Source organism: Enterobacter sp. MGH 4 (genome assembly GCF_000534735.1).
GTDB lineage: Bacteria > Pseudomonadota > Gammaproteobacteria > Enterobacterales > Enterobacteriaceae > Enterobacter > Enterobacter intestinihominis.
In genome coordinates this window covers 2,012,498-2,070,168 of record NZ_KI973289.1, presented here as the reverse complement: position 1 = coordinate 2,070,168, position 57,671 = coordinate 2,012,498, and the positions used below count along the sequence as shown (strand labels likewise).

50 protein-coding genes, 3 tRNA genes and 1 pseudogene (1 of these 54 cut by a window edge) are annotated in these 57,671 nt (G+C 54.9%); 37 read left to right on the top strand and 17 right to left on the bottom strand.

Translation table 11 applies throughout. From position 1 onward, the window contains the following. Positions 1 to 567, bottom strand: partial view of a glucosamine-6-phosphate deaminase gene (gene nagB, locus L350_RS12640; RefSeq protein ID WP_003858663.1) — the 5' portion only. It extends 234 nt beyond the left edge of the window; only the first 567 of its 801 coding nucleotides appear in the window; the start codon lies at positions 565 to 567; its stop codon lies off the left edge, out of view. A 325-nt stretch (positions 568 to 892) separates the two neighbouring features. Between nagB and nagE the strand changes: the two genes are divergently transcribed. Both nagE and glnS read left to right on the top strand, forming a co-directional pair. After that, positions 893 to 2,842: a PTS N-acetyl glucosamine transporter subunit IIABC gene (gene nagE, locus L350_RS12645; protein WP_032624658.1), complete on the top strand. Its 1,950-nt coding sequence runs from the start codon at positions 893 to 895 to the stop codon at positions 2,840 to 2,842. 169 nt (positions 2,843 to 3,011) lie between these two features. After that, the gene (glnS, locus tag L350_RS12650; RefSeq protein ID WP_032624657.1) at positions 3,012 to 4,679 is read left to right on the top strand and encodes a glutamine--tRNA ligase; all 1,668 of its coding nucleotides are present in this window, start codon (positions 3,012 to 3,014) and stop codon (positions 4,677 to 4,679) included. 252 nt (positions 4,680 to 4,931) lie between these two features. On the opposite strand, the pseudogene L350_RS24865 reads toward glnS, so the two are convergent. Further along, positions 4,932 to 5,000, bottom strand: a pseudogene (locus tag L350_RS24865) (hypothetical protein); the annotation flags it as partial. Between the two features lie 126 nt (positions 5,001 to 5,126). Between L350_RS24865 and chiP the strand changes: the two are divergent. Beyond that, complete coding sequence (gene chiP, locus L350_RS12655; RefSeq protein WP_017694280.1) at positions 5,127 to 6,524, top strand: chitoporin ChiP; 1,398 nt, start codon at positions 5,127 to 5,129, stop codon at positions 6,522 to 6,524. Positions 6,525 to 6,571: 47 nt separating this feature from the next. Continuing rightward, positions 6,572 to 6,898 carry a ChiQ/YbfN family lipoprotein gene (chiQ, locus tag L350_RS12660; RefSeq protein WP_023299602.1) on the top strand — a complete coding sequence of 109 codons (327 nt, stop codon included), beginning with the start codon at positions 6,572 to 6,574 and terminating at the stop codon, positions 6,896 to 6,898. Between the two features lie 92 nt (positions 6,899 to 6,990). Here the strand turns inward: chiQ and fur are convergent, their stop codons facing one another. From fur to ybfF, 4 genes are all read right to left on the bottom strand, one after another. Next, positions 6,991 to 7,437 carry a ferric iron uptake transcriptional regulator gene (gene fur, locus L350_RS12665; protein WP_003858655.1) on the bottom strand — a complete coding sequence of 149 codons (447 nt, stop codon included), beginning with the start codon at positions 7,435 to 7,437 and terminating at the stop codon, positions 6,991 to 6,993. A 291-nt stretch (positions 7,438 to 7,728) separates the two neighbouring features. Then, positions 7,729 to 8,259 (bottom strand): flavodoxin FldA, encoded by a 531-nt coding sequence (fldA, locus tag L350_RS12670; protein ID WP_003858653.1) that lies wholly within the window; start codon positions 8,257 to 8,259, stop codon positions 7,729 to 7,731. Between the two features lie 155 nt (positions 8,260 to 8,414). After that, positions 8,415 to 8,702 carry a LexA regulated protein gene (ybfE, locus tag L350_RS12675; protein WP_003858652.1) on the bottom strand — a complete coding sequence of 96 codons (288 nt, stop codon included), beginning with the start codon at positions 8,700 to 8,702 and terminating at the stop codon, positions 8,415 to 8,417. Between the two features lie 128 nt (positions 8,703 to 8,830). Further along, a complete protein-coding gene (ybfF, locus tag L350_RS12680; RefSeq protein ID WP_022647446.1) occupies positions 8,831 to 9,604 on the bottom strand; it encodes an esterase in 774 nt (257 codons plus the stop codon). A 183-nt stretch (positions 9,605 to 9,787) separates the two neighbouring features. On the opposite strand from ybfF, the gene seqA reads away from it, so the two are divergent. Next, positions 9,788 to 10,333, top strand: a complete 546-nt coding sequence (seqA, locus tag L350_RS24220) for a replication initiation negative regulator SeqA (protein ID WP_003858650.1) — start codon at positions 9,788 to 9,790, stop codon at positions 10,331 to 10,333. 24 nt (positions 10,334 to 10,357) lie between these two features. Beyond that, positions 10,358 to 11,998 (top strand): phosphoglucomutase (alpha-D-glucose-1,6-bisphosphate-dependent), encoded by a 1,641-nt coding sequence (gene pgm / locus L350_RS12690; protein WP_023305695.1) that lies wholly within the window; start codon positions 10,358 to 10,360, stop codon positions 11,996 to 11,998. Positions 11,999 to 12,108: 110 nt separating this feature from the next. Here pgm and potE read toward each other — a convergent pair whose 3' ends face one another. The 9 genes from potE to kdpF form a co-directional block, all read right to left on the bottom strand. Next, positions 12,109 to 13,422 carry a putrescine-ornithine antiporter gene (gene potE / locus L350_RS12695; protein WP_022647448.1) on the bottom strand — a complete coding sequence of 438 codons (1,314 nt, stop codon included), beginning with the start codon at positions 13,420 to 13,422 and terminating at the stop codon, positions 12,109 to 12,111. Further along, positions 13,419 to 15,617, bottom strand: coding sequence for an ornithine decarboxylase SpeF (gene speF / locus L350_RS12700; RefSeq protein WP_032624656.1), 2,199 nt, complete (start codon positions 15,615 to 15,617; stop codon positions 13,419 to 13,421). Before speF ends, potE begins: the two co-directional genes overlap by 4 nt. A 255-nt stretch (positions 15,618 to 15,872) precedes the next feature. Then, positions 15,873 to 15,977 carry a leader peptide SpeFL gene (gene speFL, locus L350_RS23885; protein ID WP_003858645.1) on the bottom strand — a complete coding sequence of 35 codons (105 nt, stop codon included), beginning with the start codon at positions 15,975 to 15,977 and terminating at the stop codon, positions 15,873 to 15,875. A gap of 278 nt (positions 15,978 to 16,255) precedes the next feature. Beyond that, positions 16,256 to 16,933, bottom strand: coding sequence for a two-component system response regulator KdpE (gene kdpE / locus L350_RS12705; RefSeq protein WP_032624655.1), 678 nt, complete (start codon positions 16,931 to 16,933; stop codon positions 16,256 to 16,258). Continuing rightward, positions 16,930 to 19,617, bottom strand: a complete 2,688-nt coding sequence (gene kdpD, locus L350_RS12710; protein ID WP_032624654.1) for a two-component system sensor histidine kinase KdpD — start codon at positions 19,615 to 19,617, stop codon at positions 16,930 to 16,932. Before kdpD ends, kdpE begins: the two co-directional genes overlap by 4 nt. Next, entirely contained in the window at positions 19,618 to 20,193 is a 576-nt protein-coding gene (gene kdpC / locus L350_RS12715) for a potassium-transporting ATPase subunit KdpC (RefSeq protein WP_022647452.1), read from the bottom strand. A 12-nt stretch (positions 20,194 to 20,205) separates the two neighbouring features. Beyond that, the gene (kdpB, locus tag L350_RS12720; protein ID WP_023305699.1) at positions 20,206 to 22,254 is read right to left on the bottom strand and encodes a potassium-transporting ATPase subunit KdpB; all 2,049 of its coding nucleotides are present in this window, start codon (positions 22,252 to 22,254) and stop codon (positions 20,206 to 20,208) included. An 18-nt stretch (positions 22,255 to 22,272) separates the two neighbouring features. Then, a complete protein-coding gene (kdpA, locus tag L350_RS12725; protein WP_032624653.1) occupies positions 22,273 to 23,952 on the bottom strand; it encodes a potassium-transporting ATPase subunit KdpA in 1,680 nt (559 codons plus the stop codon). Further along, entirely contained in the window at positions 23,952 to 24,041 is a 90-nt protein-coding gene (gene kdpF / locus L350_RS23210) for a K(+)-transporting ATPase subunit F (protein WP_003858638.1), read from the bottom strand. The genes kdpA and kdpF overlap by 1 nt, the downstream gene beginning before the upstream one ends. 310 nt (positions 24,042 to 24,351) lie before the next feature. Between kdpF and L350_RS12730 the strand changes: the two genes are divergently transcribed. The 7 genes from L350_RS12730 to nei all read left to right on the top strand — a co-directional run bounded on the left by L350_RS12730 (position 24,352) and on the right by nei (position 30,457). Beyond that, positions 24,352 to 24,558 (top strand): YbfA family protein, encoded by a 207-nt coding sequence (locus tag L350_RS12730; RefSeq protein WP_014069366.1) that lies wholly within the window; start codon positions 24,352 to 24,354, stop codon positions 24,556 to 24,558. A gap of 598 nt (positions 24,559 to 25,156) precedes the next feature. Then, entirely contained in the window at positions 25,157 to 26,569 is a 1,413-nt protein-coding gene (phrB, locus tag L350_RS12735) for a deoxyribodipyrimidine photo-lyase (RefSeq protein ID WP_032624652.1), read from the top strand. A 10-nt stretch (positions 26,570 to 26,579) separates the two neighbouring features. After that, positions 26,580 to 27,323, top strand: a complete 744-nt coding sequence (locus L350_RS12740; protein WP_003858635.1) for a type 2 GTP cyclohydrolase I — start codon at positions 26,580 to 26,582, stop codon at positions 27,321 to 27,323. A 14-nt stretch (positions 27,324 to 27,337) separates the two neighbouring features. Further along, a complete protein-coding gene (gene pxpB / locus L350_RS12745; RefSeq protein WP_032624651.1) occupies positions 27,338 to 27,994 on the top strand; it encodes a 5-oxoprolinase subunit PxpB in 657 nt (218 codons plus the stop codon). Further along, positions 27,988 to 28,920: a 5-oxoprolinase subunit PxpC gene (pxpC, locus tag L350_RS12750; protein WP_022647458.1), complete on the top strand. Its 933-nt coding sequence runs from the start codon at positions 27,988 to 27,990 to the stop codon at positions 28,918 to 28,920. Before pxpB ends, pxpC begins: the two co-directional genes overlap by 7 nt. Then, positions 28,907 to 29,647, top strand: a complete 741-nt coding sequence (gene pxpA / locus L350_RS12755; RefSeq protein WP_032624650.1) for a 5-oxoprolinase subunit PxpA — start codon at positions 28,907 to 28,909, stop codon at positions 29,645 to 29,647. The genes pxpC and pxpA overlap by 14 nt, the downstream gene beginning before the upstream one ends. Before the next feature lie 18 nt (positions 29,648 to 29,665). After that, positions 29,666 to 30,457 (top strand): endonuclease VIII, encoded by a 792-nt coding sequence (gene nei / locus L350_RS12760; protein ID WP_032624649.1) that lies wholly within the window; start codon positions 29,666 to 29,668, stop codon positions 30,455 to 30,457. 84 nt (positions 30,458 to 30,541) lie between these two features. Here nei and L350_RS12765 read toward each other — a convergent pair whose 3' ends face one another. Next, a complete protein-coding gene (locus tag L350_RS12765; RefSeq protein WP_006809584.1) occupies positions 30,542 to 31,825 on the bottom strand; it encodes a citrate synthase in 1,284 nt (427 codons plus the stop codon). Positions 31,826 to 32,464: 639 nt separating this feature from the next. Here L350_RS12765 and sdhC point away from each other — a divergent pair. The 8 genes from sdhC to sucD all read left to right on the top strand — a co-directional run bounded on the left by sdhC (position 32,465) and on the right by sucD (position 42,127). Continuing rightward, the gene (gene sdhC, locus L350_RS12770) at positions 32,465 to 32,869 is read left to right on the top strand and encodes a succinate dehydrogenase cytochrome b556 subunit (protein WP_026080740.1); all 405 of its coding nucleotides are present in this window, start codon (positions 32,465 to 32,467) and stop codon (positions 32,867 to 32,869) included. After that, positions 32,863 to 33,210 carry a succinate dehydrogenase membrane anchor subunit gene (gene sdhD / locus L350_RS12775; protein WP_003858621.1) on the top strand — a complete coding sequence of 116 codons (348 nt, stop codon included), beginning with the start codon at positions 32,863 to 32,865 and terminating at the stop codon, positions 33,208 to 33,210. Before sdhC ends, sdhD begins: the two co-directional genes overlap by 7 nt. Further along, positions 33,210 to 34,976: a succinate dehydrogenase flavoprotein subunit gene (gene sdhA / locus L350_RS12780; protein ID WP_023299611.1), complete on the top strand. Its 1,767-nt coding sequence runs from the start codon at positions 33,210 to 33,212 to the stop codon at positions 34,974 to 34,976. The genes sdhD and sdhA overlap by 1 nt, the downstream gene beginning before the upstream one ends. A 15-nt stretch (positions 34,977 to 34,991) precedes the next feature. Continuing rightward, entirely contained in the window at positions 34,992 to 35,708 is a 717-nt protein-coding gene (locus L350_RS12785) for a succinate dehydrogenase iron-sulfur subunit (RefSeq protein ID WP_022647461.1), read from the top strand. A 238-nt stretch (positions 35,709 to 35,946) separates the two neighbouring features. Further along, the gene (gene sucA / locus L350_RS12790) at positions 35,947 to 38,754 is read left to right on the top strand and encodes a 2-oxoglutarate dehydrogenase E1 component (protein ID WP_022647462.1); all 2,808 of its coding nucleotides are present in this window, start codon (positions 35,947 to 35,949) and stop codon (positions 38,752 to 38,754) included. Positions 38,755 to 38,768: 14 nt separating this feature from the next. Next, on the top strand, positions 38,769 to 39,995 hold the full coding sequence (gene odhB, locus L350_RS12795; protein ID WP_023299612.1) for a 2-oxoglutarate dehydrogenase complex dihydrolipoyllysine-residue succinyltransferase: 1,227 nt from the start codon (positions 38,769 to 38,771) through the stop codon (positions 39,993 to 39,995). A gap of 96 nt (positions 39,996 to 40,091) precedes the next feature. After that, positions 40,092 to 41,258: an ADP-forming succinate--CoA ligase subunit beta gene (sucC, locus tag L350_RS12800; RefSeq protein ID WP_022647464.1), complete on the top strand. Its 1,167-nt coding sequence runs from the start codon at positions 40,092 to 40,094 to the stop codon at positions 41,256 to 41,258. Beyond that, a complete protein-coding gene (gene sucD, locus L350_RS12805) occupies positions 41,258 to 42,127 on the top strand; it encodes a succinate--CoA ligase subunit alpha (RefSeq protein WP_006809578.1) in 870 nt (289 codons plus the stop codon). Before sucC ends, sucD begins: the two co-directional genes overlap by 1 nt. A gap of 86 nt (positions 42,128 to 42,213) precedes the next feature. On the opposite strand, the gene L350_RS12810 is transcribed toward sucD, so the two are convergent. After that, positions 42,214 to 42,930: a GntR family transcriptional regulator gene (locus L350_RS12810; protein ID WP_032624648.1), complete on the bottom strand. Its 717-nt coding sequence runs from the start codon at positions 42,928 to 42,930 to the stop codon at positions 42,214 to 42,216. A 171-nt stretch (positions 42,931 to 43,101) separates the two neighbouring features. On the opposite strand from L350_RS12810, the gene mngA reads away from it, so the two are divergent. From mngA to L350_RS12890, 16 genes are all read left to right on the top strand, one after another. Further along, a complete protein-coding gene (gene mngA, locus L350_RS12815) occupies positions 43,102 to 45,018 on the top strand; it encodes a PTS 2-O-a-mannosyl-D-glycerate transporter subunit IIABC (protein ID WP_032624647.1) in 1,917 nt (638 codons plus the stop codon). A gap of 23 nt (positions 45,019 to 45,041) precedes the next feature. Continuing rightward, positions 45,042 to 47,678 carry a mannosylglycerate hydrolase gene (mngB, locus tag L350_RS12820; RefSeq protein WP_032624646.1) on the top strand — a complete coding sequence of 879 codons (2,637 nt, stop codon included), beginning with the start codon at positions 45,042 to 45,044 and terminating at the stop codon, positions 47,676 to 47,678. Between the two features lie 681 nt (positions 47,679 to 48,359). Beyond that, positions 48,360 to 49,928 carry a cytochrome ubiquinol oxidase subunit I gene (gene cydA, locus L350_RS12825; protein WP_032624645.1) on the top strand — a complete coding sequence of 523 codons (1,569 nt, stop codon included), beginning with the start codon at positions 48,360 to 48,362 and terminating at the stop codon, positions 49,926 to 49,928. Positions 49,929 to 49,943: 15 nt separating this feature from the next. Beyond that, positions 49,944 to 51,083 (top strand): cytochrome d ubiquinol oxidase subunit II, encoded by a 1,140-nt coding sequence (cydB, locus tag L350_RS12830; RefSeq protein ID WP_022647469.1) that lies wholly within the window; start codon positions 49,944 to 49,946, stop codon positions 51,081 to 51,083. 14 nt (positions 51,084 to 51,097) lie between these two features. Continuing rightward, positions 51,098 to 51,211, top strand: a complete 114-nt coding sequence (gene cydX / locus L350_RS12835; protein ID WP_014169181.1) for a cytochrome bd-I oxidase subunit CydX — start codon at positions 51,098 to 51,100, stop codon at positions 51,209 to 51,211. Continuing rightward, complete coding sequence (ybgE, locus tag L350_RS12840) at positions 51,211 to 51,501, top strand: cyd operon protein YbgE (protein ID WP_023305710.1); 291 nt, start codon at positions 51,211 to 51,213, stop codon at positions 51,499 to 51,501. Before cydX ends, ybgE begins: the two co-directional genes overlap by 1 nt. A gap of 148 nt (positions 51,502 to 51,649) precedes the next feature. Further along, on the top strand, positions 51,650 to 52,054 hold the full coding sequence (ybgC, locus tag L350_RS12845; protein ID WP_003858593.1) for a tol-pal system-associated acyl-CoA thioesterase: 405 nt from the start codon (positions 51,650 to 51,652) through the stop codon (positions 52,052 to 52,054). Continuing rightward, the gene (gene tolQ, locus L350_RS12850) at positions 52,051 to 52,743 is read left to right on the top strand and encodes a Tol-Pal system protein TolQ (protein WP_022647470.1); all 693 of its coding nucleotides are present in this window, start codon (positions 52,051 to 52,053) and stop codon (positions 52,741 to 52,743) included. The genes ybgC and tolQ overlap by 4 nt, the downstream gene beginning before the upstream one ends. Before the next feature lie 3 nt (positions 52,744 to 52,746). Further along, on the top strand, positions 52,747 to 53,175 hold the full coding sequence (tolR, locus tag L350_RS12855) for a colicin uptake protein TolR (RefSeq protein WP_003858589.1): 429 nt from the start codon (positions 52,747 to 52,749) through the stop codon (positions 53,173 to 53,175). A 28-nt stretch (positions 53,176 to 53,203) separates the two neighbouring features. Further along, positions 53,204 to 54,457 (top strand): cell envelope integrity protein TolA, encoded by a 1,254-nt coding sequence (gene tolA / locus L350_RS12860; RefSeq protein WP_032624644.1) that lies wholly within the window; start codon positions 53,204 to 53,206, stop codon positions 54,455 to 54,457. A 129-nt stretch (positions 54,458 to 54,586) separates the two neighbouring features. Continuing rightward, complete coding sequence (gene tolB / locus L350_RS12865; protein WP_022647472.1) at positions 54,587 to 55,879, top strand: Tol-Pal system beta propeller repeat protein TolB; 1,293 nt, start codon at positions 54,587 to 54,589, stop codon at positions 55,877 to 55,879. A gap of 34 nt (positions 55,880 to 55,913) precedes the next feature. Next, on the top strand, positions 55,914 to 56,435 hold the full coding sequence (pal, locus tag L350_RS12870; RefSeq protein ID WP_003858578.1) for a peptidoglycan-associated lipoprotein Pal: 522 nt from the start codon (positions 55,914 to 55,916) through the stop codon (positions 56,433 to 56,435). A 9-nt stretch (positions 56,436 to 56,444) separates the two neighbouring features. Then, positions 56,445 to 57,233 carry a cell division protein CpoB gene (gene cpoB / locus L350_RS12875; RefSeq protein ID WP_022647473.1) on the top strand — a complete coding sequence of 263 codons (789 nt, stop codon included), beginning with the start codon at positions 56,445 to 56,447 and terminating at the stop codon, positions 57,231 to 57,233. 161 nt (positions 57,234 to 57,394) lie between these two features. Further along, positions 57,395 to 57,470, top strand: a tRNA-Lys gene (locus L350_RS12880). Positions 57,471 to 57,497: 27 nt separating this feature from the next. Beyond that, positions 57,498 to 57,573: transfer RNA gene (locus tag L350_RS12885), tRNA-Val, on the top strand. A gap of 3 nt (positions 57,574 to 57,576) precedes the next feature. Then, positions 57,577 to 57,652 (top strand) — tRNA-Lys (locus L350_RS12890). The last annotated feature ends 19 nt before the right edge of the window (positions 57,653 to 57,671 follow it).

The following is a 57,671-nucleotide window of genomic DNA, read 5'->3' as shown; positions in this document are numbered from 1 at the left end:
ACCCACGGTCAGCGCGTATTTAGGCACCTGATTGACGTCGCCGTCAAAGAAGCGGGAGTTAGCCACACGCGTGTCATGGGTCAACGTTTTAATACGGGTACGGGAAGCCAGTGAAGATGCCGGTTCGTTGAACGCGATATGACCATCGTTGCCTACGCCGCCCATAAACAGGTGGATTTTACCGTAGGAACGGATTTTTTCTTCATACTGACGGCATTCTGCGTCAATATCAGGCGCGTTTCCATTCAGCAGGTTAATGTTTTCAGCCGGAATATCAACGTGATCGAAGAAATTACGGTGCATAAAGCTGTGGTAACTTTCCGGATGTTCCTTTGGCAGGCCGACATATTCGTCCATGTTGAAGGTCACAACATGTTTAAAGCTAACCTGGCCCGCTTTGTGCATTTCAACCAAAGCCTTATATGCGGTCAGGGGAGTACCACCGGTTGGAAGACCGAGTACGAAAGGACGATCGGCTGTTGGTTTGAACGCGTTGATGCGATTAACGATATGACGAGCAGCCCATTTTCCGACTTGTTCAGCTGTTGCCAGGGGAATCAGTCTCATTATTCACCTCTAAAGTTTAAGTAAAAGTGGGCGGATGATTAGTGCAACCTGAACTAAGCGTAACCTGGAACCTTTCAGGCCGGATCAATCCGTCTTGATTTTTTGAATGATAAAATAAGTTTTCGTGGTTAGCCAGTGAAAGGGAGGGTTTAATACGATATTTGGTGACAATAATCACAAAAAATAGGTGTTTAATTTGCGATACGAATTAATTTTTCACACACTCACACTGCCAGTGAATCATCAACAGTATCTATCGTTCGTGACACAATAAAAACATAGTTTATGCGCGAGTCTTAACAAAGGGTCTCGTAGGGGGAATAGGATGAATATTTTAGGTTTTTTCCAGCGCCTCGGTAGGGCTTTGCAGCTCCCTATCGCCGTGCTACCGGTTGCAGCATTGCTGCTGCGATTCGGGCAACCCGATCTTCTTAATGTGCCGTTTATTGCCCAGGCAGGCGGCGCCATTTTTGACAACCTTGCGCTGATTTTCGCCATCGGCGTGGCGTCAAGCTGGTCAAAAGACAGCGCCGGTGCAGCGGCACTGGCAGGGGCGGTAGGTTACTTCATCCTCACGAAAGCGATGGTAACCATCAACCCTGAAATCAATATGGGTGTACTGGCGGGTATCATTACCGGTCTGGTAGGTGGCGCCGTGTACAACCGCTGGGCGGGTATCAAACTGCCTGACTTCCTGAGCTTCTTCGGCGGTAAACGTTTTGTGCCGATTGCGACGGGCTTTTTCTGTCTGATCCTCGCCGCCATCTTTGGCTACGTTTGGCCACCGGTTCAGCATGCTATCCATGCGGGTGGCGAGTGGATCGTGTCTGCGGGTGCAATGGGCGCGGGCATCTTCGGTTTCATTAACCGTCTGCTGATCCCAACCGGTCTGCATCAGGTACTGAACACCATCGCCTGGTTCCAGATTGGTGAGTTCACCAACGCGGCTGGCGCGGTATTCCACGGTGATATCAACCGCTTCTACGCAGGTGACGGCACCGCGGGCATGTTCATGTCCGGCTTCTTCCCAATCATGATGTTTGGTCTGCCTGGCGCCGCGCTGGCAATGTACCTGGCTGCGCCGAAAGCGCGTCGCCCAATGGTTGGCGGGATGCTGCTGTCCGTTGCGATCACCGCCTTCCTGACCGGCGTGACCGAGCCACTGGAATTCCTGTTCATGTTCCTGGCTCCGCTGCTGTATCTGATGCACGCGATCCTGACCGGTATCAGCCTGTTCGTCGCCACCCTTCTGGGTATCCATGCAGGCTTCTCCTTCTCCGCAGGCGCTATCGACTATGTGTTGATGTACAACCTGCCGGCGGCAAGCAGCAACGTCTGGATGCTGGTGGTGATGGGCCTGATCTTCTTCGTTATCTACTTCGTTCTGTTCAGCGCGGTTATTCGTATGTTTAACCTGAAGACGCCGGGCCGCGAAGATACGAAAGATGATGTTGTGACCAGTGAAGCCAACAGCAATACCGAAGAGGGTTTAACCCAGCTGGCAACCAGCTATATTGCCGCTGTGGGTGGCACCGACAACCTGAAAGCGATCGATGCCTGTATTACCCGTCTGCGTCTGACCGTGGGCGACTCCGCGCGCGTGAGCGATGCAATGTGCAAACGCCTTGGTGCGTCTGGTGTGGTGAAGCTGAACAAACAAACCATCCAGGTTATCGTGGGTGCGAAAGCCGAATCTATCGGCGATGAAATGAAAAAAGTGGTTGCCCGTGGGCCGGTCGCTGCCGCCTCAACGGATAACGCGCCAGTAGCTGACGCGCCGGTTGCAAAACCGCAGGCTGTGCCAAATGCGGTGACCATCGCTGCGCTGGTTTCTCCGGTGACAGGTGACGTTGTTGCGCTTGAGCAGGTGCCTGACGAAGCGTTCGCCAGCAAAGCGGTCGGTGACGGCGTGGCGGTGAAACCAACGGACAAAACCGTGGTCTCTCCGGCTGCCGGTACTATCGTGAAAATCTTCAACACCAACCATGCGTTCTGCCTGGAAACGGAAAAAGGCGCGGAGATCGTTGTCCATATGGGTATCGATACCGTTGCGCTGAACGGCCAGGGCTTTACTCGCCTGGTGGAAGAGGGTGCTGAAGTGGCGGCAGGCCAGCCGATTCTGGAAATGGATCTGGACTTCCTGAATGCCAACGCGCGCTCCATGATAAGCCCGGTCGTGTGCAGCAACATCGACGACTTCAGCGGTCTGGTGATCCAGGCGCAGGGGCAGGTAGTTGCAGGCCAGACGCCACTGTATGAGATTAAAGGCAAGTAATCGCTCCTGAGTAGAGTTATGCCTTTAGCGGCGGGGGATATCCTCCGCCGCTTTTTTTTGCAGCAATTGCCCCCATTATTTTCTTCCGGGACGTTTTAAGGGTTGTCACTACGTCCGGCTTATAAGATCATATGCCGTTATACGTTGTTTACGCTTTGAGGAATCCACGATGAGTGAGGCAGAAGCCCGCCCGAGTAACTTTATTCGTCAGATCATCGATGAAGATCTGGCCAGTGGTAAGCACACCACAGTCCACACGCGTTTCCCGCCGGAGCCAAATGGCTACCTGCACATTGGTCACGCCAAATCGATCTGCCTGAACTTTGGTATTGCGCAAGATTACCAGGGGCAGTGCAACCTGCGTTTCGATGACACCAACCCAGTAAAAGAAGACATCGAATACGTTGAGTCGATTAAAAACGACGTGCAATGGCTGGGCTTCAACTGGTCTGGCGATATCTGCTACTCCTCAGACTATTTCGATCAGCTGTATGCCTATGCGGTTGAACTGATTAACAAAGGTCTGGCATACGTCGACGAATTGTCTGCTGACGAAATCCGTGAATACCGCGGTACGCTGACTCAGCCCGGTAAGAACAGTCCGTTCCGCGATCGTAGCGTGGAAGAGAACCTGGCGCTGTTTGAAAAAATGCGTGCCGGTGGCTTTGAAGAAGGTAAAGCGTGTCTGCGTGCCAAAATCGATATGGCGTCTCCGTTCATCGTGATGCGCGATCCGGTTCTGTACCGCATTAAGTTCGCAGAACACCACCAGACCGGTAACAAGTGGTGCATCTACCCGATGTACGACTTCACCCACTGCATCAGCGATGCGCTGGAAGGCATTACGCACTCTCTGTGCACGCTGGAATTCCAGGACAACCGTCGTCTGTACGACTGGGTGCTGGATAACATCACCATTCCTGTGCATCCGCGTCAGTACGAGTTCTCTCGTCTGAACCTGGAATACACCGTGATGTCCAAGCGTAAGCTGAACCTGCTGGTCACCGACAAGCACGTTGAAGGCTGGGATGACCCACGTATGCCGACCATCTCTGGCCTGCGTCGTCGTGGTTACACCTCGGCGTCCATTCGTGAGTTCTGCAAACGCATCGGCGTTACCAAGCAGGACAACACCATCGAAATGGCGTCTCTGGAATCCTGCATTCGCGAAGACCTGAACGAAAACGCGCCGCGCGCGATGGCAGTGATCGATCCGGTGAAACTGGTTATCGAAAACTATCCGCAGGGCGGGAGCGAATTGGTCTCTATGCCTAATCATCCGAACAAACCGGAAATGGGCACCCGCGACGTGCCGTTCAGCGGTGAAATCTGGATCGATCGTGCCGACTTCCGCGAAGAAGCGAACAAGCAGTACAAGCGTCTGGTGCTGGGCAAAGAAGTACGTCTGCGTAACGCCTATGTAATCAAAGCCGAGCGCGTAGAGAAAGATACGGAAGGTAACATCACGACCATCTTCTGTACGTACGACGCAGAAACGCTGAGCAAAGATCCGGCGGATGGCCGTAAAGTGAAAGGTGTTATCCACTGGGTGAGCGCACAGCATGCGCTGCCGGTTGAGATCCGTCTCTACGACCGTCTGTTCAGCGTGCCTAACCCAGGCGCTGCGGAGGACTTCCTGGCGGTTATCAACCCTGAGTCGCTGATTATCAAGCAGGGGTATGCCGAGCCGTCTCTGAAAGCCGCTGAAGCCGGTAAAGCGTTCCAGTTTGAACGTGAGGGTTACTTCTGCCTGGACAGCCGTTACAGCACGGCAGAAAAACCGGTATTTAACCGTACCGTCGGTCTGCGTGATACCTGGACTAAGATCGGCGAATAATAACGCTGCCCTGGTCAATGAGAAACAAACGCCGCGTAATGCGGCGTTTTTTTATTTAACGATCATGTCGTTAAGCATCGGGATAATCATTTAAAGCCAACATTCCAGGTCAATGTGGTGCTACTTATTTTATTCAAAAAAAGTTTGTTGTTTTCCAAAAAGAGAAACGCTGAAAAATATATTCACAATATCAATGTTACTTACTGAAAATTAGCGCATTCCCCCGCCAGTACTCGCTTCCCGGTAAATGTTACAAAGCACTACGAAATATGTGCTCTTCGTCATAATCCTGACTTTTGCCTGATTAAAAGCATTGATAATTCGCGTCGCGAAAAATAACCTAAAGACGGTAGTTAATTCGAGGGTATTTCTGACTACCCCTGACCACTTGGTCTTTTCTGTTTTTCGCCGTTTAAGGCGTTTTAATTCGTCAAAGAGGAATAATCTATGCGTACGTTCAGTGGCAAACGTAGTGCGCTGGCGCTGGCTATCGCCGGTGTGACAGCAATGTCGGGCCTGGTGGTTGCGCCAGAGGCAAAAGCAGCAGGTTTCATTGAAGATTCCACCCTCACGGGCGGTATTTATTACTGGCAGCGTGAGCGTGACCGTAAAGACGTCACTGAAGATAAATACAAAACCAACCTTTCTCACTCGACATGGAACGCCAACCTGGATTTCCAGTCGGGATATGCCGCCGATATGTTCGGGATCGATATTGCCGCGTTCACCGCAATTGAAATGGCCGAAAATGGCGACAGCGGCCATCCGAACGAAATTGCGTTCTCCTCCAGTAATAAAGCCTACGACGAAGACTGGTCCGGCGATAAAAGCGGTATCAGCCTGTATAAAGCGGCTGCAAAATTCAAATATGGCCCGGTCTGGGCGCGGGGTGGTTATATCCAGCCAACCGGCCAGACGTTGTTAGCGCCGCACTGGAGCTTTATGCCAGGCACCTATCAGGGGGCGGAAGCCGGTGCTAATTTTGACTACGGCGATGCGGGGGCGTTGAGCTTCTCCTATATGTGGACCAACGAGTACAAAGCGCCGTGGCACATTGAGATGGACAAGTTCTATCAGAACGATAAAAAAACCAAAGTTGATTATCTCCACTCGCTGGGGGCGAAGTACGACTTCAAAAACGATCTGGTGCTGGAAGCGGCTTTTGGTCAGGCTGAAGGCTATATCGATCAGTACTTTGCTAAAGCCAGCTACAAATTTGATATCGCGGGTAGCCCGCTGAGCACCAGCTATCAGTTCTACGGTACGCGCGACAAGGTCAGTGATGGCAGCGTAAATGATATCTATGACGGCACCGCGTGGTTACAGGCGCTGACCTTCGGCTACAAGGTAGGTCAGGTTGATTTACGTCTGGAGGGAACATGGGTCAAGGCAGAAGGGCAGCAGGGCTACTTCCTGCAACGTATGACGCCAACCTACGCCTCTTCCAATGGTCGTCTCGATATCTGGTGGGATAACCGCTCTGACTTCAACGCCGACGGCGAAAAGGCAGTCTTCTTCGGCGCAATGTATGACCTGAAGAACTGGAACCTGCCTGGCTGGGCAGTGGGTGCGTCTTACGCGTACGCCTGGGATGCGAAGCCAGCGGATATGGCTACGCCAGACGCCTACTACGATCCGAACTACCGTCTGAAAGAGTCTTCATACAGTCTGGATGCGATTTATACCCTGCAGGAGGGCCGTGCGAAAGGCACGATGTTCAAACTGCACTTCACCCAGTATGACAACCACTCCGATATCCCGAGCTACGCGGGCGGTTACGGCAACATCTTCCAGGATGAGCGCGACGTGAAATTTATGGTCATTGCGCCATTTACCATCTTCTGATGAATGCTGCGGCGGGCTGTGTCCCGCCGTTATGGAGAATGAACATGATGAAAAAAAGGGTAATCGTTGCGCTGCTGGCATTCGGGCTGGTGGCGTGCGCGCAGGATCAGGCGCCGAAAGAAGACTCCCGTCTGAAAGAGGCGTATAGCGCTTGCATCAATACCGCACAAGGTTCACCTGAGAAGATTGAAGCCTGTCAAAGCGTGCTGAACGAGCTAAAAAAAGACAAAGCCCATGAGCAATTCGCCACGCAGGAAAACGTTCGCGTGATGGATTACCAGGCCTGTATTCAGGCGCGTAAAACCGGTAACGATCAGGAAGTGGCGAAGCGTTGCGATAAGATATGGGACGAGATTCGCAATAACAATAAATAAGTTGCTTTACGCCCGGTGGCGCTGCGCTTACTGGGCTTTTTCCAGGCAAAAAAAAGCCAACCTCACGGCTGGCTCAGAGTATGAACACTGACTTATTTTGCGTCGTGCGCATGTTCATTTTCGCGGCAATCCCCTTCAGCACAGTGACCGTACAGGTACAGGCTGTGGTTGGTCAGGCGGATGCCATGACGGGCGGCGATTTCACGCTGGCGTGATTCAATGGAATCATCGCTAAATTCAATGACCTTGCCACAGTCGAGGCAGATCAGGTGATCGTGGTGGTGCTGCTGAGTCAGCTCGAACACGGATTTACCGCCTTCGAAATTATGACGAGTAACAATGCCCGCGTCATCAAACTGGTTCAGCACACGATAGACGGTTGCCAGCCCAATCTCTTCACCCATATCGATAAGACGCTTATAAAGGTCTTCCGCACTGACATGGTGATTGTCTGGCCCCTGAAGCACTTCAAGGATTTTTAACCGAGGAAGCGTTACTTTCAGGCCAGCTTTCTTTAATGCGGTATTGTTGTCAGTCATGCGGAATCTGTCCTGTTGCTAAACGATTCACTTCAAAAGAAGAAGTGACAGAAAATGCACTTGGGATAATGCGTCTCATTATAGAACTGCCATGGCTAAATGAAAACTGCAAGTCTCAAGCAAAGTATGCTTATAAAAACGTGGTATCACCAACAAACTTGTTCGATGGCACCCACTTTTTACCAGGGGGATATTGTACAGGTCTGGACGAAAAAGTTAAAAGTTTGTAGCAATTAATTTAATCGGTTTTACCTGGACAACGGGCGCAACCGGAGTTGCGCCGCAGGGATATCAGGCGTTAAGGATATCGTCCAGGTTCAGTTCTTCACGAACCTGCTTAACCCATTTTTCTACACGCTCTGCGGTCAGCTCTGGCTGACGGTCTTCATCAATGGCAAGGCCAACGAAGTGATCGTCATCTGCCAGACCTTTGGAAGCTTCGAAGTGGTAACCCGCTGTTGGCCAGTGACCAACGATCGCCGCACCGCGCGGCTCAATGATGTCGCGAATAGTGCCCAGCGCATCACAGAAATACTCAGCGTAGTCTTCCTGATCGCCACAGCCAAACAGGGCAACCAGCTTGCCGTTGAAGTCGACTTCTTCCAGCGTCGGGAAGAAATCGTCCCAGTCACACTGTGCTTCACCGTAGTACCAGGTCGGAATGCCCAGCAGCAGGATGTCATAGCCCTCGAGATCTTCTTTGCTGCTCTTGGCGATGTCATGCACATCAGCAACGTCTTTACCGAGCTGTTTTTGAATGTTTTTTGCGATATTTTCAGTATTGCCGGTATCACTGCCAAAGAAAATGCCGATGATTGCCATGAGTAAAATAACCTCTTGAAACTTAATGGTATGGTGGCGCAAATTGTCCACGGATAAGGGCAATAATAGCAGAACAGGCAACCCTGCGGAAACAGCTATCACGCAGGACTGCACTCTGTGCTACATGAAAAAGGTAATATTGGGGATTTTCTGACTCACGCCTTGCCGCGTAACGTCTCAAGCTGGGCGATCAGCATCTCTTCGATCAGTTCGCTGCGGCTGATGTTGCGCGCGTCAGCTAACTCGTTAAGCGCATCGACGGCATCGGCATTCAGCTTGAGTTCGACACGCTTAAGCCCACGATTTTTATCGCGTTTAAGCTGGTTGCGTTTATTGATACGCAGCTGTTCATCGCGCGAAAGCGGATTCGTTTTCGGTCGTCCCGGTCGACGCTCATTCGCGAACAGATCTAGTGTCGTACGGTCCGTTTGTTCTTTGGCCATGATTCTGAGACTTCGGGGGAAACACGCCGCCCTGCTAATGCCCGGGCGATAAGCGCGCCATCATACATCACCCAAATCCACACGCCAACGACTGGAAGCCCGTCGTCTTCCGGTCGCTGGCTTTTTAATCAATTCGCTGTATCAGTAAGATAGCGGCGAATGGCGCGCAGGACCGCATCCGGTTTTTCCGCGTGGACCCAGTGCCCGGCACCGGCGATGACGTGAGCGCGAGCCTGCGGAAATTGCGCCAGCAGCGTGTCACGGTACGCGTCAGTGACGTAAGGGGAGTTGCCGCCGCGAATAAAGAGGGTAGGGTGCGGCCAGGCGGGGACATTTTCCCACCCCACAATATGCGAATACTGATCCCACAGTACCGGGACGTTAAAGCGCCATTGTCCGTCAACAAAGGATTTCAGCAGGAACTGGACCACGCCTTCTTCATCGAGATGCTCGCGCATAACGGCTGCCGCCTGCTGGCGTGTGGAGACGCCTGACTCTGTCACAGCATTGATCGCAGCGAAAATCTCATCGTGACGGCGAACGTCGTAATTGACGGGCGCAACGTCAATGACCACCAGACCGGAAATTCGCTCAGGGGCCAGCGCTGTAAGCGCCATCACCGCTTTACCGCCCATTGAATGCCCGATGAGCGTCGCTTTCTGGATATTATTCGCATCGAGGGTGTCCCGCAGATCCTGCGCCATGGCTGCGTAGGTCATCTCCTCAGAGCGCCCTGAAAGACCGTGATTGCGCATATCAACCTGGAGGATCTCGTGATCGGTCACTAAATCGCGCGCCAGCACGCCCAGGTTATCCAGGCTACCAAACAGGCCGTGAACCAGTACGATGGGAGAATTATTGTTCGGCGATTGTGCAGTTTGCGCTCGGGTATTCAATTTCATGGCAAAGTTCTTTTTTTAGGTTTGTCAGGTTAGGGTATCATGTTGACCATTCTGCCGCCCGGGGGCAAGGATCCAGTTTAATCTGACTTTTGCCGCCAACCTGGTTTGACGCTATCCGCTGTTGGGATTAGACCTTATAATCTCAACGACTTGTATTCAGATAAGATATCGCACTGGATTAAGATGAAAACAATCGAAGTTGATGACGAACTCTATCAGTATATTGCCAGCCAGACGCGGCATATTGGGGAGAGCGCGTCCGACATTTTACGGCGCATGCTTAAAATTTCCGCCGCCTCACAGCCCACTCCTGTCACTAAAGATGTCGTGTCTCAGCCGAGCGTTGTTGCACAAGTAAAACCTGCCGTCATGCCGGCAAAAGACAAAGTGCGCGCGATGCGCGAGCTGCTGCTGTCCGATGAATATGCAGAGCAGAAAAAGGCGGTTAACCGCTTTATGCTGGTGCTGTCTACACTTTACTCACTGGATAACAACGCATTTGCAGAAGCGACAGAGTCGCTGCACGGTCGCACGCGCGTTTACTTCGCAGGTGACGAGCAGACCCTGCTGCAAAATGGCAACCAAACCAAACCCAAACATGTTCCCGGTACGCCATACTGGGTGATCACCAATACCAATACGGGCCGCAAGTGCAGCATGATCGAACATATCATGCAGTCCATGCAGTTCCCGGCGGAATTGATCGAAAAGGTTTGCGGTACAATTTAACCCTTGCATCAGAAGGACCAGGCAATGGCAAATCACAGCCGTGCAGGACAACCTGCACAACAACGCGATTTGATTAACGTCGCTCAACTGACCGCGCAGTACTACGTGCTGAAGCCGGTGGTGGGCAACGCAGAACACGCAGTGAAGTTTGGTACATCTGGCCACCGCGGCAGCGCGGCGCGCCACAGCTTTAACGAACCGCACATTCTGGCCATTGCTCAGGCCATCGCGGAAGAGCGCGCCAAAAATGGCGTCACCGGTCCGTGCTATGTTGGGAAAGATACCCACGCCCTGTCTGAACCTGCCTTTATCTCCGTGCTGGAAGTACTGGCGGCAAACGGCGTAGACGTGATTGTTCAGGAGAACAACGGTTTCACGCCAACGCCTGCGGTTTCTAACGCTATTCTGGTACACAACAAAAAAGGTGGCGCGCAGGCGGACGGTATTGTGATCACCCCGTCCCACAACCCACCGGAAGATGGCGGCATCAAGTACAACCCACCTAACGGTGGCCCGGCGGATACCAACGTCACGAAAGTGGTGGAAGATCGCGCCAACGCGTTACTGGCTAACGGTCTGAACGGCGTGAAGCGCATCTCGCTGGATGAAGCCATGGCGTCCGGCCACGTGAAAGAGCAGGATCTGGTGCAGCCGTTCGTGGAAGGGCTGGCGGATATCGTCGATATGGCCGCTATCCAGAAAGCCGGTCTGAAGCTGGGCGTGGATCCGCTGGGCGGCTCCGGTATTGAATACTGGAAACGCATTGCCGAGCACTACAAGCTGGATCTGACCATCGTGAACGATCACGTCGATCAGACCTTCCGCTTTATGCACCTGGACAAAGACGGCGCGATCCGTATGGACTGCTCCTCCGAATGCGCAATGGCTGGCCTGCTGGCGCTGCGCGACAAGTTCGACCTGGCGTTTGCCAACGACCCGGACTACGACCGCCACGGCATCGTCACCCCCGCTGGGCTGATGAACCCGAACCACTACCTGGCTGTTGCGATTAACTATCTCTTCCAGCACCGTCCGCAGTGGGGCAAAGAGGTTGCGGTGGGTAAAACGCTGGTCTCTTCCGCCATGATTGACCGTGTGGTCGATGCGCTGGGCCGCAAGCTGGTGGAAGTGCCGGTAGGCTTCAAGTGGTTTGTTGATGGTCTGCACGACGGCAGCTTCGGCTTTGGTGGTGAAGAGAGCGCGGGGGCATCCTTCCTGCGCTTCGACGGCACCCCATGGTCAACCGATAAAGACGGCATCATCATGTGCCTGCTGGCGGCGGAAATCACCGCGGTTACCGGTAAGAACCCGCAGGAACATTACAACGACCTGGCAGCACGCTTTGGTGCGCCAAGCTATAACCGTATTCAGGCTGGCGCCACGTCTGCGCAAAAAGCAGCTCTGTCAAAACTCTCTCCGGAGATGGTCAGTGCCAGTACCCTGGCTGGTGACCCGATCACCGCGCGTCTGACGGCGGCGCCGGGTAACGGCGCATCGATCGGCGGCCTGAAAGTGATGACCGAAAACGGCTGGTTCGCCGCGCGTCCATCCGGTACGGAAGATGCGTACAAAATCTATTGTGAAAGCTTCCTCGGCGCTGAGCATCGTCAGCAGATTGAGAAAGAAGCGGTAGAGATTGTCAGCGAAGTGCTGAAAAACGCGTAAGTGGTGTCTGGTGCGGGCTGATGCCCTCACCCAGGCCCTCTCCCACAGGGAGAGGGAGAAAACATTGATCTCGTAGGCCCGGTAAGCGTTAGCGCCACCGGGCTTCTTTTTTAACTATGCTTATTCTTCAGTTCAAACCGTGGTGACACCAGACCGTACAGCGTCCAGCCCATAAAGGTCACCATCGCGCCATACAGCATCGCCTCCTGACCGGACGAGTAGAGCGCATAGAAGCTGTAAATCGCCCCAATCAGCGCCACGATATTGGCCGCCCGGGCTTTGCGCGGATCCACCTTCGCCACCTTCTGAATAATCACCAGTGCCGCCATCGACAGAATGTACGGAATGATGTTCGTCACCACCGCCAGGTTGACCAGTACATTAAACTGGCTGTTCAGTGACGGGCTGATGGTCATCAGCGACAAACCGCTCTGGAAAATCACAATCGCCAGCATACCCTGTACCGGCGCATCCGCTTTGGTGACGCGGGAGAAGATTTTCGGGAAATAACCTTCGTCAGCGGAGGATTTGAATACCTGGGCGATGGTGAACTGCCAGCCCAGCAGCGAGCCGCAGCAGGACATCACCATCAGTCCCATGATCACTTTCCCTACCTCTGGCGTAAACATCTGCGCAAACGCCAGCCCGAACGGCGCCGTGGAGTTGGCGAGATCCATGTTGGGCACAATTCCCGCAATCACGTTGGTTGAGACGATATAGATCACCGCCGCCCCCAGCGTCCCGCCGAGTACCGCGATCGGCACGTTCTTTTCCGGGTTTTCCACCACTTCCGCATTCGCACAGGCTGACTCCAGCCCGAGGAAAGCCCATAGCGTCATGGCGATGGACGATCCCACGGCGGTAAAGAACGGCACGTGGTGCGGGTTCCAGGAATTGGCGTACAGCGTCGGGCTAAACCAGAACCAGCCGATGATGCACAGACCGACAACCGGAATGATCACGCCCCAGACGGTGATGCTGCTGAGTTGTCCGGTGATGCGCGCGCCGCCAAAGTTGGCGACGGTGCAGATCCACAGCACGCCGATGGTCGCCAGCCCAATCTGCACCGGGGTCAGCGTCGCGCCAAACAGCTCCGTACCGTAACCGACAGCGGAAATGGCAATCGCCACGTTGGCGATCAGCAGCGACACCCCGTAGGTATAGTTGGCCATAAAGTTGCCCGACTTGCCAAACGCATATTCGGCATAGCCGCCCATGCCGCCAGACTTACGGCTGAACATCCCGCACTTGGCAAACGCCCACGCCAGCGCCATTGAGCCGACTGCCGTTACCAGCCAGGAGATAATCGAAATCGTCCCCACTTCAGCGAGCTTAGTGGGCAGCATGATGATCCCGGACCCCATCATATTCACCATGGTGAGGATAGTGAGTTGTACCACGCCCATCTTGTTGGACTTACTCATAATTTTTCTCCTTTCAGCAGAGACGGCTGAGCGGCGGGTTGTTTAATGACGTAGCAGCGCACCTGTTTGCGCCCGTCACACTCCTCGACGTAAACCCCCTGTAACTCCGGCGCAAAGCCCGGCAGCAGATTGATCCCGTCTTCCAGCGCGGCGAAATAGCGCAGCACGGAACCGCCCCAGACTTCCCCCGGAACCACGCACAACACCCCCGGTGGGTAAGGCAGCGCGCCTTCCGCGGCGATACGGCCTTCCGCGTCGCGCAGTGACACCAGCTCGACCTCACCGCGCAGATAGGCATAGTTCGCCTCCTGCGGGTTCATCATGACGCGCGGGAAGTGAGACTTGCGGAACATCTCTTTCTGCAACTGCTTCACGTTATGGCGGGCGTAGAGGTCGTGCATCTCCTGACAAATCTGACGCAGGGAATAATCCGCATAACGTTCCGGATGTTGCTTATAAAGAGAGGGCAGAACCTCTTTCAGCGGCACATCGCTCTGGAGCAGTTTTTCGAAGCGCACCAGCTGGGCGACGAGCTGCTGCAATTTGCCCATGTCCTCCGCCGGGGTGAGCAGGAACAGAATGGAATTGAGGTCGCATTTTTCCGGCACGATGCCGTTTTCACGCAGGAAGTTGGCGAGGATGGTGGCGGGCACGCCGAAATCATCATACTCGCCGGTGCGGGCGTTGATGCCTGGCGTGGTCAGCAGCAGTTTGCAGGGATCAATAAAATACTGATGCTCGGCATATCCCTCAAAGGCGTGCCAGCGTTCGCCCGGAACGAAATGGAAGAAGCGCAGATCGGTGGCGATCTCCGCCGTATCCCAGCTTTCCCACGGACGGCCATCCACCGTCTCCGGCACGAACGGGCGAATAAACTGACAGTTCTGAAGGATCAGTTTTCGCGCTTCGATACCCGTCACCACGCAGTCCATCCACATGTTGCGCCCACTTTGCCCCTCGTGCATGCGGGCGTTGATATCCAGGGCGGCAAATAGCGGATAAAACGGGCTGGTGGAGGCGTGCATCATAAAGGCGTTGTTGAGGCGCTTATGCGGAACATAGCGCGGCTGGCCTTTTATGTGGCTGTCCTTCTTATGGATTTGCGAGGTTTGCGAGAAGCCCGCCTGCTGCTTATGCACCGACTGGGTAACCAGAATGCCCGGATCGTTTTCGTTCAGCCCCAGCAGCAACGGCGAGCAGTCGGCCATCATCGGGATAAACTGCTCGTAACCCACCCAGGCGGAGTCAAACAGGATGTAATCGCACAGGTGACCAATCTTATCCACCACCTGACGGGCGTTATAAATGGTACCGTCGTAGGTGCCCAGCTGGATCACCGCCAGACGGAAGGGACGTTCATCCCGCGCGCGACCAGGCGCGACCTCTGACACCAGTTCCCGCAGGTAACTCTCGTCGAAACAGTGTGCGTCAATACCGCCGATAAACCCGTACGGGTTGCGCGCTGTTTCCAGATACACCGGCGTCGCTCCCGCCTGTAACAGCGCCCCGTGGTGGTTAGATTTATGGTTATTGCGATCGAACAGCACCAGATCGCCTGGCGTGAGCAGGGCATTGAGCACCACCTTATTGGAAGAGGAGGTGCCGTTCAGCACGAAGTAGGTTTTATCCGCATTAAAGACTTTTGCCGCATGCTGTTGGGCGATGCATGGCGCACCTTCATGGATCAGCAGATCGCCCATTGCCACGTCGGCATTGCACAGATCGGCGCGGAAAAGCGTTTCGCCAAAGAAATCGACAAACTGGTTTCCGGCCGGATGGCGGCGGAAGAACTGGCCTCCCTGATGTCCGGGGCAGTCAAACGCGCTGTTCCCCTGCTGGACGTAATCGACCAGCGCGCGGAAGAACGGCGGACGGAGCTGGGTTTCGTACTTCTGCGCAGCCGCTTCAAGCTGGCGTCCGTAGTACGCATTGCTGGTGTCGGAATACTCAAAAACGCCGTGAATACGCGACAAAAATTCAGCCGGAACCCTTTCTTCTTTATGCGTGGCAATAAACACCGGAATACCGAATCCCGTGGCTTCTATTTCTTCTATGGCGCCATTGAAAATATCACTGACGGCCAGAACCACGGCTGCCACATCAATATAATCCGATGCGGTGATATCCACGATCTCGCGCGAAGTGGTAAAGCATTCAGGGCAGGCACGGCTGACGGCAATTTTTAACGTTTTCATCTTTATCTCTTTATTTCAGGCAATATGGGTCCCTCGACTTCTTGCGGTAAAGAAATCGATTTTTTCCGGAAAAAAAAGCAAAGCGTGTCCGCTGATACGAAATCAGTTAATTGCTTTTTTGCTGAGTAGAATTCAGTCCGCCCGGTTGCGGAGAATCTGAATCACAAGGAATGAGCGCAGGTGTTCACAGGCAACAGCCTGTAAAATAGCGTTTTTCAGGATAACCTGTAAGCAGATGCGCCAGAAGTCGAAGGACTACCGGGCGTTAAAGAGATGAAAGTCAAAACAGTTTCGGTGGGCAAACATCATGATATGTGTTGTCCGCCTTATATGGGGCATTAAACGATTATTGTTTTCCATGTTCATTTTCCTTTCAGTAATTGAAAGCACGGTCATTTTATCCAGGAAAAAGGGATTAACTGTGAAACAGATCACCAATAACCGATCATTTCAGAAATAATTAGTCGCTATGAGTGAATAACGCAGATCAAAATGCTGTTTTGTTGGTTTGGTGTTAAATTGGTGTTCTAATTATGTTTAGTGAGGGCGAATATAGGCATGAAAATAATCTCGTCGTTATTTTCATGGCTATATTCAGGCTGGTGTGTTCTTTATTTAAAATTAAAGTGAATACTTATTCAGATCATAAACCGATATCCGATACCGGTTTCTGTTAATAAATGACGAGGACGCGCGGGATCGGCTTCAAGTTTCTGGCGAAGGTGTCCCATATAAATGCGTAAATAGTGACTATGTTCGACAGCATTCGGTCCCCAGACCTGGCTTAACAGCTGTCGCTGCGTTAACACTTTTCCGTGGTTATTGAGCAACACGGCCAGCAGACGAAACTCGATAGGCGTAAGGTGGATCTCTTCTTCCCCTCGCACGATGCGGCGGGCGGCAAGATCGACGCGGATATCGCCAAAGACGTACACCGGTTCAGAAGGAGTGGTGGCACTGTGTCGACGCAGCGCCACACGCAGCCGGGCCTGTAACTCGCCAATGCCAAACGGTTTGATCAGATAATCATCCGCTCCGGCATCCAGCGCGGCGATTTTATCCGTCTCTTCGGTGCGGGCAGAGAGCACCAGAATGGGCATCTGGCTCCACTGACGCACCTCACGAATAAAATCGATGCCGTCGCCATCCGGGAGTCCCAGATCCAGGATCACCAGATCTGGCTTGCGGGTGGCGGCTTCAATTAACCCCCGTTGAAGCGTTCCGGCTTCATGAACGCGCAAACCGTCGCCTTCCAGCGCGGTACGCAGAAATCGGCTGATAGCGAGCTCATCTTCAACAATCAGAACGTTAATCACAAATCCTCTGGTAATTCATCAAGTTCTGGTGGGGTTTCAAGAGGAAGTGTAACACAAAAGCGTGCCCCACCTTCCGGGCGGATCTCTGCGGAAATGGTGCCGCCATGCACGTCAACAATCGCCTGGCAGATCGCCAGCCCCAGCCCGACGCCCGGAATGGCAGATTCCTTATTACCGCGCGCAAATTTTTCGAATATGGCGCGCTCCTGGCCGGCCGGAATACCCGGCCCGGTATCCCAGACATCGAGCCGCAGCACACGTTTATCCACCCTGGCAGCAATCCCCAGCCGGGCCTTTGTCCCGGCGTATTTAGCGGCATTTTCCAGCAGATTAATCAGCACGCGCTCAAACAGCGGGCCATCCACATGGATTAACGTCAGGGGTTCCGGCATGTCCAGCTCGATATGGCGCCCGCCGAGACCCGGCTCCAGCATCTTCAGCGCACTGCCGACAACCTCCTCAAGGGTGAGCCACTCTTTTTTGAGGTTAAACCCGCCGGACTGAATGCGCGCCATGTCCAGCAGGTTGTTCACCAGACGCGTGGTATTTAGCACGTGCTGACGAATTTCGCTGGCCTGCATCGCATGTTTTGATCCTTCCGCCGCCAGATCCAGCGTCAGAATTTCGGACTGACCAAACAGCACGGTAAGCGGGGTGCGCAAATCGTGAGACAGCGCTGCCAGCAGCGAATTGCGAATACTTTCGCGCTCGCTTGCCAGCCGTGCCTGCTCTTCGCTGGCGGTGAGCGCCAGCCGTTCAAGGGCGCTGGCGACCAGCAGGGTGAAGGTTTCCAGCAGGCGCTGCTGCTCAGGGATCATCAGCTGACGCAGGTTAGACGGCTCGACGATGACCAGCCCGTGATTTTTATCCGCGCTGCGCAGCGGCAGGATCTGGTAAGGCACCCCGGGCAGAGTGTCGGTGCCGGCACCGGCAGGTAAACCCTTATCAAAGCTCCAGCGGGCAATCGCTTCATCCCAGGGCGTCATCCCCGAAGGGGAGGTCAGCGGGCGAAGGCGCCCCTGCTCGTCGGGGAGCAAAATCAGGTTACTGGCATGAAAGGTCGAACGGATAAACTGCTCGCTGGTCTGGACGATATCCTGCTGCGTGCGGCCGACCGCCAGCGATTTTGACATCTCATACAGATGGCGGGTGCGCTGCTCGCGATAGCGGGCAATGCGTGCCTGGTAGCGCACGCCTGCCGTCAGATTCCCGATCACCAGCCCGACGGTAAGCATCACGGCAAAGGTCAGAATGTACTGCACGTCCGAGACAGCAAGCGTCCCGCGCGGAGCGATAAAAAAGAGGTCGAAGCTGATGACGTTGATCACCGTTGCCAGCACCGACGGCCAGCGGCCATAAAAGAGCGCGACCACAACGACGCCCAGCAGATAAATCATGACCAGATTGGCGGCATCGAAGGCGATTAGCCACTGGCTGGCAATCACCGTGATCAGGGCGCAAAGGACCACGGCCACGAGGCAGCCCCGGATCTGGACGCGCCATTTATCGCCAAAGGTGCGTGCGTCCGGCGTACGGCCGGGCAGGGGGGTGGGCTTGTCATCCAGCGCGACGATGACTAAATCCAGATCCGGCGCGCGGCGTGCCAGCCTGTCGGCAAAAGATTCGCGGCTAAACCAGCGGCGATGCTGGCGACGTCCAATGACAATCTTGCCCAGGTTATGCTCGCGCGCGTAGCGCAGAATGGCTTTATCTTCCTGCGGATCGGACAGGGTTGCGGTTTCGGCACCCAGCTCCTGCGCCAGCCGCAGCGCACTCAAAATGGCGCGACGCTGATTTTCCGGCAGGCCGTGAAGCTGTGGCGTTTCGACATACACCGCGTGCCAGACGCTGCCAAACTTCGCCGCAAGCCGGGCGGCGGTGCGGACCAGTTTTTCATTGCCGCTGCCGTGACCAATGCATAACAGAATGGCGTCACGCGTGTGCCAGACGCGCTCCCGCCCCTGCAGGTCCCGCCAGGCGCGCATCTGGTCATCTACGCGATCGGCGGTGCGGCGCAGGGCCAGCTCGCGCAGGGCAATCAGGTTTCCTTTGCGGAAAAAATGTTCGATGGCGCGTTCGGCCTGGCCGGCAATATACACCTTGCCTTCGTGCAGGCGCTGGCGCAGATCGTCCGGCGGCAGGTCAACCAGTACGACTTCATCGGCAGAATCAAAAAACGGATCGGGGACGGTTTCCCGGACCTGGATACCGGTTACGCCGCTCACCACGTCGTTCAGGCTTTCCAGATGCTGAACATTCACCGTGGTGAAGACGTCGATGCCGGCTTCAAGCAGCTCCTCAACATCCTGCCAGCGCTTCGGGTGGCGTGAGCCAGGCGCGTTGCTGTGCGCCAGTTCGTCCATCAGGATCAGCGCGGGGCGGCGGGCGAGGGCGGCATCAAGATCGAACTCCGTCACCAGCCGACCGCGATGGCTGATACGCTGGGGCGGCTGCGTCGCCAGCCCCGTCAGCAGCGCCGCCGTCTCTTTGCGACCGTGGGTTTCCACCACGCCGATGAGAATATCAAGCCCCTGCGCCCGAAGCCGCTGGGCTTCCGTCAGCATGGCGAAGGTTTTCCCGACGCCCGCGCAGGCGCCGAAGAAAATTTTCAGCTTGCCGCGGTGGGCTTCAGCCGTTTGTTCAAGCAGCCTGTCCGGATCCGGGCGCATGGGCTCTTCGGTCATTTAGTTCTTCCTTAGCGCATCCAGCGCCAGATTCAGCTCAACAATGTTCACTACCGGCATGCCGATGAAGCTGACCAGCGGCTTTTGCGTATGTTCTGCAACCAGCTGGCTCACCTGCTCGACGGTCAGCTGACGGGCGGCGGCCACGCGTGGGATCTGCCACGCCGCTGCGTCCGGCGTCAGGCTGTAATCCAGCCCGCTCGCGGAGGCGGTGACCAGCTCAACCGGCACCTCACGGCTGGCCTGCGGATTCGCGGCGCGCAGGGCGGCAACGCGTTCAGCAACGGCTTTGTCCAGGTCAGGATTACTGCCAGCCAGATTGCTGCCGCCGGAGGCCATTGGATTATACGGGCTTTCCGCAGTGGCGGAAGGGCGTCCCTGGAAGTAGCGCGGGTCCGTAAAGTTTTGCCCAATCAGACGCGAGCCACGGTTTTCACCGTTCTGGATAATCAGCGAGCCGTTGGCCTGGTCCTCAAACCACCACTGGCCCAGCGCGGTTGTCATCAGCGGGTAAAGCCCGCCGGTAATCAGAGACAGCAGAATAAACAACAGTATAGCGGGACGTAACATCGTCATGAGATTCACCTTTTAAACCAGCCCGAACAGCGTTAACAACATGTCGATAACCTTGATCCCAATAAAGGGCACCACCAGCCCACCCAGACCGTAAATCCACAGGTTACGGCGCAGCATGGCGGCGGCCGTCAGTGGCTTATAGCTCACCCCTTTCAGCGCCAGCGGAATAAGAAAGACAATAATCAGCGCGTTGAAGATCACCGCGCTCAAAATGGCCGAGGCTGGAGAGTGCAGGTGCATCACATTCAGGGCATTCAGCTGCGGATAGGTTGCCGCAAAGGCCGCCGGGATAATGGCGAAATACTTCGCCACGTCGTTGGCGATACTGAACGTGGTCAGCGAGCCGCGCGTCATCAGCATCTGCTTCCCGATATGCACCACTTCGATCAGCTTGGTCGGGTTCGAGTCGAGATCCACCATGTTGCCCGCCTCTTTTGCCGCCTGGGTACCGGAGTTCATCGCTACCGCCACGTCGGCCTGCGCCAGCGCCGGGGCGTCGTTGGTGCCGTCGCCGGTCATCGCCACCAGACGACCTTCCGCCTGATACTGGCGAATGAGCGCCAGCTTTGCTTCCGGTGTCGCTTCGGAAAGGAAATCATCCACGCCCGCTTCGGCGGCAATGGCCGCCGCAGTCAGACGGTTATCCCCGGTGATCATCACCGTTTTAATGCCCATCTTACGCATCTGGGCGAAACGCTCTTTTATACCGCCTTTAACGATATCCTTCAGGGCGATAACCCCCAGAACGCTTGCACCTTCCGCCACCACCAGCGGGGTTGCCCCCTGACGCGCTACGCTTTCCACCAGATGGTCGACTTCCGGAGGGAAATGTCCATTATTGGCTTCAATATGACGGCGAATGGCATCAACGGACCCTTTACGGATCATTCGGTCCTGAATGTTAATTCCACTCATGCGGGTTTGCGCCGTAAAGGGCACGAACGTGGCGTGCAGGCTTTGTACGTCGCGCTGGCGCAGGTTAAAGCGCTGCTTGGCGAGGATCACGATACTGCGACCTTCCGGCGTCTCATCGGCCAGCGAAGAAAGCTGCGCCGCGTCGGCCAGCGTTTTTTCATCCACGCCGGGAGCAGGTAAAAAGTCAGAGGCCTGACGATTACCCAGGGTGATGGTCCCGGTTTTATCCAGCAGCAGTACGTCTACGTCACCCGCCGCTTCAACGGCGCGTCCGCTAGTGGCGATGACGTTCGCGCCCAGCATACGGCTCATCCCCGCCACGCCAATCGCGGAAAGCAGGCCGCCGATAGTGGTGGGGATCAGACAGACCAGCAGGGCGATCAGTACGGTGATGCTGACCGCTGTACCGCCGTAGGCGGAGAAGGGCCACAGGGTCGCCGTTGCCAGCAGGAACACAATGGTGAGCGCCACCAGCAGAATGGTCAGGGCGATCTCGTTCGGCGTTTTACGACGCTGTGCGCCTTCCACCATGGCGATCATCCGGTCGAGAAAGGTTTCGCCCGGGTTAACGCTGCACTGGATCACCAGCCAGTCGGAAAGAATGCGCGTTCCGCCGGTAACTGAGGCGAAATCTCCGCCCGACTCACGGATCACCGGTGCGGATTCCCCGGTAATGGCGCTTTCGTCTACCGACGCGCCGCCCTCAATCACCTCACCGTCGCAGGGGATGATGTCGCCAGCTTCCACCAGCACCACGTCACCTTTGCGCAGTTCATCCGCCGGAACGTGGTCCATCTGCGCGCCGTATTTAGGTTCGCGTAATTTGCGCGCAAAGGCGGTTTTTTTGACCCCTTTCAGACTGTTGGCCTGCGCCTTACTGCGGCCTTCCGCCAGCGCTTCGGCAAAGTTGGCGAACAGCACGGTAAACCACAGCCACAGGCTGATGGCGCCGGTAAAGGTTGCATTTCCTGAAAGGTGTCCCGTTCCCATGGCAATCGCCAGTGCGGTGGTGAGTAAACTTCCAGTCCAGACAATAAACATCACCGGGTTGTGCCACTGCACTCGCGGGCTCAGTTTTTTTACCGCATCCATGAGGGCCTGACGAACTAACGTCGGTTCGAGCAGGGCCAGTTGTTTACGACTCATGACAAATTCTCCGCAAAATCAGCGTAAAGAGAGATATTCCGCAACCGGGCCTAACGCGAGGGCGGGGATAAAGGTCAAGGCACCTACCAGCAGAACGGTGCCAATCAGCAGGCCGACGAACAGCGCGCCGTGAGTCGGTAACGTACCGGTGGTGGTCGGCTGGATCTTCTTATTCACCAGTGTTCCAGCGATCGCCATGACGGGAATAATCACGCCGAAACGTCCGATGAACATGCAGAACGCCAGCAAACAGTTCCAGAACGGTGAGTTGGCACTTAACCCTGCAAAGGCGCTGCCGTTGTTGTTTGCGGCAGACGAAACGGCGTAAAGCACTTCGCTAAAGCCGTGAATGCCCGGGTTAAAGATGCCGCTGCGCCCGGCGTCGGTCATCAGCGCCAGCGCGGTACCGAGCAGCACAAGGGCGGGGGTGACCAGGATTGCCAGCGCGGTTAATTTCATTTCGCGGACGTCGATTTTTTTGCCGAGATATTCCGGCGTGCGGCCGATCATCAGCCCGGCGATAAACACGGCGAGCAGAACGAACAACAGCATGCCGTACAGCCCCGAACCGACCCCACCGAAGACTACTTCGCCAATCTGCATCAGCCACATCGGGATCATGCCGCCAAGCGCGGTGAAAGAGTCGTGCATGGCGTTCACCGCCCCGCAGGAGGCCGCCGTGGTGACCACCGCATAGAGGCTGCTGGCAAGAATGCCGAAGCGGCTCTCTTTGCCTTCCAGGTTGATATTGCTGTTAGCCCCCAGCTGCATGAAGTGGCTGTTGCCGTTCCATTCGGCCCACATCACCAGTGCTACGCAGACCACGAAGATTAACGACATGGCCCACAGCAGCGTACGGCCCTGGCGGCGATCGTTAACCACATCGCCAAAGGCGAAGCAGAGCGCGGCGGGGATTAGGAAGATCGCCAGCATCTGTACAAAATTGGTTAATGCCGTTGGGTTTTCAAACGGATGCGATGAGTTGGCGTTGAAGAAGCCGCCCCCGTTGGTGCCCAGCATCTTGATTGCTTCCTGCGACGCCACTGGTCCCATTGGCAGGAGTTCCCTGCCCCCTTCAAGCGAGGTGTAAGGGGTATAAGGCAGCAGGTTTTGCAGAGTGCCTTGCTGTATAAAGAACAGGGCAATAATCAGCGCAACAGGCACCAGGATCCAAAGGGTGATGCGCGTGACATCAACCCACGCGTTGCCGAGCGTGCTGACATTCTGACGGGCAAACGCGCGCGTCAGGGCGAAGATCACCGCGATACCGCTGGCTGCAGACAGAAAGTTTTGCACGGTTAACCCGGCCATCTGGCTGAAGTAGCTGAGCGTGGTTTCACCGGCGTAAGACTGCCAGTTGGTATTGGTGACAAAGCTGACCGCCGTGTTCAGCGCCAGATGCCAGGATAAACCTGGTAACTGCTGCGGATTCAACGGCAAATTGCCCTGGAGCATGAGCAGCGTAAAGAGGGCAATAAGCCCCACGATATTCAGAAGCAGTATCGCCATCAGGTACTGGCCCCAGCTCATTTCGCGGTCGCTGATACCTGAAATGCGCCAGAGCACGTTTTCAATTTTTCGCGTACCCGGCAGTGGCACGTTGTTTATCAGCCGCGCCAGCGCTGTTCCCAGCGGCCTGGCGAGCACAAACAGCAGCAGTAAAAAGCTGGCAATAAGCAAAAACGCCTGAGCAGCCATCAGAATGCCTCCGCATTAATCAGGGCATAAATCAGATAACCCAATAACAGGAACACCAGCACGATGCCGGCAATCAGACCTGCACTCACACTCCACCTCCGGGTGACTTTTGTTGTTGTACAAACGGTAGGATTTGTGGCGCAAAGATTTCGCAAAAATCAGAAGGGCAGGTGTAAAAAAAGTATAAAAATGGGAAAGACCACAATTTAACTATTGTTAAGTAAATTGTTAACTTTTTTGTAACTTAATTACAGGCGTGAATGTAAATATTCACGAAATGGATGAAAATAAGTGGTCGGATGAGTAGTAAAATTACAAACAAAGCGGTATTATTTTAACCAGGTCACAGATTTCACATTTTCCGGAGAAGGTTTCCGGCCAACTACAGGGGAGAAAAATATGGATCTTTATAAAGAGTATCCGGCTCATATCGTGTTCATGCGTCGCACTTTCGCCGTAGTGGCTGGCGTGCTGGCCCTGCCGGTGATGCTGTTCTGGAAAGATCGCGCACGTTTTTACAGCTATCTGCACCGCGTCTGGGCGAAAACCAGCGAAAAGCCGGTGTGGATGGATCAGGCCGAGAAAGCAACCTGCGATTTCTACTGATACGGTGTGACATCGTAGCCATAAAAAAACCGCCTACAGCAAAGTGGCGGTTTTTTTGTCCCTCGGGATTCGCGGTCCGTTGGGTAATCTTGCAGCCCCTACCCGGGATTTTTATCATACCCTTCTTTAAAAAGTTCGCAATCCACTTCACCTTTATAAATTCCTAATTTTACTTAAATAACTTACTTTTGGCGTTGGTGTTAATTATGATGCCACGTCCCTTTCCGCCATCTCGCAAATGGGCATCGGTCCTGGGAAAGGTGTATCCATAGCCGTAAAGCAGCCCGCCTACCCGGGCTTGTGTCCACCGATTTATCACCGGTGGTGATAGGTGGAGCGGTTAGCAGCAGGGACCGCATAGTGAAACGCTATTTATGCATCGCGTTCATTGTCGCCAGCGCACTCGTTGTAAAGAGTGATAAACCGAATGTGTTTATTGCCTTTACCCCGATAGCGCAGGACAAGTAGCGTTAAGGCCGCCTCGGGCGGCCTTTTTTATTTCATCCCGTCTACACTTCATGGCAAAGTAGTTCAATGCATGCCTTTTTCCTTTTACGGCATGCCCTTACGGACATAATGGACAATTGCCTGGAGTTTTATGCCCACCCATCTGGTTTGGTTTCGCGCGGATTTACGCATTCACGACAACTTCGCTCTCGCGGCCGCCTGCCGCGCTAAAGACGCGAATGTGCTGGCCCTGTTTATCGCCACGCCTGAACAGTGGCGGCAGCATGACATGGCGCCCCGGCAAGCGGCATTACTCAGCGCGTATCTGAATGACCTGCAACATTCACTGGCCGAAAAAGGCATTCCGCTGATCTATAAAGAGGCCCATGATTTTGCCGCACAGCTTGAGATGGTGCAGGCAATCTGTAAGCAGCACGCGGTAACGCGTCTTTTTTACAACTACCAGTATGAATTTAACGAGCAGCAGCGGGATCGTCAGCTCGAGAAAAACCTTACGGGCGTGGTCTGTGAAGGCTTTGATGACAGCGTGATGCTCGCACCGGGCAGCGTGATGACCGGCAGTCACGAAATGTATAAAGTTTTCACGCCGTTTAAAAATGCTTTTATCAAACGCCTGAAAGAGGGGCTGCCAGAATGCGTTCCCGCCCCGGCCATAAGAGGGGAAACGATAACGGATCTGCAGGACATCAGGCTGAATTATCCCCAGCAGTCGTTTGATGAAACGGTATTCCCCGCTAACGAGAAAGCGGCTATCGCCCGGTTGCGTCAGTTCTGCGCGCAGGGGGCGGCGGATTACGAGGCGCGGCGGGATTTTCCAGCGATTGAAGGCACCAGCCGCCTGTCGGCCTGTTTAGCGCTGGGCGCGCTCTCCCCGCGCCAGTGTTTACATCGGCTACTGGCGGAACAGCCTCAGGCGGTAGACGGGGGGGCGGGCGCAGTGTGGCTGAACGAACTGATCTGGCGTGAGTTTTATCGCCATCTGATGACGTATCATCCTGATTTATGTAAACATCGCCCCTTCATTCGTTGGACCGATAAGGTACAGTGGCAGTCGAATGATAAGCTGCTGAAGGCATGGCAGCGTGGGCTCACCGGCTTCCCGATTGTTGATGCGGCTATGCGGCAGCTCAATGAAACCGGGTGGATGCATAACCGTCTGCGTATGATTACCGCCAGCTTCCTGGTAAAGGATCTGCTTATCGACTGGCGAACCGGAGAGCGTTATTTTATCTCTCAGCTGATCGATGGCGATCTGGCGGCAAATAACGGCGGCTGGCAGTGGGCGGCCTCCACCGGCACGGATGCGGCTCCCTATTTTCGGATCTTTAATCCGACCACGCAGGGACAACGATTTGACGTCGACGGCGAGTTTATCCGTCGCTGGCTGCCTGAACTTAAGGATGTCCCCGCTAAAGCCATTCATGAACCCTGGGCATGGGCGGATAAACAGCGTGTTACCCTGAACTATCCCCGTCCCATTGTCGACCATAAACAGGCGCGTGTCGCCACGCTGGCGGCGTACGAAACCGCCCGAAAAGTTTGAGAGAATGATGATGAAAAACAGTGAACTGGAACGCCTGATTAACGAAAAACTCAACACGGCCTCGTTTAGCGACTACGGTCCGAATGGCTTGCAGGTGGAGGGTCGCGAGACGGTGCAAAAAATCATCACCGGCGTAACGGCAAGCCAGGCGCTGCTGGATGAGGCTGTGCGTCAGGAAGCCGACGCGGTGATTGTCCATCACGGTTATTTCTGGAAAAACGAATCACCGATTATTCGCGGCATGAAGCGCAACCGTCTCAAAACGCTGCTGGCGAATGACATCAACCTGTACGGCTATCACCTGCCGCTCGATGCGCATCCTGAACTGGGGAATAACGTTCAGCTTGCGCAGCTGCTGGGGATTACCGTGATGGGCGAAATTGAACCCCTGGTGCCGTGGGGTGAACTGTCGATGCCGGTTCCGGGACTGGAGCTGGCATCGTGGATCGAAGCACGCCTGGGGCGTCGTCCGCTGTGGTGCGGCGACACCGGGCCGGATACCGTGAAGCGCGTGGCATGGTGCACCGGCGGCGGCCAGGGCTTTATTGATAGCGCGGCGCGTTTCGGTGTCGACGCCTTCATTACCGGCGAGGTTTCCGAGCAGACCATTCACTCTGCCCGTGAACAAGGCCTGCATTTTTACGCGGCAGGCCATCACGCCACCGAGCGTGGCGGCATCCGCGCCCTCAGCGAGTGGCTGACGGAAAATACCGATCTGGATGTGACGTTTATTGATATCCCTAATCCGGCCTGATGAGAGGTAGTTAAGTGCAGCGAGCGCGTTGTTATCTTCTGGGTGAAATCGCAGTGGTTCTGGAACTTGAGCCTCCGGTGACGCTTGCCACGCAAAAGCGTATCTGGCGTCTGGCTCAACGACTGCCCGAGCTACCTGGCGTGGTTGAAGCTATTCCGGGTATGAATAATATCACCGTGGTGCTGCGTGATCCGCACACGGGGGCGCTGGATGCCATTGAGCGCCTGCAACGCTGGTGGGAGGAGAGCGAGGCGCTGGAGCCGGAATCGCGGACGATTGAGATCCCGGTTGTCTATGGCGGCAAGGGAGGCCCCGACCTTGGCGTCGTGGCCGAACACTGTGGATTAACGGAGAAGCAGGTTGTGGAGTTGCATAGCTCAGTCGACTATGTCGTCTGGTTTTTGGGATTTCAGCCGGGTTTCCCCTATCTGGGCGGGTTATCGCCCCAGTTGCATACGCCGCGCCGGGCTGAGCCACGCCTGAGCGTACCGGCGGGCAGCGTGGCGATTGGTGGTGAGCAAACGGGAATTTATCCGCTCGCCTCGCCGGGAGGCTGGCAGCTTATCGGGCACACGTCCACGCCGTTATTTGAACCAGGCCAGGACGCGCCCATACTCCTGCGTCCGGGGGATACCCTGCGCTTTATCCCGCAAAAGGAGGGGATATGTTAACGCTTATTCGCGCAGGGCTTTACACCTCGGTACAGGATGCCGGGCGCTTTGGCCTGCGTCAGTCGGGCGTGAGCTACTGCGGTGCGCTTGATCGTCCCTCGCTGGAGATTGCCAACCTGCTGGTAGGCAACGCCGGCAGCACGGCGGCGTTAGAAATTACGCTGGGTCAGTGCGTGATTGAGTTTGGTCAGGAAACCTGGTTTGCCTTAACCGGCGCGGGCTGTGACGCGACGCTGGACGGCAAAGCGGTGTGGACCGGCTGGCGCCTGCGGGCGAAAGCCGGACAGCGTCTGACGCTCAAGCGTCCTCTGCACGGCGTGCGCAGCTATCTTGCGGTGGCGGGAGGTATCGACGTGCCGGAGGTGCTGGGCTCATCCAGTACCGACCAGAAAGCGGGAATGGGCGGACATGAAGGACGGCTGCTGCGCGACGGCGATCGCCTGGCGATTAAGCCATCAGCGCGCCATTTCACCACCACGCAGGGCGTGAAGCAGCTGTTGTGGGGGAACCTGATCCGCGCCCTGCCGGGGCCGGAATATCATGAGTTCGATGAGGCCTCAAAAGAGTCTTTCTGGCGCTCGCCATGGAAGATCAGCCCGCAGAGTAACCGCATGGGTTACCGGCTTCAGGGCCAGCCGCTGACCCGCACGACTGACCGGGAGCTGCTTTCCCATGGTCTGTTGCCGGGGGTGATTCAGGTGCCGGGCAACGGACAGCCCATCGTACTGATGAACGATGCGCAAACCACGGGAGGATATCCGCGTATTGCCTGCATTATTGAAGCGGATCGCTACCATCTGGCGCAAATTCCTCTCGGTCAGCCAATTCATTTTGTGCAGTGTTCGCTGGAGGAGGCGCTGAAAGCCCGTCAGGATCAGCAGCGTTATCTCGAACAGCTGGCGTGGAGGCTCGATGGTAAAGATTGATTTAAACGCCGATCTGGGGGAGGGCAGCAGCGCCGATGCGGCGCTGATGACGCTGGTCTCCTCGGTGAATATCGCCTGTGGGTTTCATGCCGGCGATGCGCAGACCATGCTGGCGAGCGTGCGCAATGCCGTGAAAAACGGCGTGGCGATAGGCGCTCACCCCAGCTTTCCGGACCGGGAAAACTTTGGTCGCACGGCGATGGATCTGCCGCCTGAGACGGTTTACGCGCAAATGCTCTACCAGATCGGCGCCCTGGAGGCGATAGTGCGCGCTGAGAAGGGCGAGATGCGCCACGTCAAGCCGCACGGCATGCTCTATAACCAGGCGGCAAAAGATCCGGCGCTGGCAGACGCCATTGCCCGCGCGGTACGGGACTGCAATCCGCGTCTGATTCTGGTGGGCCTGGCGGGCAGCGAGCTTATCCGTGCCGGCGAACGGCTGGGGCTGACTACGCGGCAGGAAGTGTTTGCCGATCGGGGATACCTGCCGGACGGCAGCCTGGTTCCGCGTACGCAGGCCGGTGCGCTGATCACCGACGAAGGTAAAGCGCTGGCGCAGACGCTGGAGATGGTGCGCTTCGGGCGAGTAACCTCAACGGAGGGTACAACGGCAAACGTTCAGGCTGATACGGTGTGCTTACACGGTGACGGCGAGCATGCGCTCCAGTTTGCACGACGCCTGCGGGCGGCGTTCTCGGAAGAGGGCATTGTTGTCAGCGCAGAATAATCATGAAAGGACAATAACATGCCAGAAGGTCCGGAGATCCGCCGCGCGGCGGATAGCCTGGAGGCGGCGATAAAGGGCAAAACTCTGACACACGTCTGGTTTGCCTTTCCTCAACTAAAACCGTTTGAAACAGAGCTGGTGGGACAGACGGTGACCCACATTGAAACGCGCGGCAAAGCGTTGCTCACCCACTTTTCCCATAACCTTACGTTATATAGCCACAATCAGCTTTACGGCGTCTGGCGGGTGGTAAAGGCGGACGAGCAGCCGCAAACGACCCGCGTGCTGCGAGTGCGGCTACAAACGGCGGATAAGGCGATCCTGCTCTACAGCGCTTCTGATATCGAAATGTTAACGCCGGAGCAGTTGCTCACGCACCCGTTCTTACAGCGGGTTGGGCCGGACGTGCTGGATATGCGCCTGACGGCAAGCGATGTGAAAGCCCGGCTGTTATCGCCCACATTCCGCAACCGGCAGTTTTCCGGGCTGTTGCTCGATCAGGCATTTCTGGCGGGGCTGGGAAACTACCTGCGGGTGGAGATCCTCTGGGAAGTGGGGCTGGCGCCGCAGCACAAAGCGTCGCAGCTAAGCGATGAAAAGCTGGAGGCGCTGTCGCACGCGTTGCTGGATATTCCACGGCTGTCGTACAACACGCGCGGCATGGTGGATGAGAACAAGCATCACGGGGCGTTGTTTCGCTTCAAGGTGTTTCATCGGGCGGGTAAAAAGTGTGAGCGGTGTGGCGGGGTGATTGAGAAGGCGACGATCTCTTCCAGACCGTTTTACTGGTGTCCTGGGTGCCAGATGTAAAAAAGCCGGGTGGCGGCTACGCCTTACCCGGCCTACATCTCGCACTTGTAGGCCCGGCAAGCGAAGCGCCGCCGGGCGTGTTTTTTAGCGCTTAATATCAGACTTAAAGTCACGCTGCTCGTAGCCGGTATACAGCTGACGAGGACGGGCGATTTTCATGCCTTCGCTGTGCATTTCGTTCCAGTGCGCAATCCAGCCTACGGTACGCGCCATGGCAAAGATCACGGTGAACATGGAAGACGGAATGCCCATCGCTTTCAGGATGATACCGGAGTAGAAATCGACGTTCGGGTAGAGTTTCTTCTCGATGAAGTACGGATCGTTCAGCGCAATGTGTTCCAGCTCCATCGCCACTTCCAGCAGATCATCTTTGGTGCCCAGCTCTTTCAGCACTTCGTGGCAGGTCTCACGCATGACGGTCGCGCGCGGGTCGTAGTTTTTGTAAACACGGTGACCGAAGCCCATCAGACGGAAGGAGTCATTCTTGTCTTTCGCGCGGCGCACGAACTCAGGAATGTGCTCAACGGAGCTGATTTCTTCCAGCATCTTCAGTGCCGCTTCGTTCGCGCCGCCGTGCGCCGGTCCCCACAGGGAGGCGATACCCGCAGCGATACAGGCGAACGGGTTCGCGCCGGAAGAGCCTGCGGTACGGACGGTAGAGGTCGAGGCGTTCTGTTCGTGGTCAGCGTGCAGGATCAGAATACGGTCCATCGCGCGTTCCAGCACCGGGTTCACTTCGTACTCTTCACACGGCGTGGAGAACATCATGCGCAGGAAGTTACCTGCGTAGGAGAGGTCGTTGCGTGGATACACAAACGGCTGACCGATAGAGTATTTGTAACACATCGCCGCCATGGTAGGCATTTTGGACAGCAGACGGAACGCCGCGATATCACGGTGACGTGGGTTATTCACGTCCAGAGAATCGTGATAGAACGCCGCCAGCGCACCGGTAATACCGCACATGACCGCCATCGGATGAGAGTCACGACGGAACGCATGGAACAGACGGGTAATCTGCTCATGGATCATGGTGTGACGGGTCACGGTGGTTTTAAATTCATCGTACTGGGCCTGCGTCGGTTTTTCGCCGTTCAGCAGGATGTAGCACACTTCCAGATAGTTGGATTCGGTGGCTAACTGATCGATGGGGAAGCCGCGATGGAGCAGGATACCTTCGTCACCGTCAATGTAGGTGATTTTGGATTCGCAAGATGCGGTAGAGGTGAATCCAGGGTCAAAGGTGAATACCCCTTTGGAACCCAGCGTACGGATATCAATAACATCCTGACCGAGCGTGCCTTTTAGCACATCCAGTTCAATAGCATCATCACCATTTAGGGTGAGTTTTGCCTTTGTATCAGCCATTTACGGTCTCCTTAGCGCCTTATGCTTAAGACTGCGCTTTACCGGATTTGCTTTCAGCTGTTAATCATCGTTACCAGATTGTTATTTGGCTTACCGCTCAGCTCACGAGGAGAAACCAGGGTACAGAGCTATGGCGCCTTGCAGGTAAACGAATGAAATATCAGTGAAACAACAGCAAATCAGCGTTTTTGCAGTCCGAATTATTCAAACCTGTATATCACTAATAACTGTCCTGATAACTTCGGTCAATACCATCACACTGTTACATAACTATTTGTCAGGTGAAAGAGAGACCTCATAACTTTTGCGCATTATATGCCTTTTCTGATGACGTTTGTAACAATATTGTTTAACATTTGTCAAATCAGATGATTAAAAATTAAAAAGATGTTGTTATCGTGACCCCGATCACTGTTCCAGAGAAAACCCAACAAACTGTATGTAGGTTAATTGTAATGATTTTGTGAACGGCCTATACTGCCGCCAGGTCTCCGGAACACCCTGCAATCCCGAGCCACCCAGCGTTGTAACGTGTCGTTTTAGCATTTGGAAGCAATGTTTTGCATGACGCGCAGTTATAGAAAAGGAACGCTGTCTGACCCGCATCGCAGTCCGGAGGAAGGAAACAATAAGAACAGCATGTGGGCGTTATTCATGATAAGAAATGTGAAAAAACAAAGACCTGTCAATCTGGATCTCAAAACGATCCGATTCCCTGTAACAGCAATAGCGTCCATTCTGCACCGTGTTTCTGGTGTGATTACGTTTGTGGCGGTTGGTATCTTGCTGTGGTTACTGGGAACCAGCCTCTCATCTCCTGAAGGATTCCTCCAGGCCTCAGCCATCATGAACAGCTTCTTCGTGAAATTTATCATGTGGGGCATTCTGACCGCGCTGGCCTATCACGTGGTTGGCGGCGTTCGCCATATGCTGATGGACTTTGGCTACCTGGAAGAGACGTTCGAGGCCGGTAAACGTACCGCTAACATTTCATTTGTGATCACTGTCGTGCTTTCACTTCTCGCAGGAGTTCTCGTATGGTAAGCAACGCCTCCGCATTAGGACGCAACGGCGTACATGACTTCATCCTGGTCCGCGCTACCGCCATCGTCCTCACGCTCTACATCATCTATATGATCGGTTTCTTCGCCACTAGCGGCACACTGACGTGGGAAATCTGGAGTGGTTTCTTCGGATCGGCCTTCACCAAAGTGTTCACCCTGCTGGCCCTGTTCTCCATCCTTATTCATGCCTGGATTGGCATGTGGCAGGTGTTGACCGATTACGTTAAACCGCTGGCGATTCGCCTTCCGCTGCAACTGATTATTGTTGTTGCTCTGCTGGTTTACGTCATTTATGGATTTGTTGTGGTGTGGGGTGTGTAATGAAACTGCCAGTCAGAGAATTTGATGCTGTTGTGATTGGTGCGGGTGGCGCAGGTATGCGCGCCGCACTGCAAATTTCCCAGAGCGGCCAGACCTGTGCGCTGCTCTCTAAAGTATTCCCGACCCGTTCCCACACTGTGTCTGCGCAGGGCGGTATCACCGTTGCGCTGGGTAATTCCCATGAAGATAACTGGGAATGGCACATGTACGATACGGTAAAAGGTTCCGACTACATCGGCGACCAGGATGCCATCGAATATATGTGTAAAACCGGCCCGGAAGCGATTCTGGAGCTGGACCACATGGGTCTGCCGTTCTCCCGTCTGGAAAATGGCACCATCTATCAGCGTCCGTTTGGCGGCCAGTCGAAAAACTTCGGCGGCGAACAGGCGGCACGTACCGCAGCAGCGGCTGACCGTACCGGTCACGCTTTGCTGCATACCCTTTATCAGCAAAACCTGAAAAACCACACCACCATCTTCTCCGAGTGGTATGCGTTGGATCTGGTGAAAAACGCCGATGGCGCGGTGGTGGGTTGTACCGCACTGTGCATTGAAACCGGTGAAGTGGTCTATTTCAAAGCGCGCGCAACCGTGCTGGCCACCGGCGGCGCAGGCCGTATCTATCAGTCCACTACCAACGCCCACATCAACACCGGTGACGGCGTTGGGATGGCTATCCGCGCTGGCGTGCCGGTGCAGGACATGGAGATGTGGCAGTTCCACCCAACCGGTATCGCCGGTGCGGGCGTGCTGGTGACAGAAGGCTGCCGTGGTGAAGGTGGCTATCTGCTGAACAAACATGGCGAGCGCTTTATGGAGCGTTATGCCCCGAATGCGAAAGACCTGGCGGGCCGTGACGTGGTGGCGCGTTCCATCATGATCGAAATCCGTGAAGGCCGCGGCTGCGACGGCCCTTGGGGCCCGCACGCGAAGCTGAAACTCGACCATCTGGGTAAAGAAGTGCTGGAATCCCGTCTGCCGGGCATTCTGGAACTGTCCCGCACCTTCGCCCACGTCGACCCGGTGAAAGAGCCGATTCCGGTTATCCCAACCTGTCACTACATGATGGGCGGTATTCCGACCAAAGTGACCGGTCAGGCGCTGACCGTGAACGAGCAGGGTGAAGACGTTGTCATCCCTGGTCTGTTCGCGGTAGGCGAAATTGCCTGCGTATCCGTGCACGGCGCAAACCGTCTGGGCGGCAACTCCCTGCTGGACCTGGTGGTATTTGGCCGTGCGGTGGGGCTGCATCTCCAGGAATCTATTGCCGAGCAGGGCGCGTTGCGTGATGCGACCGACGACGAAATTGATGCCTCTCTTGAGCGCCTCAACCGCTGGAACGGCAACCGTAACGGCGAAGATCCGGTTGAAATCCGTAAAGCGCTGCAAGAGTGTATGCAGCACAACTTCTCGGTATTCCGTGAAGGTGACGCGATGGCCAAAGGGCTTGAGCAACTGAAAACGATCCGCGAGCGTCTGAAGAATGCCCGTCTGGACGATACCTCGAGCGAGTTCAACACCCAGCGCGTTGAGTGCCTGGAGCTGGATAACCTGATGGAAACCGCGTTCGCGACCGCGATGTCGGCAAACTTCCGTACCGAAAGCCGTGGCGCCCATAGCCGCTTCGACTTCCCGGATCGTGATGACGAAAACTGGCTGTGCCATTCCCTGTATCTGCCAGAGTCGGAAACCATGACGCGTCGTAGCGTTAACATGGAACCGAAACTGCGTCCGGCGTTCCCGCCGAAGATTCGTACTTACTAATGCGGAGACAGGATAATGAAACTCGAATTCTCAGTTTATCGTTATAACCCGGATGTAGACGATGCTCCGCGTATGCAGGATTACACCCTCGAAGCGGAAGAAGGTCGTGACATGATGCTGCTGGATGCTTTAATCCAGCTGAAAGAAAAAGATCCTACGCTGTCGTTCCGCCGCTCCTGCCGTGAAGGGGTATGTGGCTCTGACGGTGTAAACATGAACGGCAAAAACGGTCTGGCCTGTATCACGCCAATTTCAGCGCTACAGCGTGCAGGCCAGAAAATTGTCATCCGTCCTCTGCCTGGCCTGCCGGTCGTGCGTGATTTGGTGGTGGACATGGGGCAATTCTATGCACAATATGAGAAGATTAAGCCTTACTTATTGAATAATGGGCAAAATCCACCCGCTCGCGAGCACTTACAGTCGCCTGAGCAGCGTGAAAAACTCGATGGGTTGTACGAGTGTATTCTCTGTGCATGTTGTTCAACGTCATGCCCGTCATTCTGGTGGAACCCGGATAAATTTATCGGCCCTGCGGGTCTGCTGGCTGCCTATCGCTTCCTGATCGACAGCCGCGATACCGAAACCGAGAATCGTCTGGAAGGGTTAAGTGACGCTTTCAGCGTATTCCGCTGCCATAGCATCATGAACTGCGTCAGTGTGTGTCCTAAGGGGCTGAACCCGACGCGCGCCATCGGCCATATTAAGTCGATGTTGTTGCAGCGCAGTGCGTAAGTAACAACGCCGGATGGCGCTGCGCTTATCCGGCCTACGTAACAGTAGGCCCGGTAAGCGTAGCGCCACCGGGCAAATTGCAGAAACCTTTAAAAACTGCCCTGAAGTTTAGACAGTTTCTAAAGGTTCCTTCGCGGGCCAAATGAAAAGAGCTCGCAGGTGAACCCCGGCACGTACACGTGGTGTGCGTGGTAGTTTCTACGGCGAAAGTAAGCATAAAAATGCTTAAGGGATCACGATGCAGAACGGCGCAATGAAAGCCTGGCTGGACTCTTCTTACCTCTCTGGTTCAAACCAGAGCTGGATAGAACAGCTCTATGAAGACTTCTTAACCGATCCTGACTCAGTGGACGCAAACTGGCGTTCCATGTTCCAGCAGTTGCCTGGTACAGGGGTCAAACCGGATCAATTCCATTCAAAAACACGTGATTATTTCCGTCGTCTGGCGAAGGATGCCTCACGTTACTCTTCTGCGATTTCCGACCCTGACACCAATGCGAAGCAGGTAAAAGTCCTGCAGCTTATCAACGCTTATCGCTTCCGTGGTCACCAGCATGCGAATCTCGATCCGCTGGGACTGTGGCAGCAGGAACGTGTAGCGGATCTCGATCCGGCTTATCACGATCTGACCGAGGCCGATTTCCAGGAAAGCTTTAACGTAGGTTCCTTTGCCATCGGCAAAGACACGATGAAACTGGGCGATCTGATTGATGCGCTCAAGCAAACCTACTGCGGCTCCATCGGCGCGGAATATATGCACATTACCTCCACCGAAGAGAAACGCTGGATCCAGCAGCGTATCGAATCCGTGGCGGGTCACGCGAATTTCTCAGCAGACGAGAAAAAACGTTTCCTGAGCGAACTGACGGCAGCCGAAGGCCTTGAGCGCTATCTGGGCGCGAAATTCCCGGGCGCAAAACGCTTCTCACTGGAGGGCGGCGATGCGTTAGTCCCGATGCTGAAAGAGCTGATTCGTCATGCCGGTAAGAGCGGCACGCGCGAAGTGGTGCTGGGCATGGCGCACCGTGGCCGTCTGAACGTGCTGGTTAACGTGCTGGGTAAAAAACCGCAGGATCTGTTCGACGAATTTGCGGGTAAACATAAAGAGCACCTCGGCACCGGTGACGTGAAGTATCACATGGGCTTCTCGTCAGATATCGAAACCGAGGGCGGTCAGGTTCACCTGGCGCTGGCGTTTAACCCGTCGCACCTGGAAATCGTCAGCCCGGTGGTTATCGGTTCCGTGCGTGCGCGTCTGGATCGTCTGGACGAGCCGAGCAGCAATAAAGTGCTGCCAATCACCATTCACGGTGATGCGGCAGTCACAGGGCAGGGCGTGGTTCAGGAAACCCTGAACATGTCGAAAGCGCGTGGTTATGAAGTGGGCGGTACCGTTCGCATCGTAATCAACAATCAGGTGGGCTTCACCACCTCTAACCCGCTGGATGCGCGTTCTACCCCGTACTGCACCGACATCGGTAAAATGGTTCAGGCGCCAATCTTCCACGTAAACGCGGATGACCCGGAAGCCGTTGCTTTCGTTACCCGTCTGGCGCTGGACTTCCGTAACACCTTTAAGCGCGACGTGTTCATTGACCTCTTCTGCTACCGCCGTCACGGCCACAACGAAGCGGATGAGCCAAGTGCAACCCAGCCGCTGATGTACCAGAAAATCAAAAAACACCCGACGCCGCGTAAAATCTATGCTGACAAGCTGGAAAGCGAAAAAGTGGCGACGCTGGAAGATGCGACCGAAATGGTCAATCTTTATCGCGACGCGCTGGACGCGGGTGAATGCGTGGTCAAAGAGCTGCGCCCAATGAACATGCACTCCTTTACCTGGTCGCCGTACCTCAACCACGAGTGGGACGAGAGCTACCCGAACAAGGTTGAGATGAAGCGTTTGCAGGAGCTGGCTAAACGCATCAGCACCGTGCCGGAAGCGATCGAGATGCAATCCCGCGTGGCCAAGATCTATGGCGACCGCCAGGCCATGGCGGCGGGTGAAAAGCTGTTCGACTGGGGCGGCGCGGAAACGCTGGCCTATGCGACGCTGGTTGACGAAGGCATTCCGGTTCGTCTGTCCGGTGAAGATGCGGGTCGTGGCACCTTCTTCCACCGTCATGCGGTTGTACACAACCAGTCTAACGGTTCAACCTATACTCCGCTTCAGCACGTGCATAACGGTCAGGGCCAGTTCAAGGTCTGGGACTCCGTGCTGTCAGAAGAAGCGGTTCTGGCCTTCGAATACGGCTACGCCACCGCAGAACCCCGCACCCTGACTATCTGGGAAGCGCAGTTCGGTGACTTCGCCAACGGTGCGCAGGTCGTCATCGACCAGTTCATCTCCTCCGGTGAGCAGAAGTGGGGCCGTATGTGTGGTCTGGTGATGTTGCTGCCGCACGGCTATGAAGGACAAGGGCCGGAGCACTCCTCCGCGCGTCTGGAGCGTTATCTGCAACTCTGCGCCGAGCAGAACATGCAGGTCTGCGTGCCGTCCACCCCGGCTCAGGTGTACCACATGTTGCGTCGTCAGGCGCTGCGCGGTATGCGCCGTCCGCTGGTGGTCATGTCGCCAAAATCCCTGCTGCGTCATCCGCTGGCGGTTTCGAGCCTGGATGAACTGGCTAACGGCACCTTCCTGCCAGCCATCGGTGAAATTGACGAGCTGGATCCGCAGGCCGTTAAGCGTGTCGTAATGTGTTCTGGTAAGGTTTATTACGACCTGCTGGAACAGCGCCGTAAGAACGATCAGAAAGATGTCGCCATCGTGCGTATCGAGCAGCTTTATCCGTTCCCGCATCAGGCGATGCAGGAAGTACTGAAACAGTACGCTCACGTTCATGATTTTGTCTGGTGCCAGGAAGAGCCGCTCAACCAGGGCGCATGGTATTGCAGCCAGCATCATTTCCGTGAAGTGATTCCATTTGGGTCTGCCCTGCGTTATGCAGGTCGCCCGGCCTCCGCCTCTCCGGCGGTAGGGTATATGTCCGTTCACCAGAAGCAGCAACAAGATCTGGTCAATGACGCGCTGAACGTCGATTAATTAAAGGATACATAATGAGTAGCGTAGATATTCTTGTTCCCGACCTGCCTGAGTCCGTAGCAGATGCAACCGTCGCCACCTGGCACAAAAAACCAGGCGACGCGGTAACCCGTGACGAAGTGCTGGTAGAAATCGAAACTGACAAAGTGGTACTGGAAGTACCGGCTTCAGCGGATGGCATTCTGGATGCAGTCCTGGAAGACGAAGGTACGACCGTGACTTCTCGCCAGATCCTGGGTCGCCTGCGTGAAGGCAACAGCGCGGGCAAAGAGTCCAGCGCGAAATCTGAAGAGAAAGCGTCTACCCCAGCCCAGCGCCAGCAGGCGTCTCTGGAAGAGCAAACCAATGACGCGCTCAGCCCGGCGATCCGTCGCCTGCTGGCTGAGCACAGCCTCGATCCGGCAGCCATCAAAGGTACCGGCGTGGGTGGCCGTCTGACTCGCGAAGATATCGACAAGCATCTGGCAAAAGCGCCTTCAGAGGCGAAAGCGGAAGCGAAAGCCCCTGCGGCAGCACCAGCGGCACAGCCAGCTCTGGGCGCACGTAGCGAAAAACGCGTGCCGATGACCCGCCTGCGCAAGCGCGTGGCCGAGCGTCTGCTGGAAGCGAAAAACTCCACCGCGATGCTGACCACCTTCAACGAAGTCAACATGAAGCCAATCATGGACCTGCGCAAGCAGTACGGTGACGCGTTTGAAAAACGTCACGGTATCCGTCTGGGCTTCATGTCCTTCTACGTGAAAGCGGTAGTTGAAGCGCTGAAACGCTACCCGGAAGTGAACGCGTCTATCGATGGCGATGACGTGGTTTACCACAACTACTTCGACGTCAGCATGGCGGTTTCTACCCCACGCGGCCTGGTCACCCCGGTTCTGCGTGATGTGGACACCCTGGGTATGGCTGACATTGAGAAGAAAATCAAAGAGCTGGCCGTGAAAGGCCGCGACGGCAAGCTGACCGTTGAAGACCTGACCGGCGGTAACTTCACCATTACCAACGGTGGCGTGTTCGGCTCGCTGATGTCTACCCCGATCATCAACCCGCCGCAGAGCGCGATCCTGGGTATGCACGCCATTAAAGATCGTCCAATGGCGGTAGACGGTAAAGTTGAGATCCTGCCGATGATGTACCTGGCGCTCTCATACGATCACCGCCTGATCGACGGCCGCGAGTCCGTAGGCTTCCTGGTTGCCATTAAAGAGCTGCTGGAAGATCCAACGCGTCTGCTGCTGGACGTTTAGTAACTATTTAGCATCACCTGCCCTGTAGGCCGGATAAGCGTAGCGCCGGTCTACAGGTTTGAAGATAACGATTACCCTGAAGGATGGATAGAACACATGAACTTACATGAATATCAGGCCAAACAGCTGTTTGCCAGGTCAGGCTTACCGGCTCCGGTGGGTTATGCCTGTACTACCCCGCGTGAAGCAGAAGAAGCCGCATCTAAAATCGGTTCCGGCCCGTGGGTAGTTAAATGTCAGGTTCACGCTGGTGGCCGTGGTAAAGCGGGCGGTGTGAAGGTTGTTAAGAGCAAAGAAGAGATCCGTGCGTTTGCTGAACATTGGCTCGGCAAGCGTCTGGTAACCTACCAGACAGATGCGAATGGCCAGCCGGTCAACCAGATCCTGGTTGAAGCGGCAACCGACATCGCGAAAGAATTGTACCTCGGCGCAGTCGTAGACCGTAGCTCCCGTCGCGTGGTGTTCATGGCATCTACCGAAGGCGGCGTGGAAATCGAAAAAGTGGCGGAAGAGACCCCGCACCTGATCCACAAAGTGGCAATCGATCCGCTGGCGGGCCCAATGCCTTACCAGGGACGTGAGCTGGCGTTCAAACTGGGTCTGGAAGGCAAGCTGGTTCAGCAGTTCACCAAGATCTTCATGGGGCTGGCGACCATCTTCCTGGAGCGCGATCTGGCGCTGATCGAGATCAACCCGCTGGTGATCACCACCCAGGGCGACCTGATCTGCCTCGACGGCAAGCTGGGCGCTGACGGCAACGCGCTGTTCCGCCAGGCGGATCTGCGCGAAATGCGCGACCAGTCTCAGGAAGATCCGCGTGAAGCGCAGGCTGCCCAGTGGGAGCTGAACTACGTGGCGCTGGATGGCAACATCGGCTGCATGGTTAACGGTGCGGGCCTGGCAATGGGCACCATGGACATCGTTAAGCTGCACGGCGGTGAGCCAGCGAACTTCCTCGACGTGGGCGGTGGCGCAACCAAAGAGCGCGTAACCGAAGCGTTCAAAATCATTCTCTCTGACAGCAACGTAAAAGCGGTTCTGGTGAACATCTTCGGCGGTATCGTACGTTGCGACCTGATCGCCGACGGTATCATCGGCGCGGTAGGAGAAGTGGGCGTTAACGTTCCGGTTGTTGTACGTCTGGAAGGGAATAACGCTGAACTCGGCGCGAAAAAACTGGCTGACAGCGGCCTGAATATTATTGCAGCGAAAAGTCTGACGGATGCAGCTCAGCAGGTTGTTGCCGCAGTGGAGGGGAAATAATGTCCGTTTTAATTAATAAAGATACCAAGGTTATCTGCCAGGGCTTCACCGGTAGCCAGGGGACTTTCCACTCCGAACAGGCGATTGCCTACGGTACGCAGATGGTTGGCGGCGTAACGCCAGGTAAAGGCGGCACCACGCACCTGGGCCTGCCGGTGTTCAACACCGTGCGTGAAGCAGTAGAAGCGACGGGCGCAACCGCGACCGTGATCTACGTTCCAGCGCCGTTCTGTAAAGACTCTATTCTGGAAGCGATCGACGCAGGCATTAAGCTGATCATCACCATCACCGAAGGCATCCCGACGCTGGATATGCTGACCGTGAAGGTGAAGCTGGACGAAGCAGGCGTGCGCATGATCGGCCCGAACTGCCCAGGCGTTATCACCCCGGGCGAATGCAAAATCGGCATCATGCCGGGCCACATTCACAAACCGGGCAAAGTGGGCATCGTGTCCCGTTCCGGTACCCTGACCTATGAAGCAGTTAAGCAGACCACCGATTACGGCTTCGGCCAGTCCACCTGCGTGGGCATCGGCGGTGACCCGATCCCAGGCTCTAACTTCATCGACATCCTGAAGCTGTTCCAGGAAGATCCACAGACCGAAGCGATCGTGATGATCGGTGAGATCGGTGGTAGCGCGGAAGAAGAAGCGGCTGCTTACATCAAAGATCATGTGACCAAGCCGGTGGTGGGTTACATCGCGGGTGTGACCGCGCCGAAAGGCAAACGTATGGGTCACGCGGGTGCGATTATCGCTGGCGGTAAAGGTACGGCTGATGAGAAATTCGCAGCACTGGAAGCCGCAGGCGTGAAAACCGTTCGCAGCCTGGCGGATATCGGTGAAGCACTGAAATCCATCATTAAGTAAGTCCTCTCTGCTCCCCGAATGGGGCGCGTTGAAGTATAAAAAAATGTCCGTTTCGACATGGTTGGCCGCTGTAAAGCGGCCTTTTTTTATTGTCTGCGTTTAGCCACCAGAGTGAATTTATAGTCGTCGGTATTAAACACGTTGCGACTGTATTCAAATACCCGGCCGTCTTTCAGGAAGCCGCGGGAAACTTTTTCAAGAATTGGTTTTGCCGGATCGAGCGCCAGGGCGGCAATCGCCTCATCCGATGGCATGATGGGCACCAGCTCCTGCTCGCTGCGATCGATAACCAGCTTTTTGATCTGCTCAATGTAATGGTATTTCGACTGTTCCATTACTTCCCAGGTGAGGTCGGGGAACATCGCCAGCGGCATCCATGTCTCTTCCAGATTCACCGGCTTTTCCCTGATGAAGCGTACGCGCTTGACGTGCCAGACCTTATCATCCGGATTGAGCGCCAGTTTTGCCGCGAGCCGCTCATCGGCTTTCACCACTTCGAAGACGCTGACGTCGCTGTGCGTATCAACGTTGCGATCCGCCAGTTTTTCGTAAAAGCCGGTAAGCTGATAAATATCGTAATTCACCCGCTCCTCTTTTACATACGAGCCGCTGCCCTGAATGCTTTCGATGATCTGCTCGTCGGCGAGCAGCTTCAAAGCCTGCCGCACGGTGACACGGCTAACGTTAAATGCCTCCTGAAGGCTGGATTCCGTCGGCAGCGCGTCTCCGGGTTTTAATTCCCCGGCGTTAATCTTCTCGCGGAACGCATCGGCGATCTGCCGGTACATCGGTTTATTGCCCATTGTGTTACGCCTTTTTAATACCTTTTTAGGGGAATTATGCCTTCAGTGACTGATTTGTAAATAATACAAATTAAATACAAATATCATTGTTAGTGAAAATGATCACATAAATGTATTATCCAGTCTGCCACAATCCTCCCCAGACAATAACTTTGGATAGGTGAGGATCTTATGAACCTGACGACTCTGACCGACCCCCGTGCTGTCTGCGTGCAGGCGCAGTTTACCAGCCGTGATGAGGCAATCCGTCAGCTTGCGACGCGGCTGGTAGCGTTGGGCAAAATAGCCGACGCCGATACGTTTCTGGCAGAGGTTTTCCATCGCGAATCGCTTGGCCCGACGGCGCTGGGCGAGGGGCTGGCCGTACCCCATGGTAAATCAGCGGCAGTAAAGGAAGCGGCTTTTGCCGTGGCAACACTGCGCGAGCCGCTGGCCTGGGAAGGCGTGGACGGACCGGAGGAGGTCGAGCTGATTTTTTTGCTCGCCATTCCTCCCGCACAAGCGGGATCAACGCATATTCAGGTGCTGACGGAACTGACGTCCCGCCTGGCGGATGACGATCTCAGGGCGCACGTGATGACGGCGACCAGCGCGGAAGCGGTGCTTGCTGCGCTGGAAACGGCGCCTGAGGCGCAAGAAACCGCCGTCGCAGAGAATGCCCCGACGATCGTCTGCGTTACCGCCTGTCCGGCCGGGATCGCCCATACCTACATGGCAGCGGAATATCTCGAAAAAGCGGGACGTAAGCTCGGCGTCAATGTAGTGGTCGAAAAGCAGGGGGCAAACGGTATTGAGGGGCGCATCACCGCGCAGCATTTGCAGGAGGCAAAAGCGTGTATCTTCGCGGCGGAAGTGGCGATCAAAGAGCGTGAGCGTTTTCAGGGGATCCCCGCCATTTCCGTGCCCGTCGCGGAACCCTTGCGCCATGCGGAAGCGCTCATTGAGCGTGCGCTGGCGCTACAGCCTGTATCCGATGCGCGTCCTGCGCATGTCGACTCGGACGCGAAAAAGTCCGTTAAAACCGAACTCAAGCAAGCGCTGCTCAGCGGTATCTCCTTTGCGGTGCCGCTGATTGTCGCTGGCGGCACGGTGCTGGCCGTGTCGGTACTGCTGGCGCAAATCCTGGGCTTGCAGCACCTGTTCGATCAGGAAAACTCGTGGCTGTGGATGTACCGCAAACTGGGCGGTGGGATGCTCGGCATTCTGATGGTCCCTGTTCTGGCGGCCTATACCGCTTACTCGCTGGCGGATAAACCTGCGCTTACGCCGGGCTTTGCGGCGGGTCTTGCCGCCAATATGATCGGCTCCGGCTTTCTGGGGGCCATCGTCGGCGGGCTGATTGCGGGCTACCTGATGCGCTGGGTGAAAAACCACATCCGGCTGAGTAGCCGCTACAACGGCTTTCTGACTTTTTATCTCTATCCGGTGATTGGCGTACTGGGTGCAGGCAGCCTGATGCTGTTTGTGATCGGCGAACCGGTGGCCTGGATCAATAACGCCCTGACCGCCTGGCTTAATGGTCTCTCCGGCGCGAACGCGCTGCTGCTGGGGGCAATCCTGGGCTTTATGTGCTCGTTCGATCTGGGCGGTCCGGTCAATAAAGCCTCTTACGCGTTCTGTCTGGGCGCGATGGCCAACGGCGTATACGGGCCTTATGCGATCTTCGCCTCCGTCAAAATGGTTTCGGCCTTTACCGTGACGGCATCAACGATGCTGGCTCCGAATCTGTTTAAACAGTTCGAAATTGAGACCGGCAAATCCACCTGGCTGCTGGGGCTGGCGGGCATCACCGAAGGGGCAATTCCGATGGCTATCGAGGATCCGTTGCGAGTCATCGGCTCATTTGTTCTGGGGTCAATGGCGACCGGAGCGATTGTCGGAGCGATGGGTATTGGGCTCTCCACCCCGGGCGCGGGCATTTTCTCTCTCTTCTTACTGCATGATGCCGGGCTGGGCGGCGTGATAGCCGCTGCCGGCTGGTTTGGCGCCGCGCTGGTGGGCGCCGCAATCTCTACGCTCATTTTACTGCTCTGGCGACGCCTGGCCGTGAAGAGCGGTACCTACGTGACTGAAGACATACCATCCTAAACACGCACTGACAGGAAACGAAGATGAAAGCTGTATCTCGCGTTCATATCACGCCACATATGCACTGGGACCGGGAGTGGTACTTCACCACCGAAGCGTCACGTATTCTTCTGGTCAATAATATGGAAGAGATCCTCACCCGTCTTGAGCAGGACGCAGAGTATAAATACTACGTTCTCGACGGCCAGACGGCGGTGCTGGAAGATTATTTTGCCGTGAAACCGGAAAACAGGCCACGCGTGAAGGCGCTGGTGGCGGCCGGGAAGCTGATTATCGGGCCGTGGTATACCCAGACGGACACCACCCTTGTCTCCGGCGAGTCGATTGTGCGCAATCTGATGTACGGCATGCGCGACTGTCTGGCCTTTGGCGAGCCGATGAAAATTGGCTATCTGCCGGACTCCTTCGGCATGTCTTCCCAGCTGCCACACATTTACAACGGTTTTGGCATCACGCGCACCATGTTCTGGCGCGGCTGTTCCGAGCGGCACGGTACCGATAAAACCGAATTTCTCTGGCAAAGCCAGGACGGCAGCGAAGTGACGGCACAGGTGCTGCCGCTGGGCTACGCGATTGGTAAGTACTTACCGGAGGATGAAGCCGGACTGCGCAAACGGCTCGACAACTACTTCGAGGTGCTCGAAAAAGCCTCCGTGACGAAAGAAATTTTGCTGCCTAACGGCCATGATCAGATGCCGCTCCAGCAGAACATATTTGCGGTGATGGATAAGCTGCGCAAAATCTATCCGCAGCGTCAGTTTGTGATGAGCCGCTTCGAGGAGGTGTTTGACCATATCGATGCGCACCGCGATGAACTGGCGACGCTGAAAGGGGAATTTATTGACGGTAAATATATGCGGGTGCACCGGACGATCGGCTCCACGCGGATGGACATCAAAATCGCCCACGCCCGGATAGAGAATAAAATCGTCAACGTCCTCGAGCCGTTGGCTACGCTTGCCTGGACGCTGGGCTTTGACTATCACCACGGCTTGCTGGAAAAAATGTGGAAAGAGATCCTCAAGAATCACGCCCACGACAGTATCGGCTGCTGCTGCAGCGATAAAGTGCATCGCGAGGTGATGTCACGCTTTGAGCTGGCGGAAGACATGGCCGATAACCTGACGTGCTTCTATATGCGCAAGATTGTCGACAACATGCCGCAGAGCGAGGAAGACAAACTGGTGATGTTTAACCTCACGCCCTGGCCGCGTGAGGAAGTAATCAACACCACGATACGTCTGCGCGCCAGCCAGTTCCGCCTGTTGGACGAAAAGGGAAATGAAATCCCTTATTATCTCCGCAGCGCGCGTGAGATAGACCCCGGGCTGATTGACCGGCAGATAGTGCATTACGGCAACTACGATCCCTTCATGGAGTTTGACATCCAGCTCACCCAGATCCTGCCATCTATGGGTTACCGCACGCTCTATATCGAGCCGCACGTGGCCGGCAAACTGCAGACGCCAAATAAATCGCCGGAGGCGTTACTGGAAAATGCTTTCTGGGAAGTAACGTTAAACGAGGACGGTACTTTGCGTCTGCTCGATAAAGCGTCCGGGCTTATCTATGACCGCGCGCTGGAAATTGAAGAGAGCTCGGATGATGGCGATGAGTACGACTACTCGCCTTCACGGGAAGAGTGGAGACTCTCTTCCGCGCAGGGCGAACATGAGGTTGAGGTGATCCACGAGGCCTGGCAGAGCAGGGCGGTGATCCGCCATCGAATGGCGGTGCCAGCGGATCTCGCTGAACGTTCTGCGCGTCAGCAGACGGGAACGCTTGAGGCAGAACTCACGGTCACGCTCAGCCATAACAGCCGACGTATCGACGTCGAGGCACGTCTCGGAAATCACGCGGATGACCACCGTGTGCGGGTGCTGATCCCGACACCATTCACCACAGAGACGGTCTTAGCCGATACCCAGTTTGGTTCGCTGACGCGCCCTGTACAGGATGAAGCGATGGCAGACTGGCAGGAGGAGGGATGGAAGGAAGCGCCGCTGCCGGTGTGGAATCTGCTCAACTACGCGGTGCTCCAGGAACGGCGTAACGGGATGGCGCTATTTACCGAAGGGTTGCGCGAATTTGAAGTAACAGGTGAGCGTCAAAACACGTTTGCCCTGACGTTGCTTCGCGGCGTCGGGTTGCTTGGGAAGGAAGACTTACTTCTGCGCCCTGGCAGACCGTCCGGGATCAAAATGCCGGTGCCTGATTCGCAGATGCGGGGTCAGTTAACCTGTCGCTTTAGCCTGTTCAGTTTTAATGGTACGCCCGTCAGTGCTGGCGTTGCGCAGCAGGCGAAGTCGTGGTTAACGCCAGTGCACTGTTATAACAAAATTCCGTGGGATGCGATGAAGCTTAACCGTGCCTCTTTCACCACACCCTGTAGCTATAGCCTGCTAACGCTGGCGCCTAACGGATGTGTACTCAGTGCGCTGAAAAAAGCGGAGGATCGTGACGAGATGATTCTTCGTCTGTACAACCCTTCGGAGACCCGCTCCTGTGACGTGGCTTTGTCTGTGAACCGTGAGGTCCAGGCCTGTTGCGAAACGGACATGAATGAGGTGTGCAAAGCGCAAGGGGAGGAGGGCTCAGCCATTACGGGGCCTTTCAGGCCAGGCCAGTCACGCACCTTCAGCATAAAAATTGAAAGGTAATCTCAAGAACAATATCAAGGCCGCATCCCCTGCGGCCTTTATTTCATCAAATAGTCACTAAAGGGTGTTAATTTTAAGATTAGCGAAGGTGAATGAAATGTAATCTTTTAGGCGGGTAGTAAAACGAAAGAAAAATACTGTGAAGCGGATAACATTATATGTTTCTCTTCCTGCAAAAAGGTCTTTTTTCACACGCGTTAATAAAAATCACAACTGTTTATATTATCTTCTGGCTTTTATAACCATTAATGCCTTTAAATATACATGTTATTAACAAGGTTTTTACTATCCATGTCACAAAGAAACATCATTAACAGTGCCGGCTGTTTTTGATTTAAATCAATGTTTAATCCTTGGAAAAAGGCTCCAAAAGGCGTTAAATTGTTCCCGATCAAAATGGCCGAAAAGTGGTTATTTTGCTATAAATTGATCGCCGTCGAAAAACGTAAATCTGTTCGAATAAAAACCTGTTTATTGTAAGGGTTTTGCAGCGTATTATATTTACGGGATCAATTTGGTTTTTTCTTAACGTATTTGTAACCTTTCATCATTGCTTTTTCCTCCTGTAGAGAATAAGCAACGAAGAAGGGAAGCAGATAACTTTGTATTGGGGCATGCGTGTGGATCCTTATCTAACGGGGTTCACTCTCGGAGTCTTCATGCGATGAGCAAGGAGTCATAATGTTAGACGTAGTCGAACTGTCGCGCTTACAGTTTGCCTTGACCGCGATGTACCACTTCCTTTTTGTGCCGCTGACGCTCGGTATGGCGTTCCTGCTGGCCATCATGGAAACGGTTTACGTCCTCTCCGGCAAACAGATTTATAAAGATATGACCAAGTTCTGGGGCAAGTTGTTTGGTATCAACTTTGCGCTGGGCGTGGCAACCGGTCTGACCATGGAGTTCCAGTTCGGGACAAACTGGTCTTACTATTCCCACTATGTAGGGGATATTTTCGGTGCGCCGCTGGCCATTGAAGGTCTGATGGCCTTCTTCCTCGAATCCACCTTTGTAGGTCTGTTCTTCTTCGGTTGGGACCGTCTGGGTAAAGTCCAGCATATGGCGGTAACCTGGCTGGTGGCATTAGGCTCCAACTTGTCCGCACTGTGGATCCTGGTGGCGAACGGCTGGATGCAAAACCCAATCGCATCTGATTTCAACTTCGAAACCATGCGTATGGAGATGGTCAGCTTCGCTGAGCTAGTCCTGAACCCGGTTGCCCAGGTTAAATTCGTGCACACCGTGGCGTCTGGCTATGTGTGCGGCGCGATGTTCGTGCTGGGCATCAGCTCCTACTATATGCTGCGCGGCCGTGACTTCGCGTTCGCCAAGCGTTCTTTCGCTATCGCAGCAAGCTTCGGTATGGCCGCGATTCTGTCCGTTATTGTTCTGGGTGATGAATCCGGTTACGAAATGGGTGACGTGCAGAAAACCAAACTCGCCGCAATTGAAGCTGAATGGGAAACCCAGCCGGCACCGGCAGCGTTTACCCTGTTCGGCGTGCCTGACCAGGAAGCGCAGGAAAACCGCTTCGCCATTCAAATTCCTTACGCTCTGGGTATTATCGCCACGCGCTCCGTCGACAAACAGGTGACTGGCCTGAAAGATCTGATGGTGCAGCATGAAGAGCGTATCCGTAACGGGATGAAAGCCTACTCGCTGCTGGAACAGCTGCGCGCCGGCTCTACCGACCAGGCCGTTCGCGATCAATTTAACGACGTGAAGAAAGACCTCGGTTACGGTCTGCTGCTGAAACGCTATACCCCGAACGTCTCCGACGCGACGGAAGCGCAGATTCAGATGGCAACCAAAGACTCTATTCCACGCGTTGCGCCGCTGTACTTCGCGTTCCGCATCATGGTGGGTTGCGGCATTATCATGCTGCTGATCATCGCGGCCTCGTTCTGGTCAGTCATTCGTAACCGTATCGGTGAGAAAAAATGGCTGCTGCGCACCGCGCTGTACGGTATCCCACTGCCATGGATTGCTATCGAGTCCGGCTGGTTTGTTGCGGAATATGGCCGTCAGCCATGGGCGATCGGTGAGGTGCTGCCAACAGCGGTAGCGAACTCCTCCCTGACCGCAGGCGACCTGATCTTCTCCATGCTGCTGATTTGCGGTCTGTACACCCTGTTCCTGGTGGCTGAACTGTTCCTGATGTTCAAGTTCGCGCGCCTTGGCCCAAGCAGCCTGAAAACCGGTCGCTACCACTACGAGCAGTCTGTTACGACTACTCAGCCGGCACGCTAAGACAGGAGTCATCAAATGATCGATTATGAAGTATTGCGTTTTATCTGGTGGCTGTTGATCGGCGTTCTGCTGATTGGTTTTGCGGTCACCGATGGTTTCGATATGGGCGTGGGCATGCTCACCCGTTTCCTCGGTCGTAATGACACCGAGCGTCGAATCATGATCAACTCCATCGCCCCGCACTGGGACGGTAACCAGGTGTGGCTGATCACCGCAGGCGGCGCGCTGTTCGCTGCCTGGCCGATGGTTTACGCGGCTGCGTTCTCCGGCTTCTATGTGGCGATGATTCTGGTGCTGGCCTCTTTATTCTTCCGTCCGGTAGGTTTTGACTACCGCTCCAAGATTGAAGACACCCGCTGGCGTAACATGTGGGACTGGGGCATCTTCATTGGTAGCTTCGTTCCACCGCTGGTCATTGGTGTGGCGTTCGGTAACCTGTTACAGGGCGTACCGTTCCACGTCGACGAATATATGCGTCTGTTCTACACCGGTAACTTCTTCCAGCTGCTGAATCCGTTTGGTCTTCTGGCGGGCGTGGTGAGCGTGGCGATGATCATCACCCAGGGCGCAACCTATCTCCAGATGCGTACCGTAGGTGAACTGCACCTGCGTTCCCGTGCGACCGCTCAGGTGGCGGCGCTGGTGACGCTGGTCTGCTTCGCGCTGGCAGGCGTGTGGGTCGTGTACGGTATTGATGGCTACGTGGTGACCTCCGCCATTAACCATACCGCACCGTCTAACCCGTTGACCAAAGAGGTGGCGCGTCAGGCTGGCGCATGGCTGGTGAACTTCAACAATATGCCTGCGCTGTGGGCTATCCCTGCTCTGGGTGTGCTGCTGCCACTGCTGACAGTGTTAATGTCTCGTCTGGAGAAAGGCGCTATGGCGTTCGTGTTCTCTTCCCTGACGCTTGCGTGCATTATCCTGACGGCAGGTATTGCTATGTTCCCATTCGTGATGCCATCCAGCACCATGATGAATGCTAGCCTGACCATGTGGGATGCAACGTCCAGCCAGTTGACGTTGAACCTGATGACGTACGTTGCTTGCGTGTTCGTGCCGATTATCCTGCTCTACACCGCCTGGTGTTACTGGAAAATGTTCGGTCGCATCACTAAAGAACATATCGAAAGCAACACCCACTCTATGTATTAAGTAAGGAGCTGAATATGTGGTATTTCGCATGGATTTTAGGGACGCTTCTTGCCTGTGCATTTGGTGTCATCACTGCCCTGGCGCTTGAGCATGTAGAAGCGTCTAAAGCAGGTGAAGATAAGCACTAATGAATATTATCGCAACGTTATATGCGGTAATGGACAAGCGCCCCCTGCGGGCGCTTTCCCTCATTATGGCATTACTGCTGGCGGGCTGTATCTTCTGGGACCCGTCGCGCTTCGCGGCTAAAACCAGCGAGCTTGAGATCTGGCACGGCTTCCTGATTATGTGGGCGGTGTGTGCAGGTGTGATTCACGGTGTCGGCTTTCATCCGAAAGCGCTTCACTGGCAGGGTATCTTCTGCCCGCTGATTGCCGATCTGGTTCTTCTCGCCGGTTTGATTTTCTTCTTCTTCTGAATAAGAAATGTCCGTTAATGATATGGGCTTACCCGAGCCCATAAAAATTTACTCTCCGTTTACTTTCCCCCATTCCAAACCATCATTCCCGCGCGTATAGTAGCGAAGTTTGAAAGCTCCAACTTTTCTTGTATTACCGGGATGTAAAGTGAATACAACGCTGTTTCGATGGCCGGTACGTGTCTATTACGAAGATACCGATGCCGGTGGTGTGGTCTACCACGCCAGCTACGTTGCTTTTTATGAACGGGCACGCACAGAGATGCTGCGCCATCATCACTTTAGTCAACAGGTGCTGTTGGCTGAGCGAGTTGCCTTCGTGGTACGCAAGATGACGCTTGAGTATTTTGCGCCTGCCAGACTCGACGATATGCTCGAAGTCCAAACAGAAATTACATCAATGCGCGGAACTTCACTGGTTTTCACGCAGCGGATAGTCAATGCAGAGAACACGGTACTGAACTCAGCTGAAGTCCTGATTGTCTGTGTTGATCCAACCATAATGAAGCCTCGTGCGCTTCCTAAGTCTATTGTCGCGGAGTTTAAGCAGTGACTGACATGAATATCCTTGATTTGTTCCTGAAGGCAAGCCTTCTGGTTAAACTTATCATGTTGATTTTGATTGGTTTTTCAATCGCATCCTGGGCCATCATCATCCAGAGAACGCGTATCCTCAATGCCGCTGGCCGCGAAGCCGAAGCGTTTGAAGATAAGTTCTGGTCGGGTATAGAGCTTTCTCGTCTCTATCAGGAAAGCCAGGGACGCCGTGATAACCTTTCAGGCTCCGAACAAATTTTTTATAGTGGTTTCAAAGAGTTCGCTCGCTTACACCGTGCTAACAACCATGCGCCGGAAGCCGTGGTAGAAGGTGCGTCGCGTGCGATGCGCATCTCCATGAATCGTGAACTGGAAAATCTTGAAACGCATATTCCTTTCCTCGGTACCGTTGGCTCCATCAGCCCGTATATCGGCCTGTTTGGTACGGTGTGGGGGATCATGCACGCCTTTATTGCCCTGGGGGCGGTGAAGCAGGCAACCTTGCAGATGGTGGCACCCGGTATCGCAGAAGCACTGATCGCGACCGCAATCGGTCTGTTCGCGGCAATTCCGGCGGTAATGGCGTACAACCGTTTGAACCAGCGCGTGAATAAACTGGAACTGAACTACGACAACTTTATGGAAGAGTTCACCGCGATTCTGCATCGTCAGGCGTTTACCAGCACCGAGAGCAACAAGGGGTAAACCATGGCCAGATCGCGTGGACGAGGTCGTCGCGAGCTCAAGTCCGAAATCAATATCGTTCCGTTACTGGACGTGCTGCTGGTGCTGCTGCTGATCTTTATGGCGACAGCGCCCATCATCACCCAGAGCGTGGAAGTGGATCTGCCGGATGCGACAGAATCACAGGCGGTAAGCACCAATGACGATCCTCCGGTCATCATTGAGGTTTCCGGCGTAGGGCAGTACAGCGTGGTGGTAGAGAAAGATCGTATGGATCAGCTTCCGCCCGAGCAGGTTATTGCTGAAGCGCAACGACGCCTGGAGTCAAATCCGAAGACGGTCTTCTTAATCGGTGGTGCGAAAGACGTACCATATGATGAAATTATCAAAGCGCTGAACTTGCTACATAGCGCGGGCGTTAAGTCAGTTGGCTTAATGACTCAGCCTATTTGATCATCTGCGTAGTTTTTGGGAACCGATAGTGTCAAAGGCAACCGAACAGAACGACAAGCTTAAGCGAGCGATAATCGTCTCCGCAGTGCTGCACGTGATTCTTTTTGCAGCGCTGATCTGGAGTTCGTTCGATGAGCACCTTGATGCATCAGGCGGCGGTGGGGGCTCGTCCATCGACGCCGTCATGGTGGATCCCGGTGCGGTAGTGCAGAACTATAATCGCCAGCAACAGCAGCAGGCGAGTGCAAAACGTGCGGAAGAACAGCGTGAAAAACAGGCGCAACAGCAGGCGGAAGAGCTACTTGAAAAGCAGGCCGCCGAGCAGGAACGTTTGAAGCAGCTTGAGAAAGAGCGTTTGCAGGCGCAGGAAGCCGCGAAAGAGCAGGCGGAGCAGCAGAAACAGGCTGAAGCCGCAGCGAAGAAAGCGCAGGAACAGCAGAAGCAGGCGGAGGAGGCGGCAGCCAAAGCCGCAGCAGACGCTAAGGCGCAGGCAGATGCTCAGGCGAAAGTAGCCGCAGAAGCAGCGAAAAAAGCCGCTGCTGACGCGCAGAAGAAGGCCGAAGCAGAAGCCGCGAAGAAAGCCGCTGCTGATGCGAAGAAGAAAGCGGAAGCCGAAGCCGCGAAAAAAGCCGCTGCTGACGCACAGAAGAAAGCCGAAGCAGAAGCCGCGAAGAAAGCCGCTCAGGAAGCAGAGAAAAAAGCGGCCGCCGAAGCGGCGAAGAAAGCGGCTGCCGCTGAGAAAGCTGCGGCAGAAAAAGCCGCCGCTGCGGAAAAAGCCGCTGCTGATAAAAAAGCTGCAGCTGAGAAAGCCGCTGCCGATAAGAAAGCAGCAGCCGAAAAAGCCGCTGCTAAAAAGGCCGCTGCCGCTGAGAAAGCTGCCGCAGCCGCAGGAGTTGACGATCTGCTGGGCGACCTGAGTTCCGGTAAGAATGCACCGAAAACGGGCGGTGGGGCGAAAGGAAATGGACAGCCGTCAAAAGACAGCGGTACCTCCGGAGCCAACGGTGGGGCAACAGGTGCAGATATCAGTGCTTATGCCAAACAGATCCAGGTTGCGATTCAGAGCCGACTCTTTGATGCAGGCCTGTATCAGGGCAAGCAATGCGTACTGCACATCAATCTTGCGCCAGACGGCAGGTTGAAAAGCGTGACGTCTGAAGGGGGCGATCCTGCGCTCTGTCAGGCTGCGCTGGCCGCAGCCAGATCGGCGAACATTCCTAAACCGCCTAGCGAGGCTGTTTATGAAAGGATAAAAGATGCCAAACTGGACTTTAAGCTGTAATCAACTCTTCTAACGGAAGTATGAAAAACAGTCTATGGTCGTAAACAGGATAAGTAGTTTTGTCTATTTGGGTTTGTTAACATTCTGCTAAATTATCGTGGGTAAGGTTACCCAGATAAGGGAGATATGATGAAGCAGGCATTACGTGTAGCAGTTAGTTTTTTAATGCTGTGGGCAGCTGTACTGCACGCAGAAGTACGTATCGAGATCACCCAGGGGGTGGACTCGGCGCGTCCGATTGGTGTCGTTCCGTTCCAGTGGGCAGGCCCGGGCGCTGCGCCTGAAGATATTGGCGGCATTGTTGCAGCTGACCTGCGTAACAGCGGTAAATTTAACCCATTAGATCGTTCCCGCCTGCCTCAGCAGCCGGGTACTGCGCAGGACGTTCAGCCTGCTGCATGGTCTGCGCTGGGTATTGATGCGGTAGTTGTCGGTCAGGTTACGCCTGCACCAGACGGCGGCTATAACGTTGCGTATCAGCTGGTTGATACCGGCGGTGCGCCGGGTACCGTTCTGGCTCAGAACACGTATAAAGTGAACAAGCAGTGGCTGCGCTACGCTGGCCATACGGCGAGTGACGAAGTGTTTGAGAAGCTGACCGGTATTAAAGGTGCGTTCCGTACCCGTATCGCGTACGTGGTACAGACCAACGGCGGCCAGTTCCCTTATGAGCTGCGCGTCTCTGACTACGATGGTTACAACCAGTTCACCGTACACCGTTCACCGCAGCCGCTGATGTCTCCGGCATGGTCTCCGGACGGCTCTAAGCTGGCGTATGTCACCTTCGAAAGCGGCCGCTCCGCGCTGGTCATCCAGACGCTCTCTAACGGTGCTGTTCGTCAGGTTGCGTCATTCCCACGTCACAACGGTGCACCTGCGTTCTCTCCGGACGGTACCAAACTGGCCTTTGCCCTGTCTAAAACCGGTAGCCTGAACCTGTACGTAATGGATATTGGTTCTGGTCAGATCCGTCAGGTCACGGATGGTCGTAGCAATAACACTGAACCAACCTGGTTCCCGGACAGCCAGAATCTGGCCTTTACGTCCGACCAGGCAGGTCGTCCACAAGTTTATAAAGTGAATATCAACGGCGGAGCAGCGCAGCGTATTACCTGGGAAGGTTCTCAGAACCAGGATGCTGACGTCAGTGCCGATGGTAAAACAATGGTAATGGTCAGCACTGCGGGTGGTCAGCAGCACATTGCCAAACAAGATCTGGTAACGGGAGGCGTACAAATACTGTCGTCAACGTTCCTGGATGAAACGCCAAGTCTGGCACCTAACGGCACCATGGTAATCTACAGCTCTTCTCAGGGGATGGGATCCGTGCTGAATCTGGTTTCTACAGATGGGCGTTTCAAAGCGCGTCTTCCGGCAACTGATGGACAGGTAAAATCACCTGCCTGGTCGCCGTATCTGTAATAATAATTAATTGATTACTAAAGGAATCTTAGAAATGCAACTGAACAAAGTGCTGAAGGGGCTGATGATCGCTCTGCCTGTTATGGCAATCGCAGCGTGTTCTTCTAACAAGAACGCAAGCAATGACCAGAGCGGCGAAGGCATGATGGGTGCCGGCACCGGTATGGACGCTAACGGCAATGGCAATATGTCTTCTGAAGAGCAAGCGCGTCTTCAGATGCAGCAGTTACAGCAGAACAACATCGTTTACTTCGATCTGGATAAATACGACATCCGTTCTGACTTCGCTGCGATGCTGGATGCGCACGCAAACTTCCTGCGTAGCAACCCGTCTTACAAAGTCACCGTAGAAGGTCACGCGGACGAACGTGGTACTCCGGAGTACAACATCTCCCTGGGTGAACGTCGTGCAAACGCTGTTAAAATGTATTTGCAGGGTAAAGGCGTTTCTGCTGACCAGATCTCCATCGTTTCTTACGGTAAAGAAAAACCAGCAGTACTGGGTCACGACGAAGCGGCTTACTCCAAAAACCGTCGTGCCGTACTCGTTTACTAAGAGAATTGCATGAGCAGTAACTTCAGACATCATCTGATGAGTCTGTCGTTACTGGTTGGAATAGCGGCCCCCTGGGCCGCTTTTGCTCAGGCACCAATCAGTAGTGTCGGCTCAGGCTCGGTAGAAGACCGGGTCACTCAACTCGAGCGTATCTCTAACGCTCACAGCCAGCTTTTAACTCAACTCCAGCAGCAACTTTCTGACAACCAGAACGATATCGATTCCCTTCGTGGTCAGATCCAGGAGAGTCAGTATCAGCTTAATCAGGTTGTGGAACGCCAGAAGCAAATCTTGTCGCAGATGGATAGCCTGAGCAGCGGCGGTGCGGCTGCACAGCCCGCAGCAGGCGATCAAAGCGGTGCGGCGACGCCTGCACCTGCGGCAGATGCCTCCGCGTCGTCTGGAGCGCCTGTACAAAGCGGTGACGCGAATACGGACTATAACGCGGCCATTGCCCTGGTACAGGACAAATCGCGCCAGGACGATGCTATCGTTGCGTTTCAGAACTTCGTTAAGAAGTACCCTGATTCTACTTATCAGCCAAATGCGAACTACTGGCTGGGTCAGTTGAATTACAACAAGGGTAAAAAGGATGATGCGGCGTTTTATTTTGCCTCTGTGGTGAAAAATTACCCGAAATCACCGAAAGCGCCGGATGCGATGTATAAAGTCGGCGTGATCATGCAGGACAAAGGCGACACTGCAAAAGCCAAAGCGGTTTATCAGCAGGTGGTTGCGAAATTCCCGGGTACAGACGGCGCCAAACAAGCGCAAAAACGTTTGAGTTCGATGGGTTGATTATCGCATGACCAGAAATCGCGTTATTTCTGGTCGTGCAGCATGATTCCTAAGCAGTTAAGTGATCTTCATCGAAATTTTTGTTGCGCAGAATTCTTAAATCAGTAATATATGCCGCCGTTGCCACGGGATATCAAACAACGTGAAAGCAGCGCAAAAGTGGGTCGTTAGCTCAGTTGGTAGAGCAGTTGACTTTTAATCAATTGGTCGCAGGTTCGAATCCTGCACGACCCACCACTTAAAGCAGTTCCGGCAGTACAGAGTGGGTGATTAGCTCAGTTGGTAGAGCATCTCCTTTACACGGAGGGGGTCGGCGGTTCGAGCCCGTCATCACCCACCACTCGGGTCGTTAGCTCAGTTGGTAGAGCAGTTGACTTTTAATCAATTGGTCGCAGGTTCGAATCCTGCACGACCCACCAATTTTATTGGTTCCGAGTG

Bases quoted from the DNA above. Each gene is read 5' to 3' on its own strand.
- nagE (WP_032624658.1), top strand. From the start codon at position 893: ATGAATATTTTAGGTTTTTTCCAGCGCCTCGGTAGGGCTTTGCAGCTC.
- glnS (WP_032624657.1), top strand. From the start codon at position 3,012: ATGAGTGAGGCAGAAGCCCGCCCGAGTAACTTTATTCGTCAGATCATC.
- chiP (WP_017694280.1), top strand. From the start codon at position 5,127: ATGCGTACGTTCAGTGGCAAACGTAGTGCGCTGGCGCTGGCTATCGCC.
- chiQ (WP_023299602.1), top strand. From the start codon at position 6,572: ATGAAAAAAAGGGTAATCGTTGCGCTGCTGGCATTCGGGCTGGTGGCG.
- fur (WP_003858655.1), bottom strand. From the start codon at position 7,437: ATGACTGACAACAATACCGCATTAAAGAAAGCTGGCCTGAAAGTAACG.
- fldA (WP_003858653.1), bottom strand. From the start codon at position 8,259: ATGGCAATCATCGGCATTTTCTTTGGCAGTGATACCGGCAATACTGAA.
- ybfE (WP_003858652.1), bottom strand. From the start codon at position 8,702: ATGGCCAAAGAACAAACGGACCGTACGACACTAGATCTGTTCGCGAAT.
- ybfF (WP_022647446.1), bottom strand. From the start codon at position 9,604: ATGAAATTGAATACCCGAGCGCAAACTGCACAATCGCCGAACAATAAT.
- seqA (WP_003858650.1), top strand. From the start codon at position 9,788: ATGAAAACAATCGAAGTTGATGACGAACTCTATCAGTATATTGCCAGC.
- pgm (WP_023305695.1), top strand. From the start codon at position 10,358: ATGGCAAATCACAGCCGTGCAGGACAACCTGCACAACAACGCGATTTG.
- potE (WP_022647448.1), bottom strand. From the start codon at position 13,422: ATGAGTAAGTCCAACAAGATGGGCGTGGTACAACTCACTATCCTCACC.
- speF (WP_032624656.1), bottom strand. From the start codon at position 15,617: ATGAAAACGTTAAAAATTGCCGTCAGCCGTGCCTGCCCTGAATGCTTT.
- speFL (WP_003858645.1), bottom strand. From the start codon at position 15,977: ATGGAAAACAATAATCGTTTAATGCCCCATATAAGGCGGACAACACAT.
- kdpD (WP_032624654.1), bottom strand. From the start codon at position 19,617: ATGACCGAAGAGCCCATGCGCCCGGATCCGGACAGGCTGCTTGAACAA.
- kdpC (WP_022647452.1), bottom strand. From the start codon at position 20,193: ATGACGATGTTACGTCCCGCTATACTGTTGTTTATTCTGCTGTCTCTG.
- kdpB (WP_023305699.1), bottom strand. From the start codon at position 22,254: ATGAGTCGTAAACAACTGGCCCTGCTCGAACCGACGTTAGTTCGTCAG.
- kdpA (WP_032624653.1), bottom strand. From the start codon at position 23,952: ATGGCTGCTCAGGCGTTTTTGCTTATTGCCAGCTTTTTACTGCTGCTG.
- L350_RS12730 (WP_014069366.1), top strand. From the start codon at position 24,352: ATGGATCTTTATAAAGAGTATCCGGCTCATATCGTGTTCATGCGTCGC.
- phrB (WP_032624652.1), top strand. From the start codon at position 25,157: ATGCCCACCCATCTGGTTTGGTTTCGCGCGGATTTACGCATTCACGAC.
- L350_RS12740 (WP_003858635.1), top strand. From the start codon at position 26,580: ATGAAAAACAGTGAACTGGAACGCCTGATTAACGAAAAACTCAACACG.
- pxpC (WP_022647458.1), top strand. From the start codon at position 27,988: ATGTTAACGCTTATTCGCGCAGGGCTTTACACCTCGGTACAGGATGCC.
- pxpA (WP_032624650.1), top strand. From the start codon at position 28,907: ATGGTAAAGATTGATTTAAACGCCGATCTGGGGGAGGGCAGCAGCGCC.
- nei (WP_032624649.1), top strand. From the start codon at position 29,666: ATGCCAGAAGGTCCGGAGATCCGCCGCGCGGCGGATAGCCTGGAGGCG.
- L350_RS12765 (WP_006809584.1), bottom strand. From the start codon at position 31,825: ATGGCTGATACAAAGGCAAAACTCACCCTAAATGGTGATGATGCTATT.
- sdhC (WP_026080740.1), top strand. From the start codon at position 32,465: ATGTGGGCGTTATTCATGATAAGAAATGTGAAAAAACAAAGACCTGTC.
- sdhD (WP_003858621.1), top strand. From the start codon at position 32,863: ATGGTAAGCAACGCCTCCGCATTAGGACGCAACGGCGTACATGACTTC.
- sdhA (WP_023299611.1), top strand. From the start codon at position 33,210: ATGAAACTGCCAGTCAGAGAATTTGATGCTGTTGTGATTGGTGCGGGT.
- L350_RS12785 (WP_022647461.1), top strand. From the start codon at position 34,992: ATGAAACTCGAATTCTCAGTTTATCGTTATAACCCGGATGTAGACGAT.
- sucA (WP_022647462.1), top strand. From the start codon at position 35,947: ATGCAGAACGGCGCAATGAAAGCCTGGCTGGACTCTTCTTACCTCTCT.
- odhB (WP_023299612.1), top strand. From the start codon at position 38,769: ATGAGTAGCGTAGATATTCTTGTTCCCGACCTGCCTGAGTCCGTAGCA.
- sucC (WP_022647464.1), top strand. From the start codon at position 40,092: ATGAACTTACATGAATATCAGGCCAAACAGCTGTTTGCCAGGTCAGGC.
- sucD (WP_006809578.1), top strand. From the start codon at position 41,258: ATGTCCGTTTTAATTAATAAAGATACCAAGGTTATCTGCCAGGGCTTC.
- L350_RS12810 (WP_032624648.1), bottom strand. From the start codon at position 42,930: ATGGGCAATAAACCGATGTACCGGCAGATCGCCGATGCGTTCCGCGAG.
- mngA (WP_032624647.1), top strand. From the start codon at position 43,102: ATGAACCTGACGACTCTGACCGACCCCCGTGCTGTCTGCGTGCAGGCG.
- mngB (WP_032624646.1), top strand. From the start codon at position 45,042: ATGAAAGCTGTATCTCGCGTTCATATCACGCCACATATGCACTGGGAC.
- cydA (WP_032624645.1), top strand. From the start codon at position 48,360: ATGTTAGACGTAGTCGAACTGTCGCGCTTACAGTTTGCCTTGACCGCG.
- cydB (WP_022647469.1), top strand. From the start codon at position 49,944: ATGATCGATTATGAAGTATTGCGTTTTATCTGGTGGCTGTTGATCGGC.
- cydX (WP_014169181.1), top strand. From the start codon at position 51,098: ATGTGGTATTTCGCATGGATTTTAGGGACGCTTCTTGCCTGTGCATTT.
- ybgE (WP_023305710.1), top strand. From the start codon at position 51,211: ATGAATATTATCGCAACGTTATATGCGGTAATGGACAAGCGCCCCCTG.
- tolR (WP_003858589.1), top strand. From the start codon at position 52,747: ATGGCCAGATCGCGTGGACGAGGTCGTCGCGAGCTCAAGTCCGAAATC.
- tolB (WP_022647472.1), top strand. From the start codon at position 54,587: ATGAAGCAGGCATTACGTGTAGCAGTTAGTTTTTTAATGCTGTGGGCA.
- pal (WP_003858578.1), top strand. From the start codon at position 55,914: ATGCAACTGAACAAAGTGCTGAAGGGGCTGATGATCGCTCTGCCTGTT.
- cpoB (WP_022647473.1), top strand. From the start codon at position 56,445: ATGAGCAGTAACTTCAGACATCATCTGATGAGTCTGTCGTTACTGGTT.